Source organism: Azospirillum mesophilum (assembly GCF_053470405.2).
This window is the reverse complement of sequence record NZ_JBPXMQ020000012.1, coordinates 115343-172435: the sequence shown is the minus strand read 5'-3', so window position 1 is coordinate 172435 and position 57093 is coordinate 115343. Positions and strand designations below refer to the sequence as shown.

General features: G+C 69.1%; 49 protein-coding genes (1 of these 49 running past the window's edge). 29 read left to right on the top strand and 20 right to left on the bottom strand.

Going from position 1 to position 57093, the window contains the following annotated elements:
- A protein-coding gene (locus tag ACSVC7_RS14120) for a helix-turn-helix transcriptional regulator (protein WP_448204844.1) crosses the window boundary here: on the bottom strand, positions 1–494 show its 5' portion. It extends 340 nt beyond the left edge of the window; only the first 494 of its 834 coding nucleotides appear in the window; its start codon is at positions 492–494; its stop codon lies beyond the left edge, outside the window.
- A 130-nt stretch (positions 495–624) separates the two neighbouring features.
- The gene (locus tag ACSVC7_RS14115) at positions 625–1554 is read right to left on the bottom strand and encodes a ribokinase (protein ID WP_448204845.1); all 930 of its coding nucleotides are present in this window, start codon (positions 1552–1554) and stop codon (positions 625–627) included.
- Between the two features lie 88 nt (positions 1555–1642).
- On the opposite strand from ACSVC7_RS14115, the gene ACSVC7_RS14110 reads away from it, so the two are divergent.
- Positions 1643–2485, top strand: coding sequence for a GntR family transcriptional regulator (locus ACSVC7_RS14110; protein ID WP_448204846.1), 843 nt, complete (start codon positions 1643–1645; stop codon positions 2483–2485).
- Here the strand turns inward: ACSVC7_RS14110 and ACSVC7_RS14105 are convergent.
- From ACSVC7_RS14105 to ACSVC7_RS14090, 4 genes are all read right to left on the bottom strand, one after another.
- Positions 2475–3908, bottom strand: coding sequence for a UdgX family uracil-DNA binding protein (locus ACSVC7_RS14105; protein ID WP_448204847.1), 1434 nt, complete (start codon positions 3906–3908; stop codon positions 2475–2477). The genes ACSVC7_RS14110 and ACSVC7_RS14105 overlap by 11 nt on opposite strands.
- The gene (locus ACSVC7_RS14100) at positions 3905–5134 is read right to left on the bottom strand and encodes a putative DNA modification/repair radical SAM protein (RefSeq protein ID WP_448204848.1); all 1230 of its coding nucleotides are present in this window, start codon (positions 5132–5134) and stop codon (positions 3905–3907) included. The genes ACSVC7_RS14105 and ACSVC7_RS14100 overlap by 4 nt, the downstream gene beginning before the upstream one ends.
- Before the next feature lie 172 nt (positions 5135–5306).
- Positions 5307–9314: a tetratricopeptide repeat protein gene (locus ACSVC7_RS14095; RefSeq protein WP_448204849.1), complete on the bottom strand. Its 4008-nt coding sequence runs from the start codon at positions 9312–9314 to the stop codon at positions 5307–5309.
- A 13-nt stretch (positions 9315–9327) separates the two neighbouring features.
- Positions 9328–10077 (bottom strand): FkbM family methyltransferase, encoded by a 750-nt coding sequence (locus ACSVC7_RS14090; RefSeq protein WP_448204850.1) that lies wholly within the window; start codon positions 10075–10077, stop codon positions 9328–9330.
- A 725-nt stretch (positions 10078–10802) separates the two neighbouring features.
- Here ACSVC7_RS14090 and ACSVC7_RS14085 point away from each other — a divergent pair.
- Positions 10803–11483 carry a class I SAM-dependent methyltransferase gene (locus ACSVC7_RS14085; RefSeq protein ID WP_448204851.1) on the top strand — a complete coding sequence of 227 codons (681 nt, stop codon included), beginning with the start codon at positions 10803–10805 and terminating at the stop codon, positions 11481–11483.
- Between the two features lie 269 nt (positions 11484–11752).
- Here the strand turns inward: ACSVC7_RS14085 and ggt are convergent, their stop codons facing one another.
- Positions 11753–13483 carry a gamma-glutamyltransferase gene (gene ggt, locus ACSVC7_RS14080; protein WP_448204852.1) on the bottom strand — a complete coding sequence of 577 codons (1731 nt, stop codon included), beginning with the start codon at positions 13481–13483 and terminating at the stop codon, positions 11753–11755.
- A 782-nt stretch (positions 13484–14265) separates the two neighbouring features.
- On the opposite strand from ggt, the gene ACSVC7_RS14075 reads away from it, so the two are divergent.
- The 7 genes from ACSVC7_RS14075 to ACSVC7_RS14045 are packed head-to-tail and all read left to right on the top strand — an operon-like array spanning position 14266 to position 23609.
- The gene (locus ACSVC7_RS14075) at positions 14266–15768 is read left to right on the top strand and encodes an alpha/beta hydrolase (protein WP_448204853.1); all 1503 of its coding nucleotides are present in this window, start codon (positions 14266–14268) and stop codon (positions 15766–15768) included.
- 4 nt (positions 15769–15772) lie between these two features.
- A complete protein-coding gene (locus ACSVC7_RS14070; RefSeq protein ID WP_448204854.1) occupies positions 15773–17032 on the top strand; it encodes a patatin-like phospholipase family protein in 1260 nt (419 codons plus the stop codon).
- A 41-nt stretch (positions 17033–17073) separates the two neighbouring features.
- Positions 17074–18561 (top strand): GntP family permease, encoded by a 1488-nt coding sequence (locus tag ACSVC7_RS14065; RefSeq protein ID WP_448204855.1) that lies wholly within the window; start codon positions 17074–17076, stop codon positions 18559–18561.
- A gap of 27 nt (positions 18562–18588) precedes the next feature.
- A complete protein-coding gene (locus tag ACSVC7_RS14060) occupies positions 18589–19689 on the top strand; it encodes an efflux RND transporter periplasmic adaptor subunit (protein ID WP_448204856.1) in 1101 nt (366 codons plus the stop codon).
- A complete protein-coding gene (locus ACSVC7_RS14055; RefSeq protein ID WP_448204857.1) occupies positions 19686–22781 on the top strand; it encodes an efflux RND transporter permease subunit in 3096 nt (1031 codons plus the stop codon). Before ACSVC7_RS14060 ends, ACSVC7_RS14055 begins: the two co-directional genes overlap by 4 nt.
- 14 nt (positions 22782–22795) lie before the next feature.
- Positions 22796–23371, top strand: a complete 576-nt coding sequence (locus ACSVC7_RS14050) for a hypothetical protein (protein ID WP_448204858.1) — start codon at positions 22796–22798, stop codon at positions 23369–23371.
- Positions 23352–23609, top strand: coding sequence for an aminotransferase class I/II-fold pyridoxal phosphate-dependent enzyme (locus tag ACSVC7_RS14045; protein WP_448204859.1), 258 nt, complete (start codon positions 23352–23354; stop codon positions 23607–23609). Before ACSVC7_RS14050 ends, ACSVC7_RS14045 begins: the two co-directional genes overlap by 20 nt.
- A gap of 40 nt (positions 23610–23649) precedes the next feature.
- Here the strand turns inward: ACSVC7_RS14045 and ACSVC7_RS14040 are convergent, their stop codons facing one another.
- The 5 genes from ACSVC7_RS14040 to ACSVC7_RS14020 form a co-directional block, all read right to left on the bottom strand.
- The gene (locus tag ACSVC7_RS14040; protein ID WP_448204860.1) at positions 23650–24855 is read right to left on the bottom strand and encodes a M20 aminoacylase family protein; all 1206 of its coding nucleotides are present in this window, start codon (positions 24853–24855) and stop codon (positions 23650–23652) included.
- An 82-nt stretch (positions 24856–24937) separates the two neighbouring features.
- The gene (locus ACSVC7_RS14035; RefSeq protein WP_448204861.1) at positions 24938–25195 is read right to left on the bottom strand and encodes a 4-oxalocrotonate tautomerase; all 258 of its coding nucleotides are present in this window, start codon (positions 25193–25195) and stop codon (positions 24938–24940) included.
- Between the two features lie 417 nt (positions 25196–25612).
- Entirely contained in the window at positions 25613–26479 is an 867-nt protein-coding gene (locus ACSVC7_RS14030; protein ID WP_448204862.1) for an NAD(P)-dependent oxidoreductase, read from the bottom strand.
- A gap of 96 nt (positions 26480–26575) precedes the next feature.
- Entirely contained in the window at positions 26576–27160 is a 585-nt protein-coding gene (locus tag ACSVC7_RS14025) for a TetR/AcrR family transcriptional regulator (protein ID WP_448204863.1), read from the bottom strand.
- Between the two features lie 224 nt (positions 27161–27384).
- Positions 27385–28722, bottom strand: coding sequence for an Nramp family divalent metal transporter (locus tag ACSVC7_RS14020; RefSeq protein ID WP_448204864.1), 1338 nt, complete (start codon positions 28720–28722; stop codon positions 27385–27387).
- 192 nt (positions 28723–28914) lie between these two features.
- Between ACSVC7_RS14020 and mntR the strand changes: the two genes are divergently transcribed.
- Complete coding sequence (gene mntR / locus ACSVC7_RS14015) at positions 28915–29412, top strand: manganese-binding transcriptional regulator MntR (protein WP_448204865.1); 498 nt, start codon at positions 28915–28917, stop codon at positions 29410–29412.
- Between the two features lie 517 nt (positions 29413–29929).
- Here the strand turns inward: mntR and ACSVC7_RS14010 are convergent.
- Both ACSVC7_RS14010 and ACSVC7_RS14005 read right to left on the bottom strand, forming a co-directional pair.
- The gene (locus ACSVC7_RS14010; protein ID WP_448204866.1) at positions 29930–30355 is read right to left on the bottom strand and encodes a PAS domain-containing protein; all 426 of its coding nucleotides are present in this window, start codon (positions 30353–30355) and stop codon (positions 29930–29932) included.
- Positions 30356–30891: 536 nt separating this feature from the next.
- A complete protein-coding gene (locus ACSVC7_RS14005; protein ID WP_448204867.1) occupies positions 30892–31482 on the bottom strand; it encodes a TetR/AcrR family transcriptional regulator in 591 nt (196 codons plus the stop codon).
- 102 nt (positions 31483–31584) lie between these two features.
- Here ACSVC7_RS14005 and ACSVC7_RS14000 point away from each other — a divergent pair, with 102 nt between their 5' ends.
- The gene (locus tag ACSVC7_RS14000; protein ID WP_448204868.1) at positions 31585–32016 is read left to right on the top strand and encodes a VOC family protein; all 432 of its coding nucleotides are present in this window, start codon (positions 31585–31587) and stop codon (positions 32014–32016) included.
- Between the two features lie 508 nt (positions 32017–32524).
- Here ACSVC7_RS14000 and ACSVC7_RS13995 read toward each other — a convergent pair.
- Together ACSVC7_RS13995 and ACSVC7_RS13990 are read right to left on the bottom strand one after the other, a co-directional pair.
- Complete coding sequence (locus tag ACSVC7_RS13995; RefSeq protein WP_448204869.1) at positions 32525–33175, bottom strand: 2OG-Fe dioxygenase family protein; 651 nt, start codon at positions 33173–33175, stop codon at positions 32525–32527.
- A 348-nt stretch (positions 33176–33523) separates the two neighbouring features.
- A complete protein-coding gene (locus ACSVC7_RS13990) occupies positions 33524–34480 on the bottom strand; it encodes a LysR family transcriptional regulator (protein ID WP_448204870.1) in 957 nt (318 codons plus the stop codon).
- A gap of 81 nt (positions 34481–34561) precedes the next feature.
- On the opposite strand from ACSVC7_RS13990, the gene ACSVC7_RS13985 reads away from it, so the two are divergent.
- Positions 34562–35983 (top strand): MFS transporter, encoded by a 1422-nt coding sequence (locus tag ACSVC7_RS13985; protein WP_448204871.1) that lies wholly within the window; start codon positions 34562–34564, stop codon positions 35981–35983.
- A gap of 151 nt (positions 35984–36134) precedes the next feature.
- Here ACSVC7_RS13985 and ACSVC7_RS13980 read toward each other — a convergent pair whose 3' ends face one another.
- Entirely contained in the window at positions 36135–36698 is a 564-nt protein-coding gene (locus tag ACSVC7_RS13980) for an NADPH-dependent FMN reductase (RefSeq protein WP_448204872.1), read from the bottom strand.
- Positions 36699–36874: 176 nt separating this feature from the next.
- Between ACSVC7_RS13980 and ACSVC7_RS13975 the strand changes: the two genes are divergently transcribed.
- The gene (locus ACSVC7_RS13975) at positions 36875–37801 is read left to right on the top strand and encodes a DUF5996 family protein (protein WP_448204873.1); all 927 of its coding nucleotides are present in this window, start codon (positions 36875–36877) and stop codon (positions 37799–37801) included.
- A gap of 69 nt (positions 37802–37870) precedes the next feature.
- Here ACSVC7_RS13975 and ACSVC7_RS13970 read toward each other — a convergent pair whose 3' ends face one another.
- A complete protein-coding gene (locus tag ACSVC7_RS13970; RefSeq protein WP_448204874.1) occupies positions 37871–39469 on the bottom strand; it encodes an ABC-F family ATP-binding cassette domain-containing protein in 1599 nt (532 codons plus the stop codon).
- A 158-nt stretch (positions 39470–39627) separates the two neighbouring features.
- On the opposite strand from ACSVC7_RS13970, the gene ACSVC7_RS13965 reads away from it, so the two are divergent.
- Complete coding sequence (locus tag ACSVC7_RS13965) at positions 39628–40266, top strand: TetR/AcrR family transcriptional regulator (protein ID WP_448204875.1); 639 nt, start codon at positions 39628–39630, stop codon at positions 40264–40266.
- Between the two features lie 296 nt (positions 40267–40562).
- Here ACSVC7_RS13965 and ACSVC7_RS13960 read toward each other — a convergent pair whose 3' ends face one another.
- A complete protein-coding gene (locus ACSVC7_RS13960) occupies positions 40563–40844 on the bottom strand; it encodes a hypothetical protein (RefSeq protein ID WP_448204876.1) in 282 nt (93 codons plus the stop codon).
- Positions 40845–41160: 316 nt separating this feature from the next.
- Here ACSVC7_RS13960 and ACSVC7_RS13955 point away from each other — a divergent pair, with 316 nt between their 5' ends.
- Positions 41161–42384, top strand: a complete 1224-nt coding sequence (locus ACSVC7_RS13955) for an ABC transporter substrate-binding protein (RefSeq protein WP_448204877.1) — start codon at positions 41161–41163, stop codon at positions 42382–42384.
- Between the two features lie 106 nt (positions 42385–42490).
- Here ACSVC7_RS13955 and ACSVC7_RS13950 read toward each other — a convergent pair whose 3' ends face one another.
- Positions 42491–42886 carry a (R)-mandelonitrile lyase gene (locus ACSVC7_RS13950; protein WP_448204878.1) on the bottom strand — a complete coding sequence of 132 codons (396 nt, stop codon included), beginning with the start codon at positions 42884–42886 and terminating at the stop codon, positions 42491–42493.
- Positions 42887–43310: 424 nt separating this feature from the next.
- Here ACSVC7_RS13950 and ACSVC7_RS13945 point away from each other — a divergent pair, with 424 nt between their 5' ends.
- The 14 genes from ACSVC7_RS13945 (at position 43311) to ACSVC7_RS13880 (ending at position 56983) form a co-directional block, all read left to right on the top strand.
- Positions 43311–43688 carry a DUF2946 family protein gene (locus tag ACSVC7_RS13945; RefSeq protein WP_448204879.1) on the top strand — a complete coding sequence of 126 codons (378 nt, stop codon included), beginning with the start codon at positions 43311–43313 and terminating at the stop codon, positions 43686–43688.
- Between the two features lie 74 nt (positions 43689–43762).
- Positions 43763–44290: a YcnI family copper-binding membrane protein gene (locus ACSVC7_RS13940; RefSeq protein WP_448204880.1), complete on the top strand. Its 528-nt coding sequence runs from the start codon at positions 43763–43765 to the stop codon at positions 44288–44290.
- A gap of 114 nt (positions 44291–44404) precedes the next feature.
- Positions 44405–45070 carry a MotA/TolQ/ExbB proton channel family protein gene (locus tag ACSVC7_RS13935; protein WP_448204881.1) on the top strand — a complete coding sequence of 222 codons (666 nt, stop codon included), beginning with the start codon at positions 44405–44407 and terminating at the stop codon, positions 45068–45070.
- A 5-nt stretch (positions 45071–45075) separates the two neighbouring features.
- Complete coding sequence (tolR, locus tag ACSVC7_RS13930) at positions 45076–45537, top strand: protein TolR (protein ID WP_448204882.1); 462 nt, start codon at positions 45076–45078, stop codon at positions 45535–45537.
- Between the two features lie 3 nt (positions 45538–45540).
- Entirely contained in the window at positions 45541–46350 is an 810-nt protein-coding gene (locus ACSVC7_RS13925; RefSeq protein WP_448204883.1) for an energy transducer TonB, read from the top strand.
- Positions 46351–46366: 16 nt separating this feature from the next.
- The gene (locus ACSVC7_RS13920; protein ID WP_448204884.1) at positions 46367–46798 is read left to right on the top strand and encodes a DUF2946 family protein; all 432 of its coding nucleotides are present in this window, start codon (positions 46367–46369) and stop codon (positions 46796–46798) included.
- A 42-nt stretch (positions 46799–46840) separates the two neighbouring features.
- A complete protein-coding gene (locus ACSVC7_RS13915) occupies positions 46841–48946 on the top strand; it encodes a TonB-dependent receptor family protein (RefSeq protein ID WP_448204885.1) in 2106 nt (701 codons plus the stop codon).
- Between the two features lie 111 nt (positions 48947–49057).
- Complete coding sequence (locus ACSVC7_RS13910) at positions 49058–51220, top strand: slr1591 family oxidoreductase (protein WP_448204886.1); 2163 nt, start codon at positions 49058–49060, stop codon at positions 51218–51220.
- Between the two features lie 76 nt (positions 51221–51296).
- Positions 51297–51530 (top strand): hypothetical protein, encoded by a 234-nt coding sequence (locus ACSVC7_RS13905; protein ID WP_448204887.1) that lies wholly within the window; start codon positions 51297–51299, stop codon positions 51528–51530.
- Entirely contained in the window at positions 51527–52123 is a 597-nt protein-coding gene (locus ACSVC7_RS13900) for a hypothetical protein (protein ID WP_483508362.1), read from the top strand. The genes ACSVC7_RS13905 and ACSVC7_RS13900 overlap by 4 nt, the downstream gene beginning before the upstream one ends.
- A gap of 12 nt (positions 52124–52135) precedes the next feature.
- On the top strand, positions 52136–54739 hold the full coding sequence (locus ACSVC7_RS13895) for a molybdopterin-dependent oxidoreductase (RefSeq protein ID WP_483508361.1): 2604 nt from the start codon (positions 52136–52138) through the stop codon (positions 54737–54739).
- A gap of 2 nt (positions 54740–54741) precedes the next feature.
- Entirely contained in the window at positions 54742–55641 is a 900-nt protein-coding gene (locus ACSVC7_RS13890; protein WP_448204888.1) for a 4Fe-4S dicluster domain-containing protein, read from the top strand.
- An 8-nt stretch (positions 55642–55649) separates the two neighbouring features.
- Entirely contained in the window at positions 55650–56669 is a 1020-nt protein-coding gene (nrfD, locus tag ACSVC7_RS13885) for an NrfD/PsrC family molybdoenzyme membrane anchor subunit (protein WP_448204889.1), read from the top strand.
- Positions 56666–56983 carry a hypothetical protein gene (locus ACSVC7_RS13880; protein WP_448204890.1) on the top strand — a complete coding sequence of 106 codons (318 nt, stop codon included), beginning with the start codon at positions 56666–56668 and terminating at the stop codon, positions 56981–56983. Before nrfD ends, ACSVC7_RS13880 begins: the two co-directional genes overlap by 4 nt.
- The last annotated feature ends 110 nt before the right edge of the window (positions 56984–57093 follow it).

The following is a 57093-nucleotide window of genomic DNA, read 5'->3' as shown; positions in this document are numbered from 1 at the left end:
GACAGCGGCGTGGCGCCACACCCGCCGCCGAACATGAGGAACAGCCTGTCGGCGTCCGGCGCATCCCCGTTGCGGGTGCCCCCGTTGCGGGAGCAGGCCGCGATCGCGTCGTGCAGGGCGCGCGTTTGCCGCGTCTGGGTCGCTTCGAGCAAGCCGTCGCGCAGCCGCAGCCCCTGCCCTTCGCGAACGAGGTTTTCCGCCGCGCGGTTGGCGAAGGCCACGCGGGCGTGGGCGTCGACCAGGAAAACACCCAGGTCCAGACGGTTCAGGGTCCAGGCCAGAGCCTTCGCCAGCCACGATGTGTCCTGGTCCATCGGCCAACCGCCGTGCGCTCGCGACGGACCGGATGCCGGGCCGCCGAAATCTCCGCTGCCGCCATCGCCGTTGCCGTAATCGCCGTTGCCGCAATCGCCGTTGGTGGGCAGGTCCCGCGGCGCGCTGGCCGCGATGTGGACCGCAGTTTGAGCAAGGGCGACGGCGGGCGAACCGATCATGGCGAAACCTCCCGCCTACCCCGAAAGAAATCGGGCCGGGGTGGGCTGTTTGGGGTGTTTATGGTCGGTCCAAAAACAGTCCAAAACGCCAATGGTCACGATGCCGATTTTTTCGCCCGCGCCGGTTCCGTCAGCCCGCCTCGGCCAGGAAACGGTCCAGCTCCCCCGCCGTCGGCAGGACGCCGAGCACGCCTAGGCCGCGGGTCACCATGGCGCCGCAGGCGGCCGCGCGCCGCAGCGCTTCGGGCAGGGGGCGGCCCTCCAGCAGGCTCGCCGCCAAGCCGGCGGTGAAGGCATCGCCGGCGCCCAGCGTGTCCACGGCTTGCACCGGGAAGGCCGGCTGGTGCAGAGGCTCGGCGCCCGCCCGGCAGGCCACGGCCCCCAGCGCGCCCAGGGTGACGATCACCGTCTCCGGCCCGTGGTCGAGCAGCCGCGCCCCCAGCCGCGCCGCCTCGTCCACCGGGGAGGCACCGAACGCCTCGGCCATCTGCGCCGCTTCGACGTGGTTGAGCACCAGAAGGCTGGTGTTTTCCAGGACGCCGGCGGCCATCCGGCGGAAGGGGGACGGGTTCAGCAGCGTCGGGACGCCGGCCGCCCGCGCCAGCCGGAACGCCTCGGCGATGGGCGCGTCCGCGATCTCCAACTGCGCCAGCACGAGCGCGGCCCTGGTCAGGCCGGGGGCCGCGCGGACGTCGTCGGCCGACAGCAGCAGGTTGGCACCGGGAAAAACCGCCAGGCAATTCTCCCCGTCGGCGTTGGTGAAACCAATCCCGCTGCCGGTTGTTGTTCTGTAACGACGGATCATGCCCACCGGCAAGCCCGCTTCAAGGAGGGCGGGTTCCGCAAGACGGCCGAACACATCGTCGCCCACCGCCAGCAATCCGTCCACCGCGACCCCCAGGCGCCGAGCGCCAACCGCGAGATTGAAGCCCTTGCCGCCGGTCTCCAGGGTGAAGGCCTCGGCGCACAGGGACTCGCCGGGCTGCGGAAAGCGGGCGACCTTGGCCGAACAGGCGATCACGAAGCTGCCCAGGACGAAGAGAGAAGCGTTCTCATCCATTCGGACCTCCGTCGTTTAGGACTTGGGCGTTTAGGACTTGGGCGTTTGGAACTCGGGCCTTTGGAACTCAGGTGTTTGGAACCCAGTCGTGCATAACCAGAGCATTCAGCGGCAACAGTTGCCCACCGGGAACGGTGGAACCGGCAAGCCCGCGGCCGAAAGCGGGTCCGGGCGGGAGGCCAAGCCGTCGCTGTCCTCCCTGCTGCATCTGCGCGACGACACGGCGCGGCCGATGTATCAGCAGCTTGAGGAGCAATTGCTGGCGCTGATCGAAGGCGGCTCCCTCTCCGCTGGTACGACTCTCCCGGCCGAGCGTCAACTGGCCGAAAGTCTCGGCGTCAGCCGGGCCACGGTGCAGCGCGCCTACCACATGCTGCGCCACCGGAACCTGATCAGCGCGCATGGGCGGCTGGGCTTCATCGTCCGGACCGGCAGCCCGCGCGTGGACACCGGCATGGACCGGCTGAAGGGCTTCACGGAGGAAATGCGGGAACTGGGCCGCACGCCGTCCGCCGACATTCTGGAGCAGCGGACGGTCTGCGACCGTTCCATCGCGTCCATCTTCGGGCTGCCCTCCACGGCGCGCTTCCTGAAGCTGGTGCGGGTGCGCCGCGGCGACGGCATCCCGATGTCGCTGGAGACGGCCTGGTACGACCTCAGCGCCGCGCCGGACCTGCCGAACGGCGACCTGTCCAAGTCGGTCTACGCCTGTCTCAGCGAACGCTGCGGCGTGCCGCTGACGCATTGCGACCAGACCATCGAGGCGACCCTGCCCTCCCCCCAAGAATGCGAGGTCTTCGACTTCACCGAGCCGGTCGCCTGCCTGCTCATCAAGCGGCGCAGCTACACCGACGACAAGCGCATGATCGAGTATGTGGAAGGGCTGTTCCGGGGGGACGTCTACACCTACCGCCTCACCCTCAAAGTGTAGGCGCCATATCCCGCACCCGCCGCAGGTCGGCGACGAAGTCCGCGTAGGCGCGGCGCGCCTCCTCCCCCTCCGTCAGGCGGAGCGGGTGGGAGGGATGGACGGTGACGAAGCCCTCCCAGTCGCCGAACCGGGCCGGACCCCGGTCGCGCAGCACGGACAGGCTCCGCCCCGACAAGGCCAGCGCCGCGGTGGAGCCCAGCGCCACGACGAGGCGGGGCTTCACGAACCCCAGCTCCTCCAGCAGCCACCAGCGGTAATGCTTCACTTCGCCGGCCGTCGGCGACTGGTGGATGCGGCGCTTGCCGCGCTGTTCGAACTTGAAATGCTTCACGGCGTTGGTGAGGTAGGCGTGGCCGCGGTCGATCCCGGCCTCGTCCAGCGCGCGGGTCAGCAGCTGTCCGGCCGGGCCGACGAAGGGGCGGCCCTGCCGGTCCTCCTGGTCGCCGGGCTGCTCGCCGACGAAGGCGATGGCGGCGCCTTCCGGCCCCTCCCCCAGCACGGCCTGGGTGGCGCCGGGGACCAGCGGTTCCGACCGGCGGATGATGGCGTTGAGCTCGGCCAGCGAGGCCGGCTTCTGCGCCGCCATGGCGGCCAGCGCCCGGTCCGGGGTGCGGCGGGTGGAGGGAACGGGCTCGCGCCCGATCATGGCGCGGACACGGTCGGGTGCCGTGCGGATGAGTTGCGGGATGGCCGCCGCCTCCGGCAGGTTGGCCCAGTATTTCCGGGGCATCTCCGCCCGCATGGCGGCCGGGTTGACCCGCGCCGGGTTGAAGGTGCTCTCGTAATAGCGGCGCCAGCCCGCCTGGAATCCGTCCTCGTCCAGCCCCCCGTCCAGCATCTGGGGCAGCGTCGCCGGCGGCCCGACCGTCAGCGCCCGCCGGTCCCAGTGCAGGGAGCCGTCCGGCGTCAGGATCGACCAGACCATGCTCTCGAACCGCTCGACGAAGAAGGGGGCGGCGGCTTCGACGATGTGATGGTCGGGCCTGAAGAAGGCGACGTAGCGTTCCGCGCCGGCGCCGTCCCTCACCTCCCGGAAGCGCAGGAAGGCGTGCATCTTGTGGATGTCGCGGCGCACCGCCTTGTGCAGCAGCACCAGCCGGTGGACGAGCGGGTCGGCGTGCTGGTCGAGCAGCCCGCGCTCGCCATGCAGCACCCGCCAGACCATCCGGTAGAGCAGCGCATAGCGTTCCGGCTCGCGATGGCAGACCACCGCCTGCACCAGCTCCCCCACCGGGCGCGGCAGGGCCACCGGCGGCGCCGCGTCGAACGCGGGATCGGCGCTGTCCCCGAACAGGGACGGCGCGCCGCCCGCGCTCCACAGCACCGCGTCGGGCGGCGCATCGGCGGCGATCAGGCCGCGCACCGCCCGGCGGAATCCGGCGAGGTCGGCCCCCTCCTCCAGATCGACGCGGTGCCGGATCATCCGAACAGGCTCAATTGCTGCGGCGGGGCGACGAGGCGCCGGCGCAGGTCCAGCCGGTCGGTCAGCCCGCCCGGATGGTGGTCGGCGGTGATCAGGAAGGGCCGCGCCCGCTTGGTCCCGGCGGACAGGCGGGCCACATCCTCCAGCCGCAGCCGCGTGTGGCGCCGCGCCGCCAGGATCTTGTCGACGGCCCGCGCGCCGAGGCCGGGAACGCGCAGCAGCAGCTCGCGGTCGGCGCGGTTCACGTCCACCGGGAAGCGGTCGCGGTTCTTCAGCGCCCAGGCCAGCTTCGGATCGACGCCGAGGTCGAGCATCCCGCCCTCCCCGCCCGCCACGATCTCCTCGACCGTGAAGCCGTAGTAGCGGAGCAGCCAGTCGGCCTGATACAGCCGGTTCTCCCGCTGGAGCGGCGGCGGCTTGGCGGGCAGGACGGCGCTGGCCTCCGGGATCGGGCTGAAGGCCGAATAGTAGACCCGGCGCAGGCCGTAGCGCTGGTAGAGCGTGTCGCTGGTCCGCAGCACGGCCCCATCGGTCGCCTCATCCGCCCCGACGATCAGCTGCGTGCTCTGCCCGCCGGGGGAGAAGCGCCGCCGCTCCTCCCTGGCTTCGGCGATGCGCTCGCGCACCTGCCCCATGACCGCCTTGATCGACCGCCCGTCCTTTTCCGGGGCGAGCTTTTCCAGGCTGCCGTCGGACGGAAGTTCCAGGTTGATCGACAGCCGGTCGGCCCACAGACCGGCCTGCTCGATCAGCCAGGGGCTGGCCTCGGGGATGGTCTTGAGGTGGATGTAGCCGGCGAAGCCGTGGTCCCGCCGCAGCTTGCGGGCCACCAGCATCATCTGCTCCATCGTGTGGTCCGGGGACCGGATGATGCCCGACGACAGGAACAGCCCCTCGATGCAGTTGCGCTTGTAGAAGCCGAGCGTGAGGGCCACCACCTCCGCCACGCTGAACCGAGCCCGCCGCACGTTGGAGGAGCGGCGGTTGATGCAGTAGGCGCAGTCGAACAGGCAATAATTGGTCAGCAGGATCTTGAGCAGCGAGACGCACCGCCCGTCCGGTGTGTAGGCGTGGCAAATCCCGCTCCCCGTCGTGGAGCCGATCCCCGCCGCCCCGCCCTTGCGCCCCCTGGCGCCCGAGGATGCGCAGGAAGCGTCGTATTTCGCCGCATCGGCCAGAATGCCGAGCTTCTCAAGCAGCGCGTCGTCCACGGAGCCAATCCTCATTCACCTCTTCGTTCCTATTATGTTCCGTTTTGGGACGAAGGCAAGCGAACGATCAGGACAATCGCATGTGGTGAGGTGATGTGGTGGGCGAGCGTTTCCGTCCCGGTGTCCACCACCACGCCCTTCGCCGGTGCGCGGGGTTGCGGGCCGGGAAGGGAGCCGCCGCCTGTCGTCAGGCGCCCTCCGGGAAGGCCGCCAGCGCCGCCGCCAGTTGGACAACGGCCGGTTCCCAGGCGCCCGGCGCCGGCTGGTGGAACAGCCGCATGGTCGGGTACCACGGGCTGTCGTCACGATCGGTCAGCCAGCGCCAGCAGCCGCCGAAGCGCGACAGCACCCACACCGGCCGCCCCAGCGCCCCGGCCAGATGCGCGACGGAGGTGTCCACCGTGATCACCAGATCCAGCCCGGCGACCAGAGCGGCGGTGTCGGCGAAGTCGCCGACCTCGTCCATCCAGTCCAGTATTTCCAGGCCGGGCGGCGGCTCCTTGGCCTGAACGGCGGCGGAGCCCTTTTGCAGGTTGACGAAGACGACGTCCTTCACCGCGGCGAGCGGGGCCAGCGCCGCCAGTGTCAGGCTGCGCCGCCGGTCCACAGCGTTGGCCTTGGGGCTGTGCGGCCGGGGATCGCCCGACCAGACCAGCCCGACCTTCAGCCGCCCGTCGGCCGGCAGGCGCGCGCGCCAGCGTTCCGCCTCCGCCGGATCGGCGGTCAGGTAGGGCATCGCCGCCGGAATGTCGTCCAGCCCGGTGCCGAAAGCGCGCGGCAGGCTCAGCAGCGGGCAGTGCAGGTCGGTGACCGGCACCGGGTCGTTCAGGTTGTGCACCGACAGCAGCCCCGGAATCCGCTCCATCAGCCGCCGCAGCCCACTGTGCACGGCCAGCCGGACCCGGCCGCCGCGCTGCGCCACCAGCGGCGCGTAGCGCACGAAATGCAGCACGTCGCCGTGCCCCTGCTCCGCGTGCAGCAGGATGGTCCGGCCCTCCAGCGGCTCGCCGTTCCATTGGCGGCCGGGAGCCTTGGGCACGGGGATTTCCCCGACCTTCCAGCGCGCCTCGTAATGGTCCCACGCCTCGCGCAGCCGCCCGGCCTTGAGCAGCGCCAGCGACAGGTTGAAGCGCGCCGACGGGTTGTCGGGATCCATGTCGAGGATGCGGCGGAATCCGGCCTCCGCCTCCGCCAGCCGCCGCAGGTCCAGCCCCATCACGGACAGCACGTTCAGCGCCGGCAGGTGGTCGGGCACCAGCATCAGCGCGCGGCGGCACAGCCGCTCGACGGTGGCGTAGTCCTCGGCCGAACAGGCCTGGGTGCGCAACGCCTCGGCGAGGTTGGCGTAGGCCACCGGATGGTCGGGGCCGAGCGCCAGCGCCCGCCGGTAATGGTCCAGGGCCGCCGTGGTCTCGCCGATCTCGTGCAGCGCGTTGCCGTGGTTGTTCCAGGGATCGGGATAGCCGGGCCGGAGCGCCACGGCGCGGGTGTAGGGCTGGCGCGCCTCCGCGAAGCGCCGCACGCCCAGCAGCGCGCCGCCGAGGTTGTTCAGCGCCTCCGGGAAGTCGGGTTGCAGCGCCACGGCGCGGCGCAGGCAGCGCTCCGCCCCCGTCGGATCCTTCCGCTTCAGGCGGATGTCCCCCAGGCTGCGCCAGGACTGGGCGCTGGCCTGGGCGCTGGCCTGGGCGCTGGCCGGCAGGAGACGGAGCGCCCGCGCGAGCAGCGCTTCGGCCTCCGCCAGATTGCCCTGGAGGTTGCAGGCGCGCGCCATGTGGTCCAGGCATTCATCCTGGGCGGGATCCAGCGCCAGGGCGCGCCGGTAGGCCGCCGCCGCGTCCCCGTTGCGTCCCCGGTCCAGCGCCGCGTGCCCCATCGCCCGCCACGCGTCGGGCAGCCCCGGCGCCAGCCGGGCCGCCCACCGGGCGAGCCGGTGCCCGTCGGCGGGACGCCCGGACGACCCCATCAACTTGGCGAGGTTGACCAGCGGCTCGGCATAGCCGGGGTCGATGGCGACGGCCCGCCGGAACCGCTCCATGGCCGCCGCGGTCCGGGTGGCGGTGCGGTGCAGCTCGCCCAGGGAATTGAGGAAGGCGGCCCGGCCGCTCTCCAGCCGCACCGCGCGGTCGAGCAGCACCTCCGCCGTCGCCAGCCGCCCGTCGGACAGCGCCGTCAGCCCCAGCAGATGCAGCGCGTCGCCCTGCGCCGGGTCGAGCGCCAGCGCGCGGCGGTAGCCGCCGGCCGCGACAAGCAGCCGCCCCGCCCGATGCGCGGCGAGCGCCGCCGTCAGGATGGCGGGCACGGCTGTGTCGGGCACTGGGTCGGGCACCGGCGCCACACGCTGCGCCAGCGCCGCGGCGACGCGCGCCACGACGGGCTCCCACGCGCCGGGCTCCTTCTGGTGGAACAGCCGCATGGTCGGGTACCAGGGGCTGTCCGCGCGGTTGTCCAGCCAGCGCCAGCAGGCGTCGAAGCGCGACAGCACCCACACCGGCCGCCCAAGGCCGCCCGCCACATGGCACACCGAGGTGTCCACGGTGATGACGAGGTCCAACTGCTCGATCAGCGCCGCCGTGTCGGCGAAGTCCCGAAGCTCCTCGGTCCAGTCCACGATCTCCAGGCCGGGCGGGGGCGCCTTGGCCTGCGCCCCGGCCTCGCCCTTCTGGAGGCTGTAGAAGGCCACCCCCGGAATCCCGGCGAGCGGGGCGAAGGCCGCCAGCGTCAGGCTGCGGCGGCGGTCGACCGAACTGGCCTTGAAATCCTCCTTGCGCGGCTCCCCGGCCCAGACCAGCCCGACCTTCAGCCGGGGCTCGCCCGCCAGCCGGTCCCGCCATGTGCGGCGGTCCTCGTCGGTGGGGACAAGGTAGGGCATCTCGGCCGGGATCGTCTCCATCCGGGTGCCCAGCAGGCCGGGGACGCTCAGCATCGGCACGCACAGGTCGCAGGCTGGCGGCTCCTCGTCGAGGCCGAAGGCCGCCGCCACGCCCGGCGTCCGGGCCAGCAGGCGCTTCAGCGCCGGCTGCACATTCAGCACCACCCACGCACCCCGCCGCGCCAGCAGCGTGGCGTAGCGGACGAAATGCAGGGTGTCGCCGTGGCCCTGTTCGGCCACCAGCAGGATGCTGCGCCCCGCGAGAGGACCGCCGGTCCAGGCCGGCGCGTGCTGCGGATAGCTCGCCCCCCACATCGCCCAGCGCGCTTCGTAGAGCGGCCAGCCACGGGCGAAGTCGCCCCGCGCCAGCAGCGACAGCGACAGGTTGAAGCGGGCGACCGGGCTTTTCGGGTCGAGCCGCAGGGCGCGCTCGTTCCAGGCGATGGCCGGGTCGAGGTGGCGCAGGGCGTGGAACAGCAGGCCGCCGTTGATCAAGGCGCCGGGCCGGTCGGGCGCCAGCGCCAGGGTGCGGCGGGCGTGGGCGAGGCCGCGCCGGAAATCGCCGTGCATCATCCACACCAGGCAATCCTGGGCGTCGGCCTCCGCCGCCGTCGGGTCCATCCGGCGGATGCGCCGCGTTAGCGCCAGACATGCGTCGTAATCGCCGGTCTGCATCAGCGCCCCGGCGAGGTTGCCGTAAAAGCCGGCCTCCTCCGGGGCCAGGGCCACCGCAAGACGCAGTTGGGCGACGGCCGCCGCCGGCTCCTTGGCCTCGACCAGGGCAAGGCCGAAGGCGGCGCGCATCGTCGCGTCCGTGGGGGCCAGCAGGGCCGCGCGCCGCATGACCCGCAACAGCGCCTCGGGCTGGTTCAGGTCCGGCAGCATCAGGCCCAGGCCGTGCCAACCGGCGGCCATGGCCGGGTCGAGCACCAGCGCCCGCGCGACCGTCCGCCGGGCGGCGCGCATCGCGCCGTCCTGCTGGCGCAGCAGGGCCAGCGCCGCCAGGGCCTTGGGGTATTCCGGGCGCAGTTGCAGCGCGCGGCGGAAGGCGACGGCGGCCTGGGACCGCCGGCCGGCCAGCCGCAGCGCCTCGCCCAGGTTGTGCATCGCCGACGCCCGCCCCGGCTCGAGCAGCATCAGCCGCGCGAAGCACCGGGCCGCCAGCCGGGACCGACCGTCGTCGAGCGCCAGCCCGCCCAGCCGCAGCCACGCCTCCCCCACCATGCCATCGGCGGCCAGGATACGCCGGAGAAGGACCTCCATGTCATGGGGCCGCGTGATGCGGCGAGCCTGGGCGGCGGCTTGGGGTGTGGAAAGGTTGGTCATGCCAGGGCTCCGGTCATCCGATCCGGAGGTCGATGCGGCCGGCGGCTTCCTGGGGGATGCAGAGGTAGTTCATGGCGATCACGTGCACGGTGTAGGCCATGGCCTCCAGCCGTTTCCGCATCGCCTCCGCGTCGCTCTTGAGGAACTCGACGTACAGCACGGGGCGGCAGCGCGCGATCGTTTCCGCGGCGCCGTCCAGCACCGCCATCTCCATGCCCTCCACGTCGATCTTGATCAGGCCCACTCGCGAAAAGGCGAAGCGGTCGATGGTGGTCAGCGGCACGTCCTCCGCCTGCTCCGCGTCGTAGCGGCGTTCCTGGCTGAGCGGTTCGCGCTGCACCGGCCCCAGTTCCACGCTGCCGAAATTGAGCGGCCGGTCGTAGTCGAACTGCGGCAGCGGGATCGAGCCCTCGCGATCCCCCACGGCCATGTTGTGGCAATGGATGTTGGTGATGCCGTTCAGTGCGACGCTGCCCGCCAGCATGTTGAAGATGATGCGCTGCGCCTCGAAGGCATGGACCTTGCCCCTGGCACCGACGGCATGGACCAGGGCCATCGAATAGGTGCCGAAGTTGGCCCCGATGTCGAGGACCGTCAGCTCCGTGCCCCACCGCCGCAGGATCTGCGCCAGCAGGTCGATTTCCGCATGATCGACGGCCCGTCCGGTCTTGAGGAGAGCGTTGGCCTGGTTGATGTCGTGACGATTGACGATCATCTGTCCGTAGACGGTCGGCACCACGATGGCGAACGGAAGTTTGCGCATATCAGAACAGCCCCATTTCCAGGTCTGGCAAGGAGTGCTGGGCAAGACCTTGATCCGCAGAGAATTCGCCCCAGGACATGGGATGATGCGCCGTCGTTCGGGCCTCGCAAATATTCGTGTACGCATTATCCAAAGCACAGCACGACATGGATTGCGACGACCGGGCTTAGGTCGGGCAATGCCCGCCCCAACCGGTTGCGCATCGACCACGACAACCATACGCATACCACGGGGCGCGCCCTCCCATCTACCCTCATTGAAATTGTTATCGGCGACGATGGTGAGCGAAAGCACTGACCGGCATGGTCAACGGCTGCGCACACGCGTGTTCTATTGCTTGCTGGCCAAGGCGATCGTTCGGGGCGCCTCTATATTGTGTTGGAAAAGCGAGACCCCCTCATCGTCGCAGAAGACGACCCGATTGCTCGTTCAATGATTGCGGGATATTTCACGCGGAAAGGCTTCAGCGCTTTCCAGGCCGCGAGCGCGATTCCGAGCCGTCCAGGAACTCGCCTTCCGCTCACGGACTCGTGAGGACGGACATGGACCGCCGGTGGTCAGACCGGTTGCCGCGGCAGCCTCGACGCATTATACATTAGTCCATTCTGATGGAGGCTGTCAGCCCAATGTCGGAGGCCGACCTCCGATCGCCTCGAGGACGGTCGGATCATGAACCGCCTTGGAGCGGAACCCGCGTCCAGGCGGAAGTCCGGAGACACGGAAGCATGGCCATCTATCGGCACCACATCCTGCCCCGGCTGATCAATTGGATCATGGGACAGGCGCTGCTCGGGAAGTTCCGCTCCAGAGTCGTCGGAGAAGCACGCGGGCGTGTCCTCGAAATCGGAATCGGGTCCGGGCGCAATCTGCCGTTCTACGGCGCGGCCGCCGACGAGGTCGTCGGCGTCGATCCCTCTCCCGAGCTCCTCGCCATGGCCCGGCGCGCCGCGGCGGAGTCCTCCCGCCCGGTGACCTTGCCGGTGACCTTGGTGGAACAAACCGCGGAACGGTTGCCGTTCGAGGACGACAGCTTCGACACGGTGGTCGTGACCTGGTCCCTGTGCAGCATACCCGACCCGTCCGCCGCCTTGCGGGAGGCGCGCCGGGTTCTGAAACCGGCCGGGGAGTTGCGCTTCGTGGAGCATGGCCTTGCCCCGGCCCAGGGCGTTCAGCGCTGGCAGCATCGCCTGACGCCGCTGTGGTCACGCTGTTCGGGTGGCTGCCACCTGGACCGAAAGATGGACGACCTGATCCGCGCGGCTGGATTCCACATCACCGACCTGACGAGAAGCTACCTGCCGGGGCCAAAAATCATGACCTTCATGTACGAGGGAACGGCGGTGCCTTCCGGAGGTGCGGCCCAGCGGAACGGAGCCGCACCGCGGTTGAACGGGAACGTGAGATGATGTGGTGGACGGCCGCCGGCAGCATGTCCGGGGCCTTCGCCGTGCACTTGCAACCTGTTTTGCACATATCCTGGATTGAACCGAATCGTCATGCCCGTGCTTGACACGGGCATGACGAAAACGGAAAGGGTTCAAGGTTCCTGGACACAGAATGGCTGTGCTCGCGCGACGGGGCGAGGCGCACGCAAAGACCTTGCCGGACACTCGTGGCGCCGGCCGGGCCATGACATCGGTCAGGCGAACCAGCGCGCCACATCGCCGGTCTGGCCTCAGTAGCCGACCGCTTCGCCCGGCTGGCGGCGGTTGTCGTTGGCGCCGAAGTAACGATGCTTGCCGCCCGACATGCCGAGCGCCGGCCCGCCGACGAGGACGGCGTCCACGTCGCCCCAGGGCTTCTGCTCGGTGATCTTGTAGCCCATGCCCTCCAGCACCTTGCGGGTGTCGGCGGACAGGGCGAACGGCTCCGCGTAGACGGTGTCCGGCTGCCACTGGTGATGGATGCGCGGGGCATCCGCGGCCTGCTGGATGTCCATCCCGTGCTCGATCACGTTGAGGATGGTCTGCAGCGTGATGGTGATGATGCGCGAGCCGCCGGGGCTGCCCACCACCATGACCGGCTTGCCGTCCCTGGCGACCACCGTGGGGCTCATGGACGACAGGGGCCGCTTGCCCGGCGCGATGGCGTTGGCCTTGCCCTGCACGAGACCGTAGAGGTTGGGGACCCCGGGCTTGCTGGTGAAGTCGTCCATCTCGTCATTGAGCAGGACGCCGGTGTTGCCGGCGGTGACCCGCGCGCCGAACCAGTCGTTCAGCGTGTAGGTGACCGCGACGGCGTTGCCGTCCTTGTCCATGATCGAGTAATGCGTGGTGTTGGTGCCCTCGTGCGGCGCGGTGCCGGGGGCGACGTCCTTGGAGTTGCCGGCCTTGTCCGCCGGGATCGCGGCGCGGATCTTCTCGGCGTAGGCCTTGTCGAGCAGGCGGTCCACCGGGTTCTTGACGAAGTCCGGATCGCCCAGCGCGCTGTTGCGGTCGACGTAGGCGTGCCGCATCGCCTCGACCATGAAGTGCACGGTCTGCGCCGAGTTGTAGCCCCAGTCCTTGAGCGGATAGCCCTCAAGGATGTTGAGGATTTCGCAGATGATCAGGCCGCCGGAGCTGGGCGGCGGGGCGGAAGTGATCGCGTATCCCTTGTAGCTGCACTCAATCGGCTTCATCTCGCGCACGTTGTACTGCTCCAGGTCGGCCTTGGCGAGGATGCCGCGGCCGGCCTGGCTGGCCTTGACGATCTCGTCGGCGATCGGCCCCTTGTAGAAGGCGTCCGGCCCTTTCTCGGCGATCTGCCGCAGCGTGTTGGCGAGGTTCTTCTGCACCAGCGTGTCGCCAACCTGGTAGGGCTTGCCGTCCTTGAGGAAGATGGCCGCCGAGGGCGCGTCTTTCTGAAAGTCCTCGGTGGCTTCGTTCAACAGGTTGACGTCGCCCTGCAGCAGCTTGAAGCCGTTCTCGGCGAAGCCAATGGCCGGCGCCATGACCTTGTCGCGCTTCAAGGTGCCGTATTTGGTCAGCGCCGCGTCGAGCCCGGCGACCGAGCCCGGCACGCCGACCGCCAGATAGCCGCGGGTGCTGGCATCCTTGATGGGGTTGCCGGCCTGGTCCAGGTACATGGTCTCCGTGGCCGCCAGCGGCGCCTTCTCGCGGAAGTCCAGGAAGGTCGTGCGCCCGTCGGCGAAACGGATGGTCATGAAGCCGCCGCCGCCGAGATTGCCGGCCGCCGGATACACCACGGCCAGCGCATAGCCGACCGCCACCGCCGCGTCCACGGCGTTGCCGCCCTGCCGCAGGATGTCGGCGCCGACCTGTGACGCCAGATGCTGCGCGGTTGCGACCATCCCGTTCTCGCCGGGGACCGGCGGCGGAGAGGCCGCGGCGGCTGGTCCGGCGGCCATCAGCGCAACGACGCCCATGGCGGCGCACAGGATACGAGAGCCCGAGGAGGAGCCCATGTCCCTTACTCCCTTGCCGTTATTGATCTGCCCATTGTTGATCTGCCCATTGTTGATCTGCTTGTTGCCACAACAGCAGTCAGGCACGGGGTACAGTGTGCCAACCATTCGACGGCCCAACAATCACACTTCCGTCACACCTCCCGGAACGCCTTCAGGGGGCCCGCAGGCTGGGCCTCCTCACCCAACGCTTCGATCACGGCCCGCCCGGCCCCAGCCCTTGACCGCTTGCGCCACCCGCTGGACCCGCGCGCATGCGGGGCCAAGTGGCACGTCCGCCCATTGTCGCGCCTTCAGAGCTGCTCGATAGTGCATACGTCATTTTGATTGATCTCACGTTTCCTACCGGTGTTAATCCGCCGTACGTCCAAGACTTGCTCTAGAAAAACCATTGTATAAATGACAAGCAATTCAACGTTTTGCGCGGACTTTTTATATACTGGTCATCTGCGTATTTTCGTGACCGCTGTTTATGGCGATCGGTTTTGCAGCAATAGAGTCATGGATACGCTGCAAGAAATGCCGTGGGTACCGTAACATACCGTTACCAGGGTTCTCTATGCGCCCGTCGTCACTACACATGTCGTCGCTACACATCGGGGGCCGGCTCATCTCACGATCGGCACGCCACGACGATCCCGTCTGTGCGGCGTCCCCATCCACGGCGAGGCCGGAGAGCCTTGATGTTCAACACACAGAAACTCAACACACAAAAGCAGCGATACACAGAATCGCCGAAAAAATCCCCGGTCAACTCAGAAGCTGCAAAATGAGCCGAAATCATGCGAGCTTTGGCATGGAAAACAACGAAGCGGTTGGCTGTGCTGCTCGCCATGGGCATTGCGGCGCTGTTCCTCATCCGCGCCTATGACTCGCAGCGCGGGCAACCTCTTGAGACTTGGCACACTTATGTTCCGGAAGAGCTGCACGGCAAGGAACTCGACCGCAGCGATTGGACCCGATACCTGAAGGCCGAGCAGGCCATCTTCGACAGCGTGCGGGCCGAGGTCACGCAGAAGCTGCCTCCGGAAGATCGTATTCCCGTCAACCGGTACTTTGATGGAAGCCCGGTTTACCCCGGCCGGTTTTCCCAGGACTGGAACCGCTCCTACGTGCTGGAGCCCGACGGCCCTCCCCGTGGGGCGGTCGTCTTCCTTCACGGCTTGACCGATTCACCCTACAGCCTCCGTCACATCGCCCGACGCTATCGGGCGCACGGATTCGTTGCCGTCGCCCCCCGGCTGCCGGGCCACGGCACCGTTCCCGCGGGCCTGAGCGACATCGGCTGGGAAGACTGGTCGGCGGCCACCCGGCTGGCGGTCAGGGAGGCCCAGCGGCGCATCGCGCCGACCCAGCCGCTCCATCTGGTCGGGTTTTCCAACGGCGGCGCGCTCGCCATGATGTACGCGCTCGATGCCCTGGATGATACGGGGCTGAGGCGGCCGGACCGCATCACGCTGATCTCGCCGATGATCGGGATCACCTCCTTCGCGCGCTTCGCCGGTCTGGCCGGGCTGCCCGCGCTGTTCCCGCCCTTCGCGAAGGCCGCATGGCTCAGCGTCGTGCCGGAATTCAATCCCTTCAAATACAATTCCTTTCCGGTCAACGGCGCGCGGCAATCGTATCTTCTGACCACCGCGCTCCAAAGCAAAGTCGCGGCCCGCGCCGCCGACGGACGGCTGGCCGACCTGCCCCCGATCCTGACCTTCCAGTCGGTGATGGACTTCACCGTCAGCACGCGCGCGATCCTCTCGGGCCTGTACGCCCATCTGCCCGACAACGGCAGCGAGCTGGTGCTGTTCGACGTGAACCGCAACACCAAGTTCGGTCCGCTCCTCAGTTCGGCGTCGGACACCATGCTGGCGCGCATCCTGCCCGATCCGCCCCGGCGTTTCCGGACCACGATCATCACCAACGCCGATGCGGACAGCCCCGACGTGGTCGAGCGCGTCACGGAGGCCGGCGCGGAGACGGAACAGGTGAACGCGCTGGGGCTGGTCTATCCGTTCGACGTCTATTCGCTGTCGCACGTCGCCCTGCCATTTCCGATCAGCGATTCCCTCTACGGCCTGCGGCCCGACCCGGCGGAGGATTTCGGCATCCACCTGGGCGCCGTGGCCGCCCGCGGGGAGCGCGGGGCGCTGATCGTCAGCATGGACAGCCTGCTCCGCATGTCGTCCAACCCCTTCTTCCCCTACCTGATGCGCCGCATCGAAGAGCCGCTGGCCCAGGCGTCTTCCCGGCAGGCGCTTCGCCAAAATCAATCCGACACGGGAGGGCGGTGAAGCCATGGCCACCAAAAAGGTCGCGATCGCCTGCCAGGGCGGCGGAACGCACGCGGCGTTCAGTTGGGGCGTGTTGAGAACCATTCTGGCGACGAAGAAGCGGTGGGACGCGAACCCGCAGGATGGCGACAGCTTCGACATCGTCGCGATCAGCGGCACGTCGGCCGGCGCGCTGTGCGCGCTCGCGACCTGGTACGGCCTTGTCCCGAACAGCGCCGACCCGACCTGCGGCACCATCGACAAGGCCATCGAGCGCCTGGACTTCCTCTGGACGACCTTCGCCGCCGCCAACCTGGTGGAGACCGCCCACAACCAGCTGGTCGGCACCCTTCTGGGCTGGAAATCGCAGGGCATGCCGCTGCCGGAAACCAACCCGTACGCGGCCTGCGGCAAGCTTGCGCTGAGCAGCCTCGCCATGATGGGCGCGCGTCCGCAGTATCTGGGATTTCCGGACCTTCTGAAGGATCTCTGCCCGAACTTCGACGCGATCGACTGGCCGCGGCTGGCCAAGGCCGACATCCGGATCCTCGCCGGCGCCATCGAGGTCCTGAGCGGCAACTTCGAAGTGTTCGATTCCGACAAGACGCTCGAACAGATGGGCCTGCGTCCCGACGGCCGGGCGATCAACCAGTACGACATCACCCGCTGGCGCATGCGCCGGGGAATCTCTCTGGACGGTGTTGCGGCATCGGGAACGCTTCCGTCGGTCCTGCCGGCGCAGGTCATCCCCGACATGGTGTTCCCGACCTGCACGCCGGGCCGGACCGTCACCCGCAACGGGTACTATTGGGACGGGCTGTATTCGCGCAACCCGCCGGTGCGCGACCTTCTCGACGGGCAGACGAAGGAGGAAAAGCCGGACGAAATCTGGATCGTGCGCATCAACCCCCAGGAGTTCCAGCCCGCCTCCCCGAACATCGGGCTTGAGGACATCCGGGACCGGGAGAACGACCTGGCCGGCAACCTGTCGCTGAACCAGGAGCTGGACGGCATCATGACGATCAATCACTGGATCGAGCGTTACGGGGACAGCCATCCCCCGCTGGACAGCCGCAAGATCGTCGCGGTCCGCACCATCAAGATGACCCGCGACACCGCCTGGGGCCTCAAGCACACCTCGAAGTTCAACCGCAGCCCGGACTATTTCGCGTCGCTGCGCGAGGAGGGGCGGACGGTCACGGAGCGCTGGCTGGCGGACTGGCGGCGGCTCGGCGCGGACTTCCCGCGCTACCCCTACGACGCGCGCTACCCAGAGCCAGCCTGACATGGCCGGCCTGACATGAAGCCCCGAAGGGAGCCAACCGCATGACCGATCTCGCCGCCGTCCTCGTCGCGCTCGGGTTGCTCATGCTTCTGGCCTACCGGGGCGTGACGCTGCTGATCGCGGCCCCCGCCACCGCGCTGCTCGCCGCACTGCTCACCGGGGGTCTGCCGATCCTCGGCGCCTACACCCAGATCTTCATGAGCAACACCGGGTCCTTCATCGTCTCCTTCTTTCCCCTGTTCATGCTCGGGGCGATCTTCGGGAAGCTGATGGACGACACCGGCTCGGCGCGATCGCTGGCCCGGCTGGTCAGCGCCCGCCTCGGGCCGGAGCGCGCGGTCGTCTCGGTGGTGCTGTGCTGCGCCGTGTTGACCTACGGCGGCGTTTCGGCCTTCGTCGTCGCCTTCGCGATCTACCCGGTCGCCGCCGCCCTGTTCCGCAACGCCGGCATCCCGAAGCGGCTGATCCCGGGGGCGCTGGCGCTGGGCGCCTTCACCTTCACCATGTCGGCCCTGCCGGGATCGCCGGCGATCCAGAACGCGATCCCCATGCCCTTCCTCGGCACCACCGCCTTCGCCGCACCGGGCCTGGGCATCGTCACCGGGCTGGTGATGTTCGCGCTGGGCGTTCTGTGGCTGAACGGCCGCGCCGCCCGCGCGCAGGCGGCCGGCGAGGGCTACGGCGACCACATCGACAGCGCGCCGGCGCTGGACCGGACGACGCGCGAGCGCGCGCAGGCCGAAGGCTTCGACATCGTCGAGATTTCTGCCAAGCCCGCCCCGGCGCCCACCCTGGCAATGGAGCCCGCCGCCGAACGCCTGCCCCCGGCGGCGCTGGCGGTGCTGCCGATCGTGGTAGTCATCGTCACCAACTTCCTGTTCATCCAGGTCATCGTTCCCCGGATGGACACGGCCTTCCTCGCCGAACCGAAGTTCGGGGCCTCGACCATCGAGAGTGTGCGCGGCGTGTGGGCGGTCATCGTGTCGCTGTTCGCCGCCATCCTCCTGCTCATCGCCGGCAACTGGAATCGCCTGGACGACCTGCGGACGAGCCTGGACCAGGGGGCCGACGCCTCGGTCCTGCCGATCTTCAACACCGCAAGCCTCGTCGGCTTCGGCGCGGTGATCGCCGCCCTGCCCGTCTTCGACGCGATCAGCAAGGCCGTCCTGGCGCTCGGCGGCGGCAATCCGCTGGTGTCGGTCGCGGCGTCGGTGTCGGTGCTGTCCGCGATGACGGGATCGGCGTCCGGCGGCATGAGCATCGCGCTGGACGCGCTCGGCCCGACCTTCGTGGACATGGCGCGCACGACCGGCGTCTCACTCGACGTGATGCACCGGGTGACGGCGGTCGCCTCGGGCGCGCTCGACGCGCTGCCGCACAACGGGGCGGTCATCACGCTCCTCACCGTCTGCCGGCTGAGCCACCGGGACGCCTACGGCGACGTCTTCATCGTCGCGGCGGCCATCCCGATGATCGCGCTGGTGGTCCTGATCGCTCTGGCCGGCCTGCTCCGGAGCTTCGGGCTCTAGCCCGGCACGGCACCAATGGAGGCTCCGATGAACAACAGTCTGAGTCACGGTCGTGCGTCGCTCGTCCTCGCATCGCTCGCCCTGCTCGCGGCCTGCGGCTCCGGCGAGGAGGTTGTCTCGGATCCGGTCCGCCCCGTGCGGGTGGCGGCGGTCGAGCGGCGCGCGGCGGGTGAGACGCTGTCGCTTCCCGGCGAAATCCAGGCGCAGGACGAGGTCAGCCTGTCCTTCCGCGTGGACGGGCGGATGATCGAGCGGCTGGTGAACGTCGGCGACACGGTCAAAGCGGGTCAGGTGATCGCCCGCCTGGACCCGGAACCGGCCCGCAACGCCCTGCGCGCGGCGCGGGCGGACCTGACCGCGGCCATGGGGCAGCAGACCCTGGCGCGCAACGACTACGAGCGGCAGGAAACCCTGCTGCGCCAGGGCTGGACCACCCGCGCGCGCTACGATGCTGCGGCGCAGGCGCTGAAGGCCGCCCAGGCGCAGGTCGATGCGGCGCAGGCGCAGTTCGACACCGCGCAGGACCGGCTGGGCTACACGGAACTGGTGTCCGACGGCGCCGGCACGGTCACCGCCCGCGGGGCCGAACCCGGCGAGGTGGTGGCGGCCGGCCGCATGATCGTTCATCTGGCCCGCCAGGGCGGGCGCGACGCGGTGTTCGACGTGCCGGCCTCGGCGATCCAGGGGGCGATCCGGGACGCGCCCTCCAACCCCGTCGTCACGGTGGCCCTGGTCTCCGACCCCGCCACGCGCGCCACCGGCCGCGTGCGTGAGGTCGCGCCCCAGGCCGATCCGGTCACCCGCACCTTCAAGGTCCGCGTCGGCCTTCAGGAGCCGCCCGAGGCGATGCGGCTCGGCTCGACCGTCAGCGGGTCGATTCAGGTCGGTGGCGTCGGCGGGATCGAGATTCCGGCCACCGCGCTGACGCAGGCGAACCAGCAGCCGGCAGTCTGGATCGTCGACCGGGCGACGAACACCGTGGCGCTGCGCAACATCGACCTCGACCGCTACGACCTCGCCCGCGTCATGGTCGCGCGCGGCCTGGAGGCCGACGAGATCGTGGTGACCGCCGGCGTGCAGGCGCTCCGCCCCGGCCAGAAGGTCCGCATTTTGGGAGAGGGCTCATGAGCACCTTCAACCTCTCCGCATGGGCGATCCGCAACCGCTCCCTGGTCCTGTTCCTGATGATCGGGGTCGTGGTGGCCGGCACCGTCGCGTTCCTGAAGCTCGGCCGGGCGGAGGATCCGGTCTTCACCATCCGCACCATGGTGGTGCAGGCCCACTGGCCGGGCGCCACGCTGGACGAGACGCTCCAGCAGGTGACGGAGCGGATCGAACGAACGCTCCAGGAAGTGCCGAACCTCGACACACTGCGCAGCTACACCGTCCCCGGCACGGCCGTGATCTTCGTCGATCTGGTGGGAAGCGCCCACGGCCGCACGGTGTCCGACACCTGGTACGAGGTGCGCAAGCGGGTCGGCGACATGCGCCACACCCTGCCGCAGGGGGTGCTCGGCCCCGGCTTCAACGACGACTTCGGCGACACCTTCGGCATCATCTACGGCTTCACCGCCGACGGCTTCACGCACCGCGAGCTGCGCGACGCGGTGGAGGACGTGCGGTCGCGCCTGCTGCTCGTCCCGGACGTTGCGAAGATCGAACTGCTGGGGGAGCAGGACGAGCGCATCCACGTCGATTTCTCGCTGGAGACGCTGGCCGGGCTGGGCGTCGAGCCCGGCGCGCTGATCGCGGCGCTCCAGGCGCAGAACGCCGTGCGTCCGGCTGGCGTGCTGCGCACGGGGAAGGAGGCGCTGTCCTTGCAAGTGTCCGGCGCCTTCGCGTCGGAGCAGGACATCCTCGACGTCAATTTCGTGGCCGGGGGCCGCATGCTGCGCCTGCGTGACGTGGCGGAGGTGCGCCGCGGCTTCGCCGATCCGCCGCAGCCGCTGTTCCGGGTGAACGGCAAGCCGGCCATCGGGCTCGCCATCGCCATGCGTCCAGGCGGCGACATCCTCGCGCTGGGCCGGAACGTCACGGCGGAGATGGCGCGGGTCAAAGCCGACCTGCCGGTGGGGATCGAGGCGCATGCGGTGGCGGACCAGGCGCGCACGGTGGATGAGGCGATCTCCGACTTCATCACCTCGCTGTGGCAGGCCATCGTCATCGTGCTGGTGGTCAGCTTCATAGCACTCGGCCTGCGCGCCGGCACCGTGGTGGCGATCACGATTCCGCTGACGCTGGCGATGGTCTTCTCCGTGATGGATCTGGCCGGCATCGACCTCCAGCGCGTGTCGCTGGGCGCCCTCATCATCGCGCTCGCCCTGCTGGTGGACGACGCCCTGACCACCGTGGACGCGATGACGCGGCGGCTTGCCGCCGGCGACCGGATGGAGGTCGCGGCCGTGTACGCCTACAAGACGCTGGCCTTCGCCATGCTGTCCGGCACGCTGGTGACCATCGCCGGCTTCGTGCCCATCGGCTTCGCGCAAAGCTCGGCCGGGGAGTACACCTTCTCCATCTTCGCGGTGGTGGGCATCGCGCTGATCGCGTCCTGGCTCGTCGCGACGGTCTTCGCACCGGTCCTCGGCACCATGCTGCTGAAGCCGCCCAAGCCCGGAAAGGCCGAGGAGCCGGGCGCCGTAATGCGGCTGTACCGCCGCGCGCTGGACGCGGCGATCCGGGCGCGCTGGCTGACCATCGCGACGACGCTCGGCCTGTTCGTCCTGGCGATCATGGCGCTGGGGCTCGTCCCCCGGCAGTTCTTCCCGCCGTCGGACCGGGTCGAACTGCTGGTCGACCTGCGCCTGCCGCAGAACGCGTCGATCCACGCCACGCGCGAGGCGGTCGAGCGCTTCGACGCGCTGCTCGCCAAGGAGCCCGGCGTTGAGAGTTGGAGCAGCTACGTCGGGCGCGGCGCGATCCGCTTCTACCTGCCGCTGAACGTGCAGCTCGCCAACCCCTTCATGGGCCAGTCGGTGGTCGTGACCACCGACGTCGCGGCGCGCGAGCGGCTGCAAGCCCGCCTGGAAACCCTGCTGGCGGAGGAATTCCCGAACGCCGTCGCCCGCGTCTACCCGCTGGAACTCGGCCCGCCGGTGGGGTGGCCGCTCCAGTACCGCGTCCTGGGTCCCGACCCGGGCCAAGTGCGGGAGATCGCGCTGAAGCTCGCGCAGGTCGTCGGCACCTCGCCGGAGGCGCGGCGGATCAACTTCGACTGGATGGAGACCGCGCGCACGTTGCGGGTGCGGATCGACCAGGACGAGGCGCGGCGCCTGGGCCTGAGTTCGGCCGCCGTCGCCGCCATGCTGGACACCACCGTCTCCGGAACCGCCGTCACGCCGCTGCGCGACGGCATCTACCTGATCGATGTCCTGGCCCGGGACGCCCGTGGACAGACCCTGTCGGTGGAAACGCTGCGCAGCCTGCCGGTGCCCCTTACCAATGGCCGGAGCGTGCCGCTGAGCCAGCTGGCGTCCTTCGATTACGCCCAGGACCTGCCGCTGGTGTGGCGGCGAGGCCGTGTGCCGGCCCTGACGCTGCAGGCGGACGTGGCGCCCGGCGTGTTGCCGGAAACCGCCATCGCCGCCCTGGCGCCGCAGATCGCGGATCTCTCCGCCTCCCTGCCGCGGGGGTACCGCATCGAAATCGGCGGAATCGCCGAGGAGAGCGCCAAGAGCCGCGCGTCGGTCTTCGCCGTCATCCCCCTGATGCTGCTGCTGGTCCTGACCGTGCTGATGGTCCAGCTCCGCAGTTTCCAGCGCCTGTTCCTCGTGCTGAGCGTGGTGCCGCTCGGGCTGATCGGCGTGGTCCTGGCGTTGCTGGTCTCCGGCCAGCCGCTGGGGTTCGTCGCCATCCTCGGGGTCCTGGCGCTCGTCGGCATGATCGCGAAGAACGCGGTCATCCTGATCGAGCAGATCGAGGCGGAGCGCAACGCCGGACGCGGCATCACCGAGGCCGTGATCGCGGCGAGCGGGTCCCGGTTCCGGCCGATCATGCTGACCGCCGCCTCCACGGTGCTCGGCCTGATCCCCATCGCCTTCACGGTGTTCTGGGGGGCGATGGCCTTCGCGATCATGGGCGGCCTTCTCGTCGCGTCGCTGCTGACGCTGATCTTCCTGCCGACGCTCTACGTGGCGTGGTTCGGCGGCCGGGAGATGGTGCGGGAACGGTCCCCGGTTCCGCCGCCATTTCCTCCGCCATCTCCTCCGTCGGCGGCATGAACGGCCGGGAGCGCATGGCGATGGACGTGCAAACGACGGCGCGGGCGGACCGCCGGAGCGGCGGCATCGAGATCAGGCTGTGCGACCTGTCGCAGCTGTTCCGCAGCCTCGATCCGTCGCCGTTCCGCGAGGGCAATCTGACGGCGGACGCGGAGGAATATTTCCTGAGCAAAGCGAAGGAGCAGCCCGAAGACCGTCCGGTGCGCATCGTCATCCATCTGCCGCACGGGACCCTGTCGCGAGGTCCGTCCTTCGACATCGCGGCCGCTCTGACCGGCCATTTCGCAGCCTGTGCCGCCGCCGAAGCGAAACGGCGTCACGAATCCGTCCGGATATGGCGCCAAGCGGCGTTGATCGGGTTCGTGATGCTGTCCGTCTGCCTCTTCCTCGCCTGGCAGATCTCCCATCACTTTCCGGCCCGCCCCATGACCCGGATTCTGCAGGAGAGCTTCGTTATCCTGGGATGGGTCTCGGTCTGGAAGCCCATCGAGACCTTTCTCTATGAGTTGCTTCCATCGCGCCAACACCAGCGCCGGCACCGGTTGCTCCGCCTGTCGTCGGCTGAAGTTCTTGTCCGCGACGACGGGTAGCGGTCATCGCGGTGTTGGGGCGCTGATCGTCAACTCCCCGGAGAACCCGACCGGCTACGTCGCCAGCCTGAAGGACTGGAAGCGCATCGGCGCCCTCGCCGCGGCGAACGGCACCTGGATCATCCATGACGAAGTCTACGACGTGATGGATTTCGAACGGCCGCCCCGTCGCGCCCGCACAGCCAGTCCGTGTCCAGGAACCCTGGACCCTTTCCGTTTTCGTCAAGCACGGGCATGACGGCAGGAAACGGGGCGTCCACGACCGATCGGAATCCGCTTTAAGCGGCCTTCTCCGCGTCCGGCGACAGGAGCGTCCGCGCCAAACTGACCCAATAGCTGGCGCCGATGGTGAGGTTGGCGTCGTTGAAGTCGTAGGCGGGGTTGTGCAGCGTGCAGCCGCCCTCCGCCGGGCCGTTGCCGAGCCAGACATAGCAACCCGGCCGCCTTTGCAGCATGAAGGCGAAATCCTCCGCCCCCATCGACGGCATCGGATCGTGGTCGACGTTCTCCGCCCCGACCAGCCGGGCCGCCACTCCGGCGCACAGCGCCGTTTCCGCCCCGCTGTTCACGGTGGCCGGGTAGCGCCGCTCGTACCGCACCTCCGCGGTGCAGCCGAAGGAGGCCGCGGTGTGCTCCGCCAGCGTGCGCATGCGGGCCTCCACCGTGTCCTGCACGCTGCTCTTGAAGGCGCGCACCGTGCCGCGAATGGTGACCGAGGGCGGGATGACGTTCCAGGTGTCGCCGCCGAAGATCTGGGTGGTGGACACCACCGCGCTGTCCAACGGGTGCAGGCTGCGGCCGGGAATGGTCTGCAGGGTCGTCAGCAGGTGCCCGGCCGCGGTGATCGGGTCGGCGCCGAGGTGCGGCATGGCGGCGTGGCTGCCCTTGCCGTGGACCACGATCTCGAAGATGTCGTAGCTGCCCATCATCGGGCCGGGGCGCAGGGCCATGTGCCCCAGGGGCAGACCGGGCCAGTTGTGCATGCCGTAGACGCTGTCCACGGGAAAGCGGTCGAACAGGCCGTCGGCGACCATCTCCCGCGCGCCGCCCTCGTTCTCCTCGGCCGGCTGGAAGATCACATGCAGCGTGCCGTGGAAATCCGGGTCGTCCGCCAGGATCTTCGCCGCGCCCAGCAGCATCGCCGTGTGCCCGTCGTGGCCGCAGGCGTGCATCCGGCCGGGGTTGACCGAGCGGTGGGCGAAGTCGTTCTGCTCCTGGATGTGCAGGGCGTCCATGTCGGCGCGCAGCGCGACGGCGCGGTTGCCCTGGTGGCGCCCCTTCAGCGTGCCGACCACGCCGGTGCGGCCCAGTCCGGTCGTAACCTCCAGCCCGAAGGAGCGCAGCGTCGAAGCGACGAAGGCGCTGGTTTCATGCTCCTCGAAGGCGGTTTCGGGGTGGGCGTGCAGGTGGTGCCGCCACTCCCGCATGGTCGGGGCCAGGGCTTCGGCCGCGGGGTCCAGGCGGACGTTGCTGGGAACGGTCATTCCGACGTCTCCGTGCTCCCACTCTCGGGGAGGCTGCAGTGGAATGGGTCATGGGTGCCTCGCCGGCGCGAGTTCGGCGGGCCTACTTGGCCTCGGACCAGAGCTTGCCGGCGGTGGCCCAGTCGCACTTTTTCACCTCGGTGAGGATCACGTCCACAGCGTCCGGGCTGCAGCCCAGCGTTTCCACCGAGGCGTCGGTCAGGGCCTTCACGAAGGCGCGCTTCTGCTCCGGGGTGCGGCCTTCGAACATTTGCACGTTGATGATCGGCATGGGGGTCCCTCTCCCTGGTTGGTTAACGTGAGATTGGTGCCTTGGCGTCAGGTCTTGTAGTCGGGGCACAGCCGGTCCAGGCGCCGCAGCAGGGCCGGCAGCACCAGAACCGCCCCGGCGACACGGCCGGCGGCGTGCACGAAGCTCTGGGGGTTGGTGGACAAGGGCCTGCTCCCGACGTACACGAAGGATCCGGAGCTTCGCACGTCCCAGCCGGTTTTTCCAAGCGCCGCCGAATTGGATTTCGCGGGCCGCATCGCGCTGCCGATCGAAAAGCCGAGATACAGGATCAAGCTGTTGCGCGACCGGGTCACCGAGGCTTGTGCACCGAAGCGCCCGCCCTTCGCTGCATGTTTTCCGTCATGATGGCGAGGAACCCCGCCACGGTGACGGCAAGGAGCTGGCCGACGGGAAGGCCATCCTGAGCGGCGCCTTCCCCCTGTGCGGCGCCTTGCACGTTTTCCGAGACTGTCATTCCATTGTCCATCACACGAGGAAGGAGGCGGCGATGTCCTTTTCGGCATGGCCGGCGTTCGCCGCACGCTGGAAGCGGGCGAGACCCGCTTCGGCCAGCTCCGCGCGGACATCCGTTTCACCGAGCGCTTCGACGACCAGCCGCGCGTCCTTCACCCCGTTCCCGACGGAGAAGCTGGTGGTGTAGTCGCCCTTGAGCATTGCGCCGGCTTTGCTCTGGAAGTAGCCGCTGTCCAGCGGGCCGCCGGTCACGGCGTCGATCACGAGCGCCGGATCGATGCCAAGCGCCTTGGCGATCGCGAGGGTCTCCGCCGTTCCGTGGGTGAGCGCGAAAACGAAGGCGTTGAGCGCGAGCTTGATCCGGCTGCCGGCGCCCGGCTTGTCGGAAATCCAAAGGGTCCGTTGCCCGATGGCGTCGAAGACCGCTTGGGCAACCTCACGCTCCCTCTCCGGACCGGAGGCGAGGATGACCAGCTTGCCCTGTTCGGCAGGCTGGCGGGTTCCCTGCACCGGCGCGTCATAGATGACGATGCCGTTCTCAGCCGCAAAACCGACAAGCTCGTCGATCGCCGCGACACCGACGGTGCTGAGTTGAAGCCAGACCGCGCCTTTGCGCAGCCCGGGCAGCGCCGCCGTCATCGCGTCGTTCACGGCGGGACCGTCCTTCAACACGGTCAGGATGATCGCGGCGTCACGAACCGCCTCGGCGGCGTGGTCGAACGGTTCGACACCATCGACGGCGAGGGCCTGCGCCTTTTCGGCCGAGCGATTCCAAGCGCGAACCGTGAAGCCCTTGCGGGCAAGATTGCGCGCGACCGCCGCGCCGATGAGGCCGGTGCCGAGAACGGCAACCTGAAGGCCGGGACTTTTGCCTGTCATGGGACACTCCTGATGAATTTGGCCTGATGGGGTTTGGCCTGATGGGGGGTTGGATGATATGGAACGATCATTCCATAATTGGCGAAAAAAATTTGGTCAGGTCAGCGCGGACAGCGTCTGGTCGATGATGGCGGTGAGCTTTGCGCGGTCTTGGGTCGGCGTGGTTTTCGCGAGGACCCGCAACCCCTGCAGTGCATTGAACACGAAAAGCGCCAGGATGGCGGGGTCAGCGTTGGCGCGAATGTCCCCCGCTTCCTGCCCACGCCGGATCGTCTCTTCGATGCCGCGCGTCAGGATGGTGAAGTTCTGGCGTACGAGGTCCGCGACCCCGGGGTCGCGGCCAGCCATCTCGATCGCGCTGTTGGTGGCGAGACAGCCACGCCTTTCCGACGCTTCCAAATCGGCATCGACCACACTCACCAGAAGCTCGCGCAACCGCTCCATGGGCGCCCCCGGCTGGCGGAGCTGATCGACATGGGCTTGGGCGCGCTTGCGGTACCGAAGCAGCGCTTGCGCGAAGAGGCCGTCCTTGTTGGCGTAGGCTGCGTAAAGGCTGCCGCGCCCAAGGCCCGTCGCATCGACGAGATCCTGCGCGGAGGTGCCGTCGTAGCCGTTTCGCCAGAAGGTCTCCATAACGGCATCAAGCACGCGCTCTTCGTCGAACTCCCTGGGGCGGGCCATGCTGAACCTGATATCGTTATTGAACGATCATACCATAACCGTTGCGGTGCTCTTGTCAAGCCAGTCCGGTCCGTTCGTTCAGCGCGGTGGCGCGAAAGCGTCGAGGTGCTGGCCCCTCGAGAAGGGCCGGCCATATCACCATCTGCGCTTCGACAGCGGAGCGCAGAAGGCGGACGTGGAAGCCATCGGGTACGGTGGTCGCGCGGGGCGCGCGGGGGCTGCCGTCAGCCGACCGCGGTGTCGTACAGCAGCTTCAGGTTCAAGCCAGCGATCAAGGCCGTGGCCGCCCAGCCAAGGACGCTCTGCCAGCGCGGGGCGGCCAGAGCGCCGAGCCGGGAACGGTCGGTGGCGAACAGCATCAGCGGGATGACCGCGAACGGCAGTTGAAGGGACAGTATGACCTGAGAGAGGATCAGCAACTGCGCCGTCCCGCTCTCGCCGTACTGCCACGTGACCACCACGGCCGGAACGATGGCGATGAGCCGGGTCACCAACCGGCGCAGCACCGGCGGCATACGGAAGCGCAGGAAGCCCTCCATCACCACCTGCCCGGAGAGCGTCGCGGTCACCGTCGCGGTGAGCCCGCAGGCGAGCAGCGCCACCGCGAACAGCGTGGCCGCCGTCCCGACGCCGACCATCGGGGAGAGCAGCTGATGGGCCTCCTGGATCTCGGCAATCTCCGTTCTCCCGGCGGCGTGGAAGACCGCCGCGGCGAGGATCAGGATGGCGGAGTTGATGACCAGCGCAATGGACAGGGCGACCGTGGAGTCGATGGTTGCAAAGCGGATGGCCTCGCGCCGTCCCTGCTCATCCTGCCGGTAAGCCCGCGACTGCACCGTCGCCGTGTGCAGGTACAGGTTGTGCGGCATGACCGTGGCGCCGAGGATGCCGATGGCGAGGTACAGCTGCGTGGAATCGCTCAGCAGCGACGCCGAGGGCACGTAGCCGGACAACACGGCCGCCCAATCCGGGTCGGCCAGCGCGATCTCCATCAGGAAACACCCGGCGATGAGGGCGATCATCGCGACGATGAACGCTTCGAGCCAGCGCACGCCGCGGTGCTGGAGCCAGAGCACGAGCAGCGCGTCGAGCGCCGTCAGCAGGACGCCGCCGAGCAGCGGGATGCCGAACAGCAGCTTCAGCGCGATGGCGGTGCCGATCAGTTCGGCAAGGTCGGTGGCGCAGATGGCCACCTCGGCCAGCAGCCACAGCCCCCAGGCGACCGGGCGCGGGAAGCGGTCGCGGCACAGCTGGGCGAGATCCTGCCCCGTGGCGATGCCCACCCGCGCGCACAGGGCTTGCAGCAGCATCGCCATGAGCGAGGAGAGCAGAGCGACCGACAGCAGCGTGTAGCCGTAGGCCGATCCCCCGGCCAGCGAGGTCGCCCAGTTGCCCGGGTCCATGTAGCCGACCGCGACGAGGTAGCCCGGACCAAGGAAGGCGAGCAGGCGCCGGGTGACGCTGGCCGACGCCGGGACGCGGACGCTGCGGTAAACCTCCTCCAGGCTGTGCGACGCGGTCGAGGGGCCGTCCGTGAAGGGTTCGTTGGTCCGGTGAAGCATGGCTCTCCCACCCTGGGCAAGGGATTCCTTCGGTGCCGTGGGCCGATGCCAATGCCAATGCCAATGCCGCCTCGGCCCGGCGATGTGCCCCATGCCATAACATTTAGCTTCGGCTATGTTTCTCAACGCCCCGCCAAAGTTTCTGTTGGGGTGCCGGAAGCGCCGCTGTCCCGTCCGCGCCGATGTGGCACAATGGACGAGCGACGGGAGGATGGGACGGTGGACGCTGAGCGCGCGCGCAAGATGCCGATGCTGCTGCCCGACGCGGAGCGGCAGGCGGCGAACTTCCAGCGGGTCCGGGAGGCCCACCAGACCGAGGTGGCCGAGGACTACGTCGAACTCATCGCCGGCCTGATCGACACGACCGGCGAGGCCCGCGCCGCCGACATCGCCCGGCGCCTCGGTGTCGCCCACCCGACGGTGGTGAAGACCATCGCCCGCCTGCAACGGGATGGTCTGGTCGAGCAGCAGCCTTACCGCTCGATCTTCCTGACCGAAGCCGGGCGCACGATGGCCGAACGGTCCCGCCGCCGCCATGCGATCGTCGTCGGCTTTCTGAAGGCGATCGGGGTGAGCGACGAGACGGCTGAGCGCGACGCCGAAGGCGTCGAGCATCACGTCAGCGACGAGACCTTGGCCGCCTTCGAGCGCGTGATCACCGCCCGTTCAGGGGATGCTGTCACACGGTGAGCAGGAGGTAAGCACCCAGACCACCTGGGAGATCACCGGGGGGGGGCTGGCGTTCGCCTCGGCCGAGGCTTCGCCTTCCCGGCCGCCGCCGGTCTCCCCTGTCAGGATGATGCCCGGGATGGCAGTCCCATGGATTTCCCGGGTCCGCGGAACCCGCGGCCAGCACGCTGGTGACCGCCGGGGTCGTCGGTTGCCTCCCCGGCTCTCCTCCGATGGTTCTTCCCGGGCGAAGCTCACTTCGCTGCGTTTCGAAAATATGAGAGAACATCGATGACTGCGGGCAGTTCGACGGCGTCAGCCTCATCCAGTTTTATTGGAAGGAGAACGTGATCTGCTCATGGATTTGGACCAAGCCCTGCGGACGGTCGCACCGCTGCTTGATTGCAATCCAGAGTAAGCGTGTCGAGCATCCTCCGATGCGTCGCTTCCGGCGGCCGTCAGACCGCCGTAAGGGCTTTCCGTCAGCAGTGCCTCGGCACGAACGGGCCAACGGCCTTTGATTCCAGACAGACGATGTTCAGCGTCCGGCTGCTTGACGGCGCAAAGTCTTCAGCTCGTTGAACCGCGCCGTGACGTCGCGCATGACCGCCGCCATTCCGAGCATCGCCCCATTCGCATCCTTCAGCGGCACGATGGTGAATTCGACCGAGATGCGGCTTCCATCCTTGCGCGTCGCCGGCACCGACAGCAGGTCGCCGCTGCCGTAGCGGCTTTCTCCCGTCTTCATCACCTGATCGTAACCGTCCCAATGCCGTTGGCGCTGATTTTCGGGGATGATGATGTCCAGGGATTGCCCAAGCGCTTCCTCGGCGGTGAATCCGAACACACGCTCGGCTCCCGTGTTCCAGAAACGGATGATGCCGTCCCGGTCGGAGTAGGCGATGGCCTCGGCCGGGCTGTTCAGCAGCGCCAGTCCCAGCTTTTGCAGGTCGTCCTCGGTCATCGGCCCTCCCTCTCGTCGCTACGAACCGTCTGCAATCAGACATCCGACACCAGCCGCGCGCTGCGGGCGCGCGACACGCAGACCATCATCGTCTTGCCGGTGGCGCGTTCGGCATCGGACGAACCCAGTCGCGGTGGTCAACTTTGCCCTCCAGCAGCGCTGTTTCGCAAGTGCCGCAGATGCTGAGCTGGTCCCCGTTCGCCACCCATCCGGATCCCTGTGAGCGGCTGTGCCGACTGCGTCCTTGATGGCGGCGTGAAACGCTCGGAGGTGTCATACCGTCGGCACCTGAAGGCGCCGCCGGTTTGGCTCTCTCTGCTTCATTGCCTGCAATGCCGCCGGAGGGCGACCGCGTCCGGGCATCGTCAACGTGTTGGCATCGACGGTGAGAGAGGGCATGGCTCGACCACGGATGTGCGCCGGGCCGGTCGATCAGGCGGCCGACGGCGCGCCAGCCACCTCGGCCCAGGCAGCCGGGTGGCCGACAAATGGGTGACCGACAAATGGGTGACCGACAAATCCCGCTTTGGCGCCCTTCAAAGCATACTGGCGATCAAGCGCCGTGCGCTGGCCATGGGCGACATGGCGGCGCCGACCTGCGCCACAGCGATCGCGCCTTCGACGATGAGCAGGATTTCGCCGGAAAGACGATCGCGTGCTTCCGCCGGATGGTCGCGAAGTTGCTTTTCGATCAGCGCCCGAATCGCCTGCTTGTGCGCCCTGGCCTGTTCGAGGATCGGCTGGTGATCGCCGGCATATTCGCCCGCAGCGCGCACGAAATTGCAGCCGAAGAAGGCCCCGCCTTCGACCCACTCCTGGATGACGCCGAGGATGGCGTCCACGCGCTCGGCCGCGGTGGCATCGGGCTTGGCGGCAAGCAGGCCAGCCACCCGTTCCTCGATTCCCCGCAGGGTCCGCGCGCTGCGCAGCTTCAACGCTTCGAGGACGAGATCCTCCTTGGACGGGAAATATTTGTAGAGCGTGGTCTTCGACACGCCCGATTCCCGCATGAGCGTGTCGATGCCGGTCTGGTGAAAGCCATGCCGGTTGAACAGGTCGAGCGCAATCTCGATCAGGTGCTCGCGGCGTGGCTGTGCTCTGGGTTTGGAATCGCGCGGATTTGGCAAGGCGTACCTCCTTTCGCCTCCACTCTATTGACGTGAACAGATTTGTCCAGTATCACCGAAAAAAGTGAACAGACCTGTTCACTTTCGCTTCAGGAGGCAGCCATGACGAATGACACGCAGATCAAGCCGAAAACCAACGGGATCCATCACATCGGGCTCAGCGTGTCCGACCTGCGGGGTGCGGCGGATTTCTTCGTCGAGGTGCTGGGGTTCCGCTTGGTTGGCGAGCGGCCCGCCTATCCGGCGCTGTTCGTCGGCGACGGCAAGTCCCTCATCACGCTGTGGCAGGTCGGCACGGAGGAAGCCGTGCGCTTTGACCGTAAGCGGAACGAAGGACTGCACCATCTTGCGCTGAACGTCGACAACGTGGAGGAGCTTGACGCGCTGCACGCCGTGATGGTCGCGCGCGGCGACAAGATCGAATTCGCACCCGAACCGCGCGCCGATGGCACCGCGCGGCACATGATGCTCAACATCCCCGGCGGCCCGCGCCTCGAACTCATCGCCATGGCCCCGGTCCAACACCATCCGTAAGGCCTTTCCCATGCCGTAAGGCCCTTCCCATGTGGGACCGACGACACCCTTCAGCAAAAACCCGCGGATCGTGTCGTCGGGCCACCATGCCCGGCGTCGAGCACCGCCGGGACAAGGGGGCTCAGCCAAAATCCGACACGTTGACGGTGCCCGATGTCGAACACCTTCACCCGGCGCCCTTTGCTGGCGCTGCTCGCCGCCGTGCTCATGCTGGGCTCCACCGAAGCCTCCGCCGCGGCCGGTCCCCCATCGGCCGCCGAGACCTCGAAGGTGCAGATCCTCGCCCCGGTCGACGCCGCCGGGCAGGGCCAGACCATCCCGGCGGGGCTTCGCATCGTGCTGAACGATGGCTGGAAAACCTACTGGCGATCGCCGGGAGATCGTCGCCGATGTCCGCGCCAAGAAGCGCGCCAAAGACCGCGGGGACAAGCAGGGCTGAAGCGCTCAGGTGTCTCTGATGCCGGGGACCGTCTCGTTTTGAGCCGGTCCCCGGCGGGACATTCTGTTCCTACGGCCGGCGCAGGGTCACGACCAGGACATCACGGTGCGCGGCGCATGACGGGTCATCCGGGACGATCGGGGTCACCCCGTGAACGACGCGGGCGTCGTCGACCAGGGCGGCGTCCATCGGTGACGTCAGCGTGAAGCTTCCGAGAGGCTGCCCGGCGCTGTCCAGGACGGTTGTCGTGCCGCGCGCAACGTTGTGGCGCTCGATGAGCAGGACGAACACCCAATCGACACCGTCCCGGTGCATCCCTTCCGGGGTCGGCAGGCCGGGCTCCTCCGCACGCGCCTCGATCCGGAACTGGTGGACTTCGGCGTGCCAGTCCGCTGGCCGGACCGCCTCGGGCGTGAGGGGATCGAAAAGCGCAAAGCAGGTCCGCAGAACGGCCTGGAGGGCGGCGTGCGCCGCCACCTCGTCGCGCATCGGCTCGAACCAGCGCTCGATGCCGCCGTTCAGAGGGTTGTAGTCCCGGCTTTGGTAATGCGGCTGGTGCGGCTTGCGCCGGATGCCGCTTCTTGAGACCGAGAAGCACGCAAAGCGCCGCCGACGGTAGCGGCCCCCATCGGCCATGTAGGTGTCGAGCCCAAGATCGGCCCAGCTGCGGCGGAACCCCTCCCAATCCTCCAATCCGCCTGCGGCCAGGAGACGGGCCATGTCAGACGCCGGCGCCATGGCAAACCCGTTTTGCGCGACGGCCCCTTGAAGCGCAGCATGAAGCGCAGCGATGCCTGGGATGGGCTGCGGGGACGGGGGAATTTGGCGTGTCATGGGGTCTTCCAGTCGTAAGGTCACAGTATCAGTCAAGCGGAAAGCCGGCGGGAACGCCGGCCTCCGCCCCCACCTTAAACTCCATCGGCCGCTTCGCGGCGACGAGATGCAGCTCCAGTTCGAGTTCCAGTGGATCGCCGAAATGCAAAAGCCTTGCCGGACACTGGTGGACTTGATCCGGGCATCCACGGCGACGGATGGACGATGCCGAGATGGCGTGGATGACCGGGCTGATCAGCGTATACCCGGCAGACCAGGCGGGGACACCGCCGGTTCGCGGCAGGCTGCGAGCACCTGCCCGCGCAGCCAGCGGTGGGCCGGGTCGGCGTCCTGCCGAGGGTGCCACATCTGCGTCACGACGACGTCATCCATGGAGACGGGAAGCGGGAAGGTGCGGACTCCGGCCGTGCCGGAGGCGACCTGCCGCTCGGAAACGAGGGCGATGAGGTCGGAGGCTCGGACGATCGCCAGAGCGGCCGGGAAGTTCGGCACCACCGCAACCACCTTGCGCGCAAGGCCGAGGGCGTCCAGCGCATCGTCGACCGGCTCCCTCGCCCGGCCGCGGCGCGAGGTGACCACATGGCCGCAGGCCGCGTACAGCTCCGGCGTCACCGTCTCCCGCAGTGTCAGCGGATGTCCATTCCGCACGGCGGCGACGAGCCGGTCGCGAAGCAGGCTCTGCACCTTCAACTCCGGTGCGGTTTCGGAGTGCGCACCGATCTCGAGGTCGACCAGCCCGTCCCGCAACGCCTGCACATCCCGGTCAGGTCTGGGCGCGAAGCGCAGGAGAACGCCGGGGGCTTCGGCGGTCACGCGGCTTACCAGCCGGGCGGCGAAGACCTCGATGAAGCTTTCGCTGGCGCGCAGGGTAAAGGTCCGCTCCAGCTTCGCGATGTCGATCGCCACCGCCGGACGCAACACCGCGCGGACCTCCTCCGTGAGGTCGTGCACCTGGTCCCGCAGCAGGATGGCCCGCGGTGTCGGCACGAGTCCACGTCCGGCCCGGACGAGCAACGGATCCCCGGTGACGTCCCGCAGGCGCGCCAGTGTGCGGCTCATGGCGGAATCGCTGAGGCCAAGCCGCCTTGCGGCTTTGACCACGCTGCCTTCCGCCAGCAGCGCGTCGAGCGCGATGAGAAGGTTGAGATCGGGATCCGCCATGGACGGACAGGCTAACACATGGCGTCTCATGCAGGAATAACCTGCTTGGGCCGCGTCTTCCGCCATGGCCCGCGGTGGGCATAGTGAATCCGACAGCCGTTGGAGACGCCCATGCCCCGTTCCACCACCGCCCAAAGTCCCGACACCTTGCCGCCGGATGGGTTGCCGGTTTCCCGCCGCGTCGCGGCCGCCGCGTCCGTCCTCGCCGCGATCGTGCTCGTCGTGCTCGACGGCGCCATCGCCAACATTGCCCTGCCGACCGTCGCCAGTAGCCTTGGCGTCGCGCCGGCCGACTCCGTCTGGATCATCACCGCCTACCAATTGGCGCTGGTGATTGCCCTCCTGCCCGTGGCCGCCCTCGGCGAAAGCCTGGGGTATCGGACGGTGTTCGCCGGCGGCGTGCTGCTGTTCAGCGCCGCTTCGGCAGGCTGTTCCCTGGCGCCGACGCTACCGTGGCTGGTCGTCGCACGGTTCGTGCAGGGCCTTGGCGGGGCCGCGGTTATGGCGCTCGGTGTCGCGCTGCTGCGCTTCGTCTATCCGCAGCGGCTGCTGGGGGCCGCCATCGGCTGGAACGCTCTGGCCATCGCCTTGTCCTCGGCGGCCGGGCCGACGATCGGGGCGGCCATCCTCGCCGTTGCCCCCTGGCCGTTTCTGTTCGCAATCAACATCCCGATCGGTGTCGTCGTGCTGGTGACGGCCCGCGCGCTGCCCGCCGTCGAGGGCGCGGCGCGGCGCATCGATCTCGTCAGCGTCGCCCTCAACGCGGGCTTTTTCGCCGCCCTGGTGATGGGTGCCGAGACCATGGCGTCCCAGCCCGGGCGTGGCGGCGCGTTGCTCCTGGTCGCGGTGCTCTGCCTTGCCGGTCTCGTCCGGCGCGAACGCGGGCGCGAGGCGCCGTTGGTCCCCCTTGACCTGCTGCGGGTGCACTCCTTCCGCCTGTCGGTCGTCGCCTCCGTTCTCTGCTTCATGGGTCAGATGGCGAGCGCCGTGGCGTTGCCCTTTTACCTGCAGCACGGGCTGGGGCAGGACGCCTTCACGGCCGGCCTGATGCTGGTGCCGTGGCCGCTCGCAACCGCCGTTGCGGCGCCGATCGCGGGCCGGCTGTCCGATCGCATGGCGACGGGCTGGCTGTGCGCCCTGGGCGGTCTGCTTCTCGCCGTCGGCCTCGCGCTTGCGGCGGCGTGGCCGCTTCAGCGCGACCCGCTGCCGCTCCTGGCGTTCATGGTGATCAGTGGCTTCGGCTTCGGCCTCTTCCAGACGCCCAACAACCGCAACATGCTGCTCACGGTGCCCAAGGCGCGCAGCGGTGCTGCTGGGGGAATGCAGGGCACCGCAAGGCTGGTCGGGCAGACCGCCGGGGCTGTGATCATGACGCTGCTGTTTTCCCTCGCGTCCAGCTCCGTGGCGGCGTCCCGCATCGGCCTTGCCGTGGCGGCTGCCCTCACCCTGGCGGGAAGCCTTGCGAGCGTGCTTCGCGTCCCCGTGCGCGGCGGCACGGCGGCTGCGGCAGACGCACCGGCCCATGGCCGGTAACCCTTCCGGTGCCCCCGGTACACCGTTGGCGCGCTTGGCAGCCTTTTCCGCTTTGGCGGCAGGTTCGAGAGCTTTGGCTGGTCCTTCTTTCGCCAAACCGTGGCGTGGTGGAGACGTGCCTGCCTTTCAGGCGGGCCTTTCAAGGGCGCGCTTATTTTCCCTGTTTCGATCGCACAAAAGCGTCGAAGCCCTGCAGGAAGGAGCGCAGCTGTTCGGCGATCTTCGGGTCCGAGATGGTGCCGTCCTCACCGAGGATCGTGTGTGCCCGCGAGACCAGCAGGCGGCCTTCGCTCCACAATTCGGCACCAAGCGTGCGGAGGACCGGGAGCCACGCGTTCTGGCTGAGAATGGTGCCGAACCCGCCGGGCGAGGCGCCCATCAGCGCGACGGGCTTCCCGCCGAACACCCGCGGGATGTCGGCCGGCGGTCGCGACAGCCAGTCGATGGCGTTCTTGAACACGCCAGGGATCGAGTTGTTGTACTCCGGCGTGACGAGCAGAAGCCCGTCGGCCGCCGCGATGGCGTCCTTCAACTCAGCGACGGGGCGCGGGATCCCCTCGGCGGCCTCGAGGTCGCCGTCGTAGAGCGGGATCCCGCGGATGCTGCCGATGGTCAGCACCGCGCCGTCCGGCATCGAGCCGGCGGCGGCCTTGAGCAAGGCGGTGTTGAGCGAGCCGTGGCGGAGACTGCCCGACAATCCGATCAGTGTGGTCATTCGCGCCCCTATAGTCATGAGATCGGCCGCTGATGGCGATATGGCCGCCGCCTTGCGGATCTTCAAACCCGGCACGTCGCATTTCGCCGACGGGGATGGCCGACGACGCACAAGCCTCCACCTTATTCCCTGATCCTGTTGCCCTGATTTTGTTGGTTGTCCCAAGGAGGTGTCGCATGTGGCCGGACATTCCGTATGAGCCCTGGCGCGACACCTGCGCGGCCTTGCACCTCTACACGCAGATCGTCGGCAAGTACCGCCTCGCGCGCACGCCCTGGGTGAACCACTCCTGGCACGCCACGCTGTACGTGAACGGACGGGGGCTGACGACCGGACTGATCCCCGACGGGCCGGGAGGCGTGGAGGTCGCCTTCGACTTCATCGACCACGCGGTGGTGGGGTGCGCGACCGACGGCCGCTCCGGTCGCTTCGCTCTCGGCCCGACGACGGTCGCCGGCTTTCACGCGCGCTTCCTTGAACTCCTCACGTGGCTCGGGGGCACGCCACGGCTGCACGACCGACCCAACGAGGTGCCCGACCCGGTGCCGTTCGCCGCCGATCGGGCCGAGCGCCCTTACGATGCGGATGCCGTGCGGCGGTTCTTTGGGGCGCTGGTGTCGGTCGATGGCGTGCTGAAGCGGTTCCGCACGGCGTATCTCGGGAAGGCCAGCCCGGTGCATTTCTTCTGGGGCAGCTTCGACTTGGCGGTCACCCGCTTCTCCGGCGCCCCGGCCCCCCTCCACCCCGGCGGAGTCCCGGCCCTGCCGGACGACGTCACCCGCGAGGCGTACAGCCACGAGGTGTCCTCGGCCGGCTTCTGGCCGGGTGGAGGCGTGATCAAGGAGCCAGCCTTCTACTCCTACGCCTATCCGGCGCCGAAGGGCTTCGCCGACTCTGGGATCGAGCCCGAGGACGCGTGCTTCAACCGTGACCTGGGCGAGTTCCTGCTTCCCTACAATGCCGTGCGTCAGTCGGCCGATCCGGAAGCAACCCTGATGGCGTTTCTGGAGAGCACATACCGCGCGGCGGCGGAACTCGGCGGCTGGGAGCGTGATCGTCTCGAATGCGCGCCCGGAAAACCACGCCGGCCGCGCCCGCTATGACGGCCCGCTATGACGGCCCGCCGGCTCACACGGCGTCGCTTCTGTTGTGGAAAGGGGATCCCGACGGGGCTATGTGCCCTGACGCGCCGACGGGACAAGGTCCAGCCGCCGGCCGATGCCGACGTTGGTGATGAAGGTCTCGTCGTGGCTGACCAGCAGGAGCGCGCCGTCATAGGTCCGCAATCCCGCCTCCATGGCTTCGATGGAGTCGATGTCCAGGTGGTTGGTCGGCTCGTCGAGGATGAGCAGCGCCGGCGGCTGTGATCCGCCCAGGGCGCAGGCGAGTCCGGCTCGCAGTGTCTGCCCGCCGCTCAGCGTGCCGACCCGCTGCAACGCCGCGTCCGCCCGGAACAGGAAGCGGGCGAGCGACGAGCGGCAGGCATTCTCGGTCGCGCCGGGGTTCAGGCGCATGAAGTTGTCGAGGATCGACGCCTCGGGATCGAGGATGCCGACTCGCTGGTCCAGCATGGCGAAGCCCACGGCGACGGACACCGTTCCCCGGACGGGAGCGATCTGCCCGGCGATCAGCTTCACCAGCGTCGTCTTGCCCGATCCGTTCGGCCCGGCGACGGCCACCCGCTCCGGCCCGACCATGGTGAAGGACAGGTCGCGGATAACCGGCTGATCGGCGTCGTGGCCGGCGGTGACGCCATCCAGCCGGAGGACGGTCCTGTTGGCCGGAAGCCCGGTGGACGGCAGCGCCACCGACAGATCCTGCAGGACTTCAATGCGGGCCCGCGCCGACGCGAGCGCGGCCTCGGCCTCGGCCCGCTGGCGGTCGGCCAGCCGGGCGCCCTCGCCCCGGCTCGCCTCGGCGTTGCTCTTGCGTGCGCCCAGAAGAATGCGGGGGGCGTCGCCACGCGCGCCTGTCCGCGCCCCGGCGGCGTCGCGGCGGTCCTGCCGCTCCGCCGCAAGTTGCGCCTTGCGCCGGACTTCCGCCGACCGCTTCTCCGCGTGGGCCAGATCCTGCTGCACGGCCTCCATCTCCGTCGCCTTGCGCTCGCGGTAGCGGCTCCAGTTGCCGCCGTAGCGTGAGGCCCCCAGGGAGGTCAGTTCGACGATCGCGTCCATGCGGTCGAGGAGTTCGCGGTCGTGGCTGACCACGATCGCCCCGGCCCGCCAGCCCGCGAGCAGAGCGATCACGGCTTCCCGGCCGGGGCGGTCGAGGTTGTTGGTCGGTTCGTCCAGCAGCAGGAAGTCCGGTTCGGCGAAGACCGCCGCGGCAAGGCCGGCACGCGTCCTCTGGCCGCCCGACAGGTCCGTCAGACGGGTGTCGGGGCCGGCGTCGAGCCCGACGCGCGCCAGCGTGGTGGTGATGCGGTCCTCAAGCGTCCAGTCGGCCCCGGCCAATTCCTCGGCGTCCGCCACGCCGGCCTCGGCGCGGCGCAGGATGGCGAGCGCTCCGGTCACGCCGAACAGGTCGGCCACCGTCTCGCCCGCGCCTGGTTGGAGCGTCTGCCTCAGCAGACCGATGGTCCCGCTCACCAGGACACTGCCGGCGAGAGGCGGAAGCTCGCCGGTGATGAGTTTCAGCAACGTGGTCTTGCCGACGCCGTTCCGCCCGACGAGCCCGGTGCGCTCCCGCCCAAAGCTGAGGTCGAGGTCACTCAGGACGGTGTGGCCGTCAGGCGCCGACCATGCGAGGCTGGACAGGGTGATGGACGCCATGCAGGGGACCTTGTTGAAAGCGCGTTATCGGCACGGTATCGTGCTGATATCAGAGCGCGGCAAAAAACGCAACGGCGCCGTGCTGTTTTGACCGTGCTGTTTTGACCGTGCTGTTTTGACCGTGCTGTTTTGACCGTGCTGTTTTGAAAGGACAGGGTATGGGCGACAGCGAACGCAGGCCGGGAGGGCGACCGACCCGGGAGCAGGCCGCCGCCATTGACGCGCGCATTCTCGACGGCGCCCGGTCCGTCTTCTGCCGCAAGGGCGTCGCGAACAGCAGCGTGGAGGAGATCGCCGTCGAACTCGGGATCTCCAAGCACACGCTCTACCGCCGCTATGCCAACAAGGCGGCTCTTCTCGAGGCCGTGGTCGCGCGCGATATCGAGCAGTTCCGCCAAACCCTGTCCTTCGCCGCCGGCAACGGGGCAGGGCCGCTCGACGCCTTGCGCCGCGCCGCGCTGCGCTATGTGGAGGTCGGGTCGTCGCGGACGTACGCGGCCTTCTATCTCTCCGTCATCGCGGAGGCCGCCGTCTCGCCCGCCCTTTGCGCCCGGCTGGCGGAATGGTCGGGCCGCGCGCTGGAGCCGCTGGTCGAGGCCGTCGCGACCGCCCAGGCGGCGGGCTCCCTGCGGCCCGGCGACCCCGCCGCGGTCGGCGGAATCCTCATTGACCTTCTGGAGGGCGTCAACAACCGGATCCGCCTGCATGACGAGACAGCGGGTGACGGCCCGTCCCCGCTTGAGCTGTTCGAGACGCGTTGGGCCGTCTTCACCGCCGCCCTGGGCGCAAGCGGCTGACCTGCTCATGCCGACGGCACCTGAAGGCGCCGTCGGCATGCCCCTCTCGATCAATGCTAAAGCATTGATCTGCCGGGTTTCACGGCCGGAAAATGATGGAAGTGATCATTTTCCGGCCGTATCAGAGGCGGTGACGTTCAATTTCGACCGCATGCTGGACAAGACCCACCCGGCGGCGGGCACCGGACCCTTCCCGCTCGACTTCTTCTTTTCAGCCACCGATCCCGGCACGGGCGAGGATCGGCCATGCGGAACAAAGTCTAGCGGTCGCTGTCTTGCGGTCAATGACTCCCGGTCTATGGAAGGTCATTGGGCCACGCCGCCTCACACGCATGGGCGCTCGCGGCCAACAGCATCGACCGGTGGCGCATCTCGTGCAGCGCTCCGGCGACAAACGCGTCGGCTTCGCGCGCCGCACGCGCCTCGGCGTTGTGGCCCCGGCAATGGTGCAGCGTGTAAACCTCGGCCTCCCCATCCCAGACCGAAAAGAGCCCGAGGGTGTCGATCTGGAGGCGGTAGTCCAGGCCGAGCTTTTCCATGTGCCTGTTGAACGCATGCTGCGTCGTGTGGTGCGGCATGATCAATCCTCCACGGATTCAGGCCTCCACGGATTCAGGATCGCGCCAACGACGCCGGCTCGGCAACCGGGAAACCGGACGAGATCGAGCGCGTTGGACGACGCCGAGCCCCTTTCGCGCAAGGCTTCGAATTCCTCGCCCCTGCGGAAGCCGTCGTGACGTGCCCTGGTTGCACGGCCATGCAGCGCTGAACAGCCCTGCGGCGCGATTGGTGATCGCTGTTACCTATGGCTGATTGTGGAAACTCGGCGACGCCTTTAGCCTCTCGCGAAAACAACCAAGAAACCACGATCACGAACAGCAGGAGGCAACGTCCATGCGTTTTCTTACGTCGCTCGCCTACGGTATTGCTGCCTGCGCCCTGTCGGCCGGCATGGCCGCCGGGACCGCTCAGGCCCAGATTTCCAACGATGCGGTGAAGATCGGTCTGCTGACCGACATGTCCGGGACCTATTCCGACCTCGCCGGCGCCGGCGCGGTCGCCGCGGCCCAGATGGCGATCGAGGATTTCGGCGGAAAGGCCGCCGGCAAGCCCATCGTCCTGCTGACCGCCGACCACCAGAACAAGGCCGACATCTCCGCCAACAAGGCGCGCGAATGGGTGGACGTCGAGAAGGTGGATGTCTTCGCGGAGCTGGTCACGACGTCCGTGGCGCTGGCCGTGAACGAGATCGCGAAGGCCAACAACAAGATCAGCCTGATTTCCGGCACCGCCTCGTCGCGGATCACCAATCAGGACTGCTTCAAGGGTGGCATTCACTGGACTTACGACACCTACGCCATGGCCATCGGCACCGGCCGCGCCATGGTGGAGGAGGGCGGCAAGAGCTGGTACTTCCTGACGGCCGACTACGCCTTCGGCCAGAACCTGCAGGACGACGTCAGCAAGGTCGTCAAATCGGCCGGCGGCAAGGTGCTGGGTGCGGTCAAGCACCCGTTCCCGGCCAGCGACTTCTCCTCCTTCCTGCTCCAGGCCCAGGGATCGAAGGCGGAGGTGATCGGCCTTGCCAACGCCGGTGCCGACACCATCAACGCCATCAAGGCCGCCAACGAGTTCGGCATCGTCCAGGGCGGCCAGAAGCTGGCGGGCCTGCTGGTCTTCATCACCGACATTCACTCGCTGGGTCTTGAGACGGCCAAGGGCCTGAACCTGACCACCGGCTTCTACTGGGACATGGACGAGAAGACCCGCGAGTGGTCGAAGCGCTTCCACGCCAAGGTCGGCAAGATGCCCAGCATGGTCCAGGCTGGCGTCTATTCCTCGCTGATGCACTATTTCAAGGCGGTCGAGGCCACGGGGACCGACGACACCGACAAGGTGGTCGCCAAGATGAAGGAAATGAAGGTCGAGGACTTCTTCGCCCGCAATGGCCGCATCCGCGAGGACGGCCGTATGGTGCACGACATGTATCTGGCCCAGGTGAAGACCCCACAGGAATCGAAGGGGCCGTGGGACTATTACAAGATCGTACGCACCATCCCGGCGGAGGAGGCCTTCCTCCCCATCGCCGAAAGCCAGTGCTCGCTGGTCAAGAAGTAATCGCCAACTAACCCCACCACCCCTGTGGGCGGCGTCACGCCCACAGGGGTGGTGGGGACCGCACCGAAGGCTTGGCCCTACGCCGTGCTGCGCGGCGGCCGATGCACTACGCGCCGTACTGCTCGTCCGTCACTTTCTCCATCCAGTCGACGGCCTTGCCGTCAAGCTGCTCCTGGATGGCGATGTGCGTCATGAAGGTGGTGGGCGACGCGCCATGCCAGTGCTTCTCGCCGGGCGGGAACCAGACCACGTCGCCGGGGCGGATCTCCTCGATCGGGCCGCCTTCGCGCTGCACCCGGCCGCAGCCGGCCGTGACGATCAGCGTCTGCCCCAGCGGGTGGGTGTGCCACGCCGTACGGGCGCCGGGCTCGAACGTCACGCTGGCGGCCGTCGCGCGCGCCGGGGCGTTCGCCTGGAAGAGCGGGTCGATGCGAACCGTGCCGGTGAACCAGTCGGCCGGTCCCTTGGCGGACGGCTGCGAGCCGACGCGCGTGATGTTCATGATTTCGATCCTCCGGTTTTTGCCCCGTCCGGGGCTGCTGTTGAGCAACAATGTAATTCACGCCGACGCATGCGATCAGCGGCCCCAAGGCGCATGGGCCTATCGACCGGGCTCATGAATGCGACGTTCTCGGGTCGCGACCGCACGCCCTTTGGCAGCGTGATCACAAGGGGGGTGCTCTGACCGCAAAAAATCCCCCTGACACTTGATTAAGGACAAGCGTCGGATCCGCATGAGCAGGTATCGGTAAGCCCGACAACACGCTCAACCAGTTTCGAGCCGTCCAACCGCCATGACGGGCCGCCGCCTCATCCGCAATCGCAGCGCTGGGAGAACCGCTTCAGGCGGCTTCGCCGGACCGCATGCGGTTGGATCGCATGGGGTTGGATCGAGCGGCCGGCCGCTGGCCCGAGGATGGGCCGGGATGGCGGCGTGGCTGGCGGTGCTGGCGATCCTGGTGCAGACCATCGTCCCGGACTTCGCCATGGCGGCCCGCAACGCGGCCCGGCAGCAAGCCACGGCAGCCACGGCGCAGCAGATCCATCATGCCGATCACCAACACCGGGACGGAGCGGCGCAGCCCGGCAAACCCGCGCCGGCGGACCGACATCAGGTCGAGGATGTCTGTGCGTTCTGTCTCGCGCTGAACACGCACGGAACGCCGCCCCATCCCGGAGCGGAGCTTGCCGTTCCGGTGAGCTACACGACGACCGTGATCCTCGCACGGCCTGGGATCCGCCCACCGCAGCTCTTCCTCGTCGGCAGCGGACCACGCGCGCCGCCGTCCGCCGAACAGGCCTGATCGCGCCCCTGTCCTATCCCCACGTCCGATCCCCACACCCGATTCCCTACGCCCGATCCCTGTTCGGAGCCACCATGAAACACGTCCACGCTCTGGCGCTCGGCGCCGGGCTTCTGTGCCTCGCCGCCACGGCCGGCACCGCCTCGGCGCATGTCTCGCTGGAAACCCGCGAGGCCCCCGCCGGCAGCTACTACAAGGCCGTCCTCCACGTTCCGCACGGCTGTGCCGGCGCCGCCACCACGGCGATCCGCGTCCGCCTGCCGGAAGGGGTGATCGGCGTCAAGCCGATGCCCAAGCCGGGCTGGGAGCTGGCGACCAAGGAAAGCGACTACGCCCAAGCCTACGAATCGCACGGCCGCACCATCACCCGCGGCGTCACCGAGATCGCCTGGACCGGCGGCTCCCTGCCCGACGCCTGGTACGACGAGTTCGTCTTCCAGGCGCTGCTGCCCAAACAGCCGGCCGGCACGGTGCTGGCCTTCCCGGTCGTGCAGGAATGCGGGGCAACGGCCAGCCGCTGGATCGAGCTTCCCGAGCCCGGAAAGCCGGAAGGGCGCGAACCGGCACCGACCGTGACGCTCACCGCCGCCCCGAGCCGCTGAGCGGCCCAGCCCGCCGGCTCTCCCCATTCGCGAATTCACGAACGACGTCGCGCGCGCCACCGCGCGCGTGGCCTTCGCGCGTGGCCGGTCCACGCGCGGACCAGGGAGGCATTCATGCCGAACCATGATCTTTCGGTCATCGGACTCTTCCTCGCCGCCGATCCGGTGGTGAAGGGCGTGATGATCCTGCTCATCCTCGCCTCGGTGATGTGCTGGGCGATCATCCTCGACAAGGCGTTGGCGCTCGGCCGCGCCAAGCGGCAGGCCCGCCGCTTCGAGGTGGCCGTCGCCGAGGGCGCCGACCTCGACGAGGCCGCCGCGCCCGGCCTGCCGGCCGCCATCGTCGCCGCCGCCCGCCGGGAGTGGCTGGACCACGAGGCCGGCGAGAGCCGCGCCGCCGCGCGCGAGCGGATGGACCGCGCCATGCGCGTCGCCATGGTGGAGGAGCTGCGCCGGCTCGACGCGCACCTGCCGCTGCTCGCCACGGTCGGTTCCTCGGCCCCCTTCGTCGGCCTGTTCGGCACGGTCTGGGGCATCGTCCACAGCTTCACCGCCATCGCCCAGTCGAACGACACCAGCCTCGCCGTGGTGGCCCCCGGCATCGCGGAGGCGCTGTTCGCCACCGCCATCGGGCTGGTCGCGGCGATTCCCGCCGTGGTCGCCTACAACACGCTGACCGGCACGCTCGGCCGGCTCTCGCAACGGCTGTCGGTGGCCATCGGCCGCCTGGCCGGCCGCATGGCGCGGGAGCGCATGGTCCACCTGAAGGCGGCCGAGTGATGGGGATGGCACCGACCGACGGCGGTGCGGGGCTCGGGACCGGAGACGACGTCTCCTACCGCCCCGTCGCCGAGATCAACGTCACGCCCTTCATCGACGTGATGCTGGTCCTGCTCATCATCTTCATGGTGGCGGCCCCGCTGATGACGGCGGGGGTCCCCGTGCAGCTGCCCAAGACCGCCGCACAGGCGGTCAGCCAGCCGCGCCAGCCGGTCGTCGTCAGCGTGGACCGCGACGGCCGCCTGTTCCTGCGCGCCGACGAGATCGCGCCCGCCGACATGCCGGCGCGGCTGGCGGCGCTCGCCAAGGAGGATCCCGAGACGGTCGTGTATGTGCGGGGGGACCAGTCCCTCAGCTATGGCCGCGTGATGGAGCTGATGGGTCAGGTGAGCCGGGCCGGCTTCACCCGCGTCTCGCTGATGGCCGAGGGGCCGGCGGCGCTTCCGGCCGGCTCCGGGAGGCCTTGAGTCATGGTTTGGGCCATGGGCTGGATGATCCGCCGATGGGCGCCGTTCCTGTCGGTCTCGGCCCACGCGGTCGTGCTGGCGGGTCTGACCACGCTGCACGAGCCGCCCCGGCCGACGCCGCCGGTCCTGCGGATCGAACTGACCGTGCCGCCAACGGAAGCGGTCGCCGAGGCCGCCCCATCTCCGGAGCCTCCCCCCGTTCCCGAGGTGAGCGAGCCCCCGGTTGAGCCGATGGTCGAGCCGGTTGAACCCCCACCGCTGGCGGAGCCGCCCGCCGATCCGGAACCGCCGGTTCCCGATGCGCCGCCTCCGGCGGTCGCGCCCGTGCTGGCGCCGGTTCCGCCGCCCCCGAAACTTCAGCCAAAGCCCCAGCCGAAACCCCAGCCGCCGGCGAAGCTCCCGCCGGTGACGCATCGGGCGCCGCCGGCCACCATGCCGCGCGAGGCGGTTTCCGCGCCGCCATCGTCCGTGGCCCCGCCTCCTCCGGGCGCCACGGCGGCTCCGGCCCCCGTCCGCGCCGCCGGACCGCCGCCGGACTATCTCGCGGCGATCCAGGCCCGCCTCGCCCGGCACAAGGTCTACCCGCGCGCCGCCCAGCTGGCCCGCGAGCAGGGCACGGTGCTGCTGCGCTTCGCCGTCGCGCGCGACGGGCGGGTGCTGTCCTGGAGCATCGAGCGCGGCTCGGGCTTCACAAGCCTGGACCGTCAGGTCGAAGTGATGGTCGAGCGTGCGGCACCCCTACCGCCCATCCCGGACAGCATCGTCGCCGACCGGCTCGACATCGTCCTCCCCGTGCAGTTCGCCTTGCAGTGAGGAGGCGGACCTTCGCATGACGCGCCGCCCTCGCCCCCCTTTCCCCTGGACCGCCACGCTCGCCGGCGTGCTGGCCGCCTGTCTGCTGATGCTCCTGGTCCAGGTGCCCCGGCAGGCCGTGGCGATGCTGGCGGCCGAGATGGTCCAAGCCATGGCGGACGGGGCGATGTGCGTGCACGAGACCGGCGTGCACGGCGGCGAGGAGGGCAAGCCGTCGGACGCTCCCGATGCTCGGCACGACCATGCGCCATGCCTGGCCTGTCAGGTGTGCTGCACCCTGCCGGCCGCCCTCCCCGCAGCGGACGCCGAGCTGCCGCGGCCATGGCTTTCGGCGCTGCTCCGGTCGAATCCCTCCAGACCTCTCCCACGCCGCCGGCCGCGCGGCCGCCGCGCCAACGCCCGTGCCCCGCCCAGGTCGTCTCCGCCCGCTTCCGCCTCAACGACGTGAACACCCGGCCGGCGGCATCGCCGGCCCTTGGAGAGACCTTTCGTGACTCGCTTCGCACACATTGGTTCCGGCGCCGCGGCGCTCGCCACCCTCCTCATGATGACCACCGCCCTGTCGCCGGCCTCGGCGCAGACCCAAACACTCGCGTCGGACAAGCCGATCACGCTGGACACGCTGACCATCAACGCGCAGGCCGCCGGTTCCCTGACCGCCCCGACCGCCGATCAGGCGCGCGAAGACCTGAACCGGACGCCCGGTTCGGTCGGCTTCGTGGACAGCGAATCCTACAAGGGCCGCCACGCCGAGAACCTGCGCGACGTCCTCCAGGACACGCCCGGCGTCTTCGTGCAGAGCCGCTACGGCCAGGAGGTCCGGCTGTCGGTGCGTGGCTCCGGCCTTGGCCGCGGCTATCACCTGCGCGGGCTGGAGGTGCTGCAGGACGGCATCCCGGTCAACCTCGCCGACGGCAGCGGCGACTTCTACCAGATCGACCCGCTGGCGCTGCGCTACACGGAGGTGTTCCGCGGCGGCAACGGGCTGGCTTACGGCTCCTCGACGCTCGGCGGCGCCATCAACTTCGTCACCCCGACGGCGCGCACGGCGGTGGCGCCGAACATCCTGCGCCTGGAGGGCGGCAGCTACGGCACGGCGCGCGCCAGCGGGCAGGTCTCGCGAGTCCTTGGCGACGCCGATTTCCTGGTGAGCGGCACGGTCACCCACGCCGACGGCTACCGCGACCATTCGCGCCAGCAAGGCGAGCTGATCAACGGCAACCTCGGCTACCGCTTCAATCCGGACGTCGAGACGCGCTTCTACGTCGGCGCCTATGTCGTCGATCAGCAATTGCCGGGTTCCCTCAGCCTCAGCGACGCGCTGCACAACCCGACCAAGGCGGCGCCCAGCGCGGTCACCGGGAACCAGTCCCGCATGACATGGACGGAGCGTCTGGCCAACCGGACCACCGTCCATCTCGACGGCGGGCAGATCGACTTCGACAGCTGGGCGATCCACAAGAAACTGTTCCACCCGATCTTCCAGGTCATCGACCAGGACGGCTGGACCTACGGCGTGGCGCCGCGCTACACGACCTCCTTCACGGTGGGGGGCTTGCGCGACGATCTGGTCGTCGGGGCGCGGGCCTTCGCCGGCAACACCACGGCGCTGCAGTTCGTCAACATCGCCGGCAGCCGGGGGGCGCAGACCGCCAACACCCGCCAGGACGCCCGCAATTACGAGGCCTACGCGGAGAACCGGCTGTTCCTGACGCCGACCGTCGCCCTGATGACCGGCGCCAAATTCCTGCGCAACGAGCGGGAATTCACCGACAAATGGAACCCGCGCCGCGATTCCAGCCAGACCTACGAGGGCGTGAACCCGAAAATCGGCCTGCTGTGGGAGCCGCGGCCCGACGTCCAGGTCTTCGCCGACGTCACGCGCAGCCAGGACGTGCCCGACTTCGGCGACCTGACGCAGACGCAGGCCAACGGGCGGCCCGGCTTCGTGCCGTTGCAGGCGCAGCGCGCCTGGACGGCGGAGATCGGCACGCGCGGGGACATCGGGCGCTTCGCCTGGGACATCACGGCCTACCGCTCGATGCTGCGCGGCGAGATGCTGCAGTTCACCACCAACCCGGACATCCCGGCGGCGACCTTCAACGCCGGGCGCACGCTGCACCAGGGCATCGAGTTCGGCGCGCGCGCCGATCTGGTGCGGGACCTGTCGGGACCCGGGGCCGGCGACAAGCTGGTCCTCGGTCAGGTGTGGACCTTCAACGACTTCAAATTCCGCGATGACCGGCAGTACGGCAACAACACCGTCGCCGGTGTGCCCGAGCACGTCCTGCGCACCACGCTCACCTACAGCCGGCCCGACGGCTTCTACATCACGCCGACGGTGGACTGGGTGCCGAACGGCGCCTGGGCGGATCAGGCGAACACCCTGCGCGCGCCGGGCTACACGCTGCTGGGGCTTCAGACGGGCGTCGACCTGCCCAACGGCGTGCTGCTGTTCGTCGATGCTCGCAACCTGACGAACAAGCACTACGTCAGCGACATCGGCACGATCACCGACGCCCGCAAGGCCGGCACCCAGATCTTCTATCCGGGTGAGGGACGCACCGTGTACGCCGGCGTTCGCGCGGCGTTCTGAGCAGCCGATTCTGAGCGGCCGATGAGGCGGGGCGGGCAAGCCTTCCGGTGGAGCCGCCCCGCCGTTTGTCCGGGTTGCGGCGCCGCCCCGCCCGGCGCAATGAAAGGCCCCATGCAGACCAGCCCTGTCGAACAGGACCTCGTGCTCGTCGGCGGCGGCCATGCGCATGTGCACGTGCTGAAAAGCTTCGGCATGCGCCCGGTGCGGGGCGTGCGGCTGACGCTGGTCGCACGGGATGTCGAAACCCCTTACTCCGGCATGATTCCCGGCATGATCGCCGGGCACTACACGCACGACGACTGCCACATCGATCTCTGGCGCCTCGCCCGCTTCGCCGGGGCCCGGATGGTCCATGCGGAGGCCGTCGGGCTCGACCGCGCGGCGCGGCGCGTGCTGCTGCGCGGCCGCCCGCCGTTGCGCTACGACCTGCTGTCGCTCGACATCGGCTCCCGCCCGGCGCTCGACCCGCCGGGTGCCGCCGGGCACGCCATCCCGCTGAAGCCGATCGACGGCCTGACGGAGCGCTGGAGGCGTCTGTCCGATCGATTGTGCGCGGCGGCTGAACCGTTGCACGTCGCCATGGTCGGCGGCGGGGCGGCCGGGGTGGAGGTGGCGCTGTCCATGCAGCATGCGCTCCGCCACCGCTGCCCGGCCGCCCTGCCCCGCCTCACCCTGGTGACGCGCGGGCGCCTGCTCGCCGGCCAGCCGGACGCGGCGGCGCGGATCTTCCGCCGGGTGCTGGGCGAACGGGGCATCGCGCTGCGCGAGGAGGCCGAGGTGGCGCGGGTCGAGGCGGACGGGCTGGTCTTCGCCGACGGCTCCGCCCTGCCCTGCGACGCCGTCGTCTGGGCGACGCAGGCCAGCGCGGCGCACTGGCTGTCCGACACCGGCCTGACGCTGGACGAGCGCGGCTTCGTGGCGGTCGACGCCGCGCTGCGCTCGGTCAACGACCCGCTGGTCTTCGCGGCCGGCGACGTGGCCGACGTGCAGCCGCACCCGCGCCCGAAGGCCGGCGTCTTCGCCGTGCGGCAGGGGCCGCCGCTCGCGGAGAACCTGCGGCGGGCGCTGGCCGGACAGGCGCCCCGGCCGTTCACGCCGCAGCGCCGCTTCCTGTCACTCATCGGCACCGGCGACCGCCGGGCCGTCGCCATCAAGGGACCGCTGGTCGCGGAGGGGGCGTGGGCGTGGCGGCTCAAGGAGTGGATCGACCGGCGCTGGATGCGCGGCTACCAGGACTTGCCGGCGATGCGCCCGCCCCCTCCCCCCGCGGCACTCCCGGAGATGCGCTGCGGCGGCTGCGGCGCCAAGGTCCCGGCCGCGGTGCTGGGCCGTGTGCTGGACCGGCTGGGCGTCGGGGAGGCCGGCGACGATGCCGCCGTGATCGAAGCACCCACCGGCGGGCCGCTGCTCCAGACCGTTGATTTCTTCCGCGCCTTCGTCGATGACCCCTACGTCTTCGGCCGCATCGCCGCCACCCACGCGCTGGGCGACATCCACGCCATGGGCGGCACGCCGCTGACCGCGCTGGCCGTCGCCGGGCTGCCGCCCGCCCGCGCCGGGATCCTGGAGGACGACCTGTACCAGATGCTGCGCGGCGGGACGGACGTGCTGGAATCGGCCGGCGCCCGTCTCGTCGGCGGCCACAGCGCCGAAATGGCGGAGCCTGGGCTGGGCTTTTCCATCACCGGCGTGGCCGGGGCGCGGATTCTGCGCAAGGGCGGCCTGCGGCCCGGCGACGCGCTGGTGCTGACCAAGCCGCTGGGGACCGGCGTCCTTCTGGCGGCGGAGATGCGGGGGGCGGCGAAGGCGCGCTGGATCGCGGCGGCGCTGGACGGCATGCAGATGTCCGCGGGCGCGGCGGCGGCCTGCCTGCTGGAACACGGCGCCACCGCCTGCACCGACGTGACCGGCTTCGGGCTGCTCGGCCACCTGCTGGAGATGCTCGACGCCTCGGGCGCCGACGCCGCGCTCGACCTGGGCGCGCTGCCGGCGCTGGAGGGCGCGGCGGACCTGCTGGCCGCCGGCATCGCCAGCACCCTGCACCCGGAGAACGCCCGCGCCGCCAATCGCCTGTCCGGGGACATCGGGGACCCGCGCGTCGCGCTGCTCTTCGATCCGCAGACGGCCGGCGGGCTGCTCGCGGGCGTCCCGGCCGAGCGCGCAGCGGCCTGTCTCGACGCGTTGCGCGCCTCGGGCTATGCGCACGCCGCCGTGATCGGCACCGTGGAGCGCCAAGCCGGCGGTCTGCCGCACGTCGTCTGTCGGGCAGATTAAATTTTCCGGAGGAGCGAACCGAACCCAAACGGGCGGAGTTGAGGCGACTGGGACCACGGAACCGCCGGTCATAGCGATGCGCACGGTCGAAGGAATCATCACGCTCTCGCAGGAGGGGCGCTTCCAGCTCGTCGGCGACGAGGGGATCGCCAAGCTGTTCGTGCTGGCGCACGACGCGCCCATCGAGCCGCAGGATTTGCCCCCGCTCGCCCGCGCCAAGGCGCGGGTCGCCGTCCGCTACGACGAGCGCCCCGGCCTGATCGCGGGGATCGTGCACGACATCGGATACGCAGAGGAGCCCCGCGCATGACGCCCATCCGCCGCCGCACCCTCGCCGACCGCGCCCGCGGCTTCCTGCGGGAATGGTCCGTGCCCCGGCAGATGCGCGGGGAAAGCCCCTTCTCCGACGCCGCCCGAAGCACGCGCTCCGAATCGCTGCGCCCGCGCCTGGAGGAGGCGGACACGGTCGGCACCAACATATGCCCTTACTGCGCGGTGGGCTGCGCCCAGTTGATGTACGCCAAGGACGGCCGGCTCATCCATGTGGAGGGCGACCCGCGCAGCCCGATCAACCAGGGCACGCTGTGCCCCAAGGGGGCGGCGACCTTCGGCTGGCTGACCAGCGAGACGCGCATGAGCACGGTCCTCTACCGCGCCCCGCATTCCGACCGCTGGGAGCGCAAGCCGCTCGACTGGGCGATGGACCGCATCGCGCACCTGACCAAGCGGACCCGCGACGAGAGCTTTGTCCATAAGCTTCCAGACGGGACCATCGTCAACCACACGCTCGCCATGGCGTCGCTGGGCGGCGCCACGCTGGACAACGAGGAGAACTACCTCATTAAGAAGCTGTTCAGCGGCGGCCTGGGCATGGTGTGGATCGAAAACCAGGCAAGGGTCTGACACTCCTCCTCGGTGCCCAGTTTGGGTGCCTCCTTCGGCCGAGGGGCGGCCACCCTGCCCCAGTGGGATCTCGCCAACGCGGACTGCATCCTGGTGATGGGGTCCAACATGGCCGAGAACCATCCGATCGCCTTCCGCTTCGCCCTTCAGGCGAAGGAGAAGGGGGCGACGCTGATCCACGCCGACCCGCGCTTCACCCGCACCTCGGCGCTGGCCGACGTCTACGCGCCGGTGCGCGCCGGGACCGACATCGCGTTCCTCGGCGGTATCATCCACCACATCCTCGAACACGACCTGTGGTTCAAGGACTACGCGCTGAACTACACCAACATCGCCACCATCATCGACGACAGGTTCGAGGATGCGAGCCGGAACGACGGCAGGTTTTCCGGCTGGGACGAGACGAAGAAGTCCTACAGCTTTGAAAGCTGGCAATACGAGGGCGAGTTCGTGCCCTCCTCCCTGGCCGAGCATTTCGTGAACACCACCGAGTCCTTCTCCGACCTCACCAAGCGCCTGCAAAAGGGACCGACGCCCAAGGACGAGACGCTGCAACACCCGAACTGCGTCTACCAGATCCTGAAGCGCCACTTCGCCGCCTACACGCCGGAGATGGTGGAGCGTGTGACCGGCTGCCCGAAGGAGACCTTCGTCAAGGTCGCCGACGCGCTGGCCCGCGCCTCGGGGCCGGAGAAGACGGGAACCATCTGCTACGCCGTGGGCTGGACGCACCACTCCACCGGCGTGCAGATGATCCGCGCGGCGGCGATCATCCAACTGCTGCTGGGCAACGTCGGGCGGCCCGGCGGCGGCATCCTGGCGCTGCGCGGCCATTCCAGCATCCAGGGCTCCACCGACATCCCGACGCTGTACAACCTGCTGCCGGGCTATCTGCCGCAGCCGCACGCGCTGAAGCCCCACCACTCGCTCCAGGACTACATCGACCACGAGGCGACGCCCACGGGCTGGTGGCACAACTTTCCGAAATACATCGTCAGCCTGCTGCGCGCCTGGTACGGCGAGAACGGCATGAAAGAGAACGGCTGGGGCTTCGAGTGGCTGCCCAAGATCATGGGCGATCATTCCCAACTTCCGATGACGCTCGCCATGAAGGACGGGCTCATCAAGGGGCTGTTCCTGCTCGGCCAGAACCCGGCGGTGGGCGGCAGCAATTCGACGCTGGTGCAGCGCGCGCTGGCCAACCTCGACTGGATGGTGGTGACCGACTTCACCGAAACCGAAAGCGCGTCCTTCTGGTACAAGGGCCACCCGGTGCGCGACGGCGAGCTGGCGCCCAAGGACATCAAGACCGAGGTGTTCCTGCTCCCCACCGCGCTGGCCGGCGAGAAGGCCGGGACCTTCACCAACACCCACCGCCTGATCCAGTGGCACGACAAGGTGGTGGAGGCGCCGGGCGACGGCCGCTCCGACCTGTGGTTCGTTTATCACCTCGGCCGGCGGCTGAACGAGCTGTACCGCACCAGCGCCGACCCGAAGGACCTGCCGATCCGCTACCTCACCTGGGATTACCTCACGACGGGCGAGCGCGAGGAGCCGGACGCTGAAGCGGTGCTGAAGGAGATCAACGGCTACAGCTGGGCCGAGACCAAGGAGGGGCGCGAGCAGATCCCCGACTTCAAGCACCTGAAGGACGACGGCTCGACCGCCTGCGGCTGCTGGATCTACACCGGCGTCTTCCCCTCGAACGGCCACAATCACGCGCGCTCGCGCAAGGCGGACGGACCGGACGGGCCGGGCACGCATCTGGGCTGGGGCTTCGCGTGGCCGTCCAACCGGCGCACTCTGGTCAACCGCGCCTCCGCCGACCCGTCCGGCAAGCCCTGGTCGGAGCGCAAGAGGCTGGCGTGGTGGAACCCGGACAAGGGCGAATGGGAGGGGCACGACGAGGTCGATTTCTCCACCAACAAGGCGCCGGACTATTGCCCCGACTGGTCGAAGGAGCCGTCGGGCATGGACGCGCTGAGCGGCACCGACCCCTTCATCATGATCGCCGACGGGCGCGGCGCGCTGTTCGTGCCCTCGGGCATCAAGGACGGCCCGCTGCCCACGCATTACGAGCCGGTGGAATCGCCGGTGAGGAATCCCTTCTACGGCCAGCAGCACAACCCGACCGCCAAGATCTGGGACCGGCCGGACAACCCGACCCACGAGGCGGCCGACCCGCGCTACCCCCATGTTCTGACCACCTACCGCCTGACCGAGCACCATTCCGGCGGCACCCCGACCCGCTCGGTGGCGTCCACCGCCGAACTGCAGCCGGAGGGATTCTGCGAAATTCCGCCGGAACTGGCGGCGGAGCTGGGCATTGGGACGCTGGACTGGGTGGTGCTCTCCACCCCGCGCGGCGCCGTCGAAACCCGTGCGCTGGTCACCGAACGGCTGCGGCCCTTCCTTATCGACGGGCAGCGGGTCTACCAGATCGGCATGCCCTGGCATTTCGGCTGGAACGGCTTCGCCACCGGCGATATCGCCAACGTGCTGACCGCCGTCATCGGCGACCCGAACACCGGCATGCACGAGAACAAGGCGCTGACCTGCGCCCTGCGCAAGGGGCGCCTGGAGCGCCCCGGAGATGGCCCCGGAAATGGAGGATAGGCATGGGTGTCCCCGCCCGCGCGCTGGACTACGCCGAGCCGGTCCTGCCCGGCATGATTCCAAACGAGTCCGAGCTGACCGCCGGCGTCACCATCGAGCCCGGCAAGAGCTACGGCTTCTTCACCGACACCACGCTGTGCATCGGCTGCAAGGCCTGCGAGGTGGCGTGCAAGGAATGGAACGCGCTCCCCGCCGACGACATGCGGCTGACGGGCACCAGCTACGACAACACCGGCCGGCTGTCGGCCAACACCTGGCGGCACGTCGCCTTCGTCGAGAAGATCAGCCGGAACGGGAACCGCGCCACCGAGATGCCGCCGTTCCAGAGCCACTGGCTGATGATGAGCGACGTGTGCAAGCACTGCCACAACGCCCCCTGCCTGGAGGCCTGCCCGACCGGCGCCATCTTCCGCACGGAGTTCGACACGGTCGTCGTGCAGCAGGACATCTGCAACGGCTGCGGCTACTGCGTGCCGGCCTGCCCATTCGGCGTGGTGGACCTCAGCCCCGACGACGGCAAGGCGCACAAGTGCACGCTGTGCTACGACCGCCTGAAGGGCGGGCTGGAGCCGGCCTGCGCCAAGTCCTGCCCCACCGACTCCATCCGCTTCGGCGAGGTGCCGACGCTGGTGGAGATGGCGGAGAAGCGCGTCGCCGACCTGCACGGCAAGGGCGCGAAGGACGCCTATCTCTACGGCGCGCCGGGTTCGCCGGGGGCGACCGGCGGCCTCGGCCACCTCAACGCCTTCTTCCTGCTAACCGACCGGCCGGAGACCTACGGCTTCCCCACCGCGCCGACCCGCGCCTCCAACCGGGTGGAGCCGGCGCTGGCCGCCGGGCTCGCCACCATGGCCGGGCTGGCGCTGGCCGCCGTCGCCCTGTTCGCCACCGACCGCCGTTAGGAAGAGCAATGCCCCAACTCCCCATGGCGCAGGACAACGCCCCCCGCCTCCCCGGCCCGGCCGCCAGGCCCTATGAGGGCGAGACCTACTATGGCCGACCGGCGCTGAAACCCAGCCCGTTCGGCTGGAAGACCAGCGGCTACATCTTCCTGGCCGGATTGTCCGGCTCGGCGCAGATCATCGGCACCGCGGCGGACCTGACGGGCCGGCGGGGATCGGGGCCGCTGGTGCGCAACGCCCGGCACGTGGCGATGGCCGCCCCGACGCTGGGCGCGCTGCTGCTGATCGGCGACCTGCACACGCCGAGCCGTTTCTACAACATGCTGCGCATTTTCCGGCGCACCTCGCCCATGTCCATCGGCAGCTGGATCCTGACCGGCTTCGGCGCCTTCAGCGCGCTGACGCTGGAGGCGCAATGGGTGGGGCTGGCGCGGGTGGCGCGGGCGGCACAGGTGCCGGCCGCCGTCGCCGGGGCGGGCATGAGCGTCTACACCGCGGCGCTGCTGTCCGCGACCAGCACGCCGCTGTGGGCCTCGTCCCCGCGCCTGCTGGCGGTGCGCTTCGGCAGCTCGGCCATGGCTTGCGCCGCGGCGGCGCTGTCGCTGGGAGAGCGCATCGACGGGCGGCCGGAGAACACCAGCACGCTCGACCGGGTGGCGCTGGCGGCCAGCGCGGTGGACCTCGTCGCCTCGCTGGCGTCGGAGCGCGAGCACCACGCCGAGGGCGTCGCCGGCCCGGTGGACGACACCGTCTGGGCGTCGGTCCAGAAGGTCGGCGCCATCGCCGTCGGCGCCGCCGTGCCGGTGGTCTGCCACGCGGTCAACGCCGCACGGCGCCGGCCTTCGGCGGCGTTGTCGGTGCTTGGGGCGCTCGCCATTCTGGCCGGCGGCATGGCGTTGCGCTCCGCCATCCTGCACGCGGGCAACCGTTCGGCACAGCGCCCGCAGGACTATTTCCGCTTCGCCCAGCCGCCGCATTCCGCCGGCCGCAGCCTGCCCAACCCCCTGCCATCGGAGCGCGTCGGATGAAGCCGGAGCACGCCAACCCCGGCAATGACTGCGGCGACGCCCTCGCCACGCTCGACCGCATCCTCGCCGCACCGCCGGAGGACATCCCCGTCCAGGACACCTACGACGCCATGGCCGAAGCCTCCCGCTGCCTCGTGCGCATGCGCGACTCCCTGATCGCGCGCAGCCGTGCCGGGGAGGATGTCTCCCAACGGCTGGCGCACGTCAACGCGGTGCTGAGCGTCACCTTCGGCGGCGAATACCCGCTGGTCGGCGTCCGCCGCAAGCGGATCGAGAAGGCGCGCGACCTGCTGCGCGAGGTTCAGGAGGGGTAAGATTGAGAGACTGTGAGTTTATAGGAGAGGAATTTTCCCCGTCATCCCCGCGAAGGCGGGGATCCAGGAAACTTCGCGTCTCAGTGCTTGATCGGTCTGGATCCCCGCCT

Coding starts and splice junctions, on each gene's coding strand:
- nrfD (WP_448204889.1), top strand. CDS start 55,650: ATGCCCCAACTCCCCATGGCGCAGGACAACGCCCCCCGCCTCCCCGGC.
- ACSVC7_RS13905 (WP_448204887.1), top strand. CDS start 51,297: ATGCGCACGGTCGAAGGAATCATCACGCTCTCGCAGGAGGGGCGCTTC.
- ACSVC7_RS13990 (WP_448204870.1), bottom strand. CDS start 34,480: ATGAGACGCCATGTGTTAGCCTGTCCGTCCATGGCGGATCCCGATCTC.
- ggt (WP_448204852.1), bottom strand. CDS start 13,483: ATGGGCTCCTCCTCGGGCTCTCGTATCCTGTGCGCCGCCATGGGCGTC.
- ACSVC7_RS14090 (WP_448204850.1), bottom strand. CDS start 10,077: ATGCGCAAACTTCCGTTCGCCATCGTGGTGCCGACCGTCTACGGACAG.
- ACSVC7_RS14055 (WP_448204857.1), top strand. CDS start 19,686: ATGAGCACCTTCAACCTCTCCGCATGGGCGATCCGCAACCGCTCCCTG.
- ACSVC7_RS13980 (WP_448204872.1), bottom strand. CDS start 36,698: ATGACCACACTGATCGGATTGTCGGGCAGTCTCCGCCACGGCTCGCTC.
- ACSVC7_RS13945 (WP_448204879.1), top strand. CDS start 43,311: ATGGCGGCGTGGCTGGCGGTGCTGGCGATCCTGGTGCAGACCATCGTC.
- ACSVC7_RS13970 (WP_448204874.1), bottom strand. CDS start 39,469: ATGGCGTCCATCACCCTGTCCAGCCTCGCATGGTCGGCGCCTGACGGC.
- ACSVC7_RS14115 (WP_448204845.1), bottom strand. CDS start 1,554: ATGGATGAGAACGCTTCTCTCTTCGTCCTGGGCAGCTTCGTGATCGCC.
- ACSVC7_RS13935 (WP_448204881.1), top strand. CDS start 44,405: ATGCCGAACCATGATCTTTCGGTCATCGGACTCTTCCTCGCCGCCGAT.
- ACSVC7_RS14070 (WP_448204854.1), top strand. CDS start 15,773: ATGGCCACCAAAAAGGTCGCGATCGCCTGCCAGGGCGGCGGAACGCAC.
- mntR (WP_448204865.1), top strand. CDS start 28,915: ATGGACGAGCGACGGGAGGATGGGACGGTGGACGCTGAGCGCGCGCGC.
- ACSVC7_RS13960 (WP_448204876.1), bottom strand. CDS start 40,844: ATGCCGCACCACACGACGCAGCATGCGTTCAACAGGCACATGGAAAAG.
- ACSVC7_RS13900 (WP_483508362.1), top strand. CDS start 51,527: ATGACGCCCATCCGCCGCCGCACCCTCGCCGACCGCGCCCGCGGCTTC.
- ACSVC7_RS14020 (WP_448204864.1), bottom strand. CDS start 28,722: ATGCTTCACCGGACCAACGAACCCTTCACGGACGGCCCCTCGACCGCG.
- ACSVC7_RS14000 (WP_448204868.1), top strand. CDS start 31,585: ATGACGAATGACACGCAGATCAAGCCGAAAACCAACGGGATCCATCAC.
- ACSVC7_RS13985 (WP_448204871.1), top strand. CDS start 34,562: ATGCCCCGTTCCACCACCGCCCAAAGTCCCGACACCTTGCCGCCGGAT.
- ACSVC7_RS13890 (WP_448204888.1), top strand. CDS start 54,742: ATGGGTGTCCCCGCCCGCGCGCTGGACTACGCCGAGCCGGTCCTGCCC.
- ACSVC7_RS14060 (WP_448204856.1), top strand. CDS start 18,589: ATGAACAACAGTCTGAGTCACGGTCGTGCGTCGCTCGTCCTCGCATCG.
- ACSVC7_RS13880 (WP_448204890.1), top strand. CDS start 56,666: ATGAAGCCGGAGCACGCCAACCCCGGCAATGACTGCGGCGACGCCCTC.
- ACSVC7_RS13920 (WP_448204884.1), top strand. CDS start 46,367: ATGACGCGCCGCCCTCGCCCCCCTTTCCCCTGGACCGCCACGCTCGCC.
- ACSVC7_RS13925 (WP_448204883.1), top strand. CDS start 45,541: ATGGTTTGGGCCATGGGCTGGATGATCCGCCGATGGGCGCCGTTCCTG.
- ACSVC7_RS13965 (WP_448204875.1), top strand. CDS start 39,628: ATGGGCGACAGCGAACGCAGGCCGGGAGGGCGACCGACCCGGGAGCAG.
- ACSVC7_RS13910 (WP_448204886.1), top strand. CDS start 49,058: ATGCAGACCAGCCCTGTCGAACAGGACCTCGTGCTCGTCGGCGGCGGC.
- ACSVC7_RS13975 (WP_448204873.1), top strand. CDS start 36,875: ATGTGGCCGGACATTCCGTATGAGCCCTGGCGCGACACCTGCGCGGCC.
- ACSVC7_RS14065 (WP_448204855.1), top strand. CDS start 17,074: ATGACCGATCTCGCCGCCGTCCTCGTCGCGCTCGGGTTGCTCATGCTT.
- ACSVC7_RS14050 (WP_448204858.1), top strand. CDS start 22,796: ATGGCGATGGACGTGCAAACGACGGCGCGGGCGGACCGCCGGAGCGGC.
- ACSVC7_RS13940 (WP_448204880.1), top strand. CDS start 43,763: ATGAAACACGTCCACGCTCTGGCGCTCGGCGCCGGGCTTCTGTGCCTC.
- ACSVC7_RS13950 (WP_448204878.1), bottom strand. CDS start 42,886: ATGAACATCACGCGCGTCGGCTCGCAGCCGTCCGCCAAGGGACCGGCC.
- ACSVC7_RS14025 (WP_448204863.1), bottom strand. CDS start 27,160: ATGGCCCGCCCCAGGGAGTTCGACGAAGAGCGCGTGCTTGATGCCGTT.
- tolR (WP_448204882.1), top strand. CDS start 45,076: ATGGCACCGACCGACGGCGGTGCGGGGCTCGGGACCGGAGACGACGTC.
- ACSVC7_RS14040 (WP_448204860.1), bottom strand. CDS start 24,855: ATGACCGTTCCCAGCAACGTCCGCCTGGACCCCGCGGCCGAAGCCCTG.
- ACSVC7_RS14105 (WP_448204847.1), bottom strand. CDS start 3,908: ATGATCCGGCACCGCGTCGATCTGGAGGAGGGGGCCGACCTCGCCGGA.
- ACSVC7_RS13955 (WP_448204877.1), top strand. CDS start 41,161: ATGCGTTTTCTTACGTCGCTCGCCTACGGTATTGCTGCCTGCGCCCTG.
- ACSVC7_RS14075 (WP_448204853.1), top strand. CDS start 14,266: ATGCGAGCTTTGGCATGGAAAACAACGAAGCGGTTGGCTGTGCTGCTC.
- ACSVC7_RS14095 (WP_448204849.1), bottom strand. CDS start 9,314: ATGACCAACCTTTCCACACCCCAAGCCGCCGCCCAGGCTCGCCGCATC.
- ACSVC7_RS14085 (WP_448204851.1), top strand. CDS start 10,803: ATGGCCATCTATCGGCACCACATCCTGCCCCGGCTGATCAATTGGATC.
- ACSVC7_RS14100 (WP_448204848.1), bottom strand. CDS start 5,134: ATGAGGATTGGCTCCGTGGACGACGCGCTGCTTGAGAAGCTCGGCATT.
- ACSVC7_RS14010 (WP_448204866.1), bottom strand. CDS start 30,355: ATGACCGAGGACGACCTGCAAAAGCTGGGACTGGCGCTGCTGAACAGC.
- ACSVC7_RS13995 (WP_448204869.1), bottom strand. CDS start 33,175: ATGGCCCGTCTCCTGGCCGCAGGCGGATTGGAGGATTGGGAGGGGTTC.
- ACSVC7_RS14030 (WP_448204862.1), bottom strand. CDS start 26,479: ATGACAGGCAAAAGTCCCGGCCTTCAGGTTGCCGTTCTCGGCACCGGC.